Origin of the sequence: Sulfuricella denitrificans skB26 (genome assembly GCF_000297055.2) — a bacterium.
Classification (GTDB): Bacteria; Pseudomonadota; Gammaproteobacteria; order Burkholderiales; family Sulfuricellaceae; genus Sulfuricella; species Sulfuricella denitrificans.
This window is the reverse complement of the sequence record NC_022357.1, coordinates 976108-1032262: the sequence shown is the minus strand read 5'-3', so window position 1 is coordinate 1032262 and position 56155 is coordinate 976108. Positions and strand designations below refer to the sequence as shown.

At 56.7% G+C, this 56155-nt stretch carries 56 protein-coding genes, 1 tRNA gene and 1 other RNA gene (1 of these 58 cut by a window edge); 28 read left to right on the top strand and 30 right to left on the bottom strand.

Annotation, left to right across the window (positions count from 1 at the left end):
* Positions 1-68 precede the first annotated feature (68 nt).
* Positions 69-2630 carry a DNA gyrase subunit A gene (gene gyrA, locus SCD_RS05080; RefSeq protein WP_009206185.1) on the bottom strand — a complete coding sequence of 854 codons (2562 nt, stop codon included), beginning with the start codon at positions 2628-2630 and terminating at the stop codon, positions 69-71.
* 225 nt (positions 2631-2855) lie between these two features.
* Between gyrA and SCD_RS05075 the strand changes: the two genes are divergently transcribed.
* From SCD_RS05075 to SCD_RS05030, 11 genes are all read left to right on the top strand, one after another.
* On the top strand, positions 2856-3548 hold the full coding sequence (locus SCD_RS05075; protein WP_009206186.1) for an OmpA family protein: 693 nt from the start codon (positions 2856-2858) through the stop codon (positions 3546-3548).
* A 219-nt stretch (positions 3549-3767) separates the two neighbouring features.
* Complete coding sequence (locus tag SCD_RS05070) at positions 3768-5114, top strand: TRZ/ATZ family hydrolase (protein ID WP_009206187.1); 1347 nt, start codon at positions 3768-3770, stop codon at positions 5112-5114.
* Positions 5115-5176: 62 nt separating this feature from the next.
* Positions 5177-5884 carry a bifunctional 2-polyprenyl-6-hydroxyphenol methylase/3-demethylubiquinol 3-O-methyltransferase UbiG gene (gene ubiG / locus SCD_RS05065; RefSeq protein ID WP_009206188.1) on the top strand — a complete coding sequence of 236 codons (708 nt, stop codon included), beginning with the start codon at positions 5177-5179 and terminating at the stop codon, positions 5882-5884.
* Positions 5884-6531 (top strand): HAD family hydrolase, encoded by a 648-nt coding sequence (locus SCD_RS05060; RefSeq protein ID WP_009206189.1) that lies wholly within the window; start codon positions 5884-5886, stop codon positions 6529-6531. The genes ubiG and SCD_RS05060 overlap by 1 nt, the downstream gene beginning before the upstream one ends.
* A gap of 119 nt (positions 6532-6650) precedes the next feature.
* Positions 6651-7109 carry a (2Fe-2S)-binding protein gene (locus SCD_RS05055; RefSeq protein ID WP_009206190.1) on the top strand — a complete coding sequence of 153 codons (459 nt, stop codon included), beginning with the start codon at positions 6651-6653 and terminating at the stop codon, positions 7107-7109.
* Positions 7110-7112: 3 nt separating this feature from the next.
* Complete coding sequence (locus SCD_RS05050) at positions 7113-9308, top strand: xanthine dehydrogenase family protein molybdopterin-binding subunit (RefSeq protein ID WP_009206191.1); 2196 nt, start codon at positions 7113-7115, stop codon at positions 9306-9308.
* Positions 9308-10309 carry an XdhC family protein gene (locus SCD_RS05045; RefSeq protein WP_041673331.1) on the top strand — a complete coding sequence of 334 codons (1002 nt, stop codon included), beginning with the start codon at positions 9308-9310 and terminating at the stop codon, positions 10307-10309. Before SCD_RS05050 ends, SCD_RS05045 begins: the two co-directional genes overlap by 1 nt.
* Positions 10306-10881: a nucleotidyltransferase family protein gene (locus SCD_RS05040; RefSeq protein WP_009206193.1), complete on the top strand. Its 576-nt coding sequence runs from the start codon at positions 10306-10308 to the stop codon at positions 10879-10881. Before SCD_RS05045 ends, SCD_RS05040 begins: the two co-directional genes overlap by 4 nt.
* Positions 10882-10943: 62 nt before the next feature.
* Positions 10944-11316, top strand: a transfer-messenger RNA (tmRNA) gene (ssrA, locus tag SCD_RS15965).
* 76 nt (positions 11317-11392) lie between these two features.
* Positions 11393-11893 carry a YkgJ family cysteine cluster protein gene (locus SCD_RS05035; RefSeq protein WP_009206195.1) on the top strand — a complete coding sequence of 167 codons (501 nt, stop codon included), beginning with the start codon at positions 11393-11395 and terminating at the stop codon, positions 11891-11893.
* A 165-nt stretch (positions 11894-12058) separates the two neighbouring features.
* Entirely contained in the window at positions 12059-13207 is a 1149-nt protein-coding gene (locus SCD_RS05030; RefSeq protein ID WP_009206196.1) for a Fic family protein, read from the top strand.
* Positions 13208-13622: 415 nt separating this feature from the next.
* Here the strand turns inward: SCD_RS05030 and SCD_RS16055 are convergent, their stop codons facing one another.
* The 4 genes from SCD_RS16055 to SCD_RS05015 all read right to left on the bottom strand — a co-directional run bounded on the left by SCD_RS16055 (position 13623) and on the right by SCD_RS05015 (position 15721).
* Complete coding sequence (locus SCD_RS16055; protein WP_009206197.1) at positions 13623-14006, bottom strand: hypothetical protein; 384 nt, start codon at positions 14004-14006, stop codon at positions 13623-13625.
* A 24-nt stretch (positions 14007-14030) separates the two neighbouring features.
* Positions 14031-14891, bottom strand: coding sequence for an HNH endonuclease (locus SCD_RS05025; protein WP_009206198.1), 861 nt, complete (start codon positions 14889-14891; stop codon positions 14031-14033).
* Positions 14892-15119: 228 nt separating this feature from the next.
* Positions 15120-15485, bottom strand: a complete 366-nt coding sequence (locus SCD_RS05020) for a type II toxin-antitoxin system VapC family toxin (protein WP_009206199.1) — start codon at positions 15483-15485, stop codon at positions 15120-15122.
* Complete coding sequence (locus tag SCD_RS05015; RefSeq protein ID WP_009206200.1) at positions 15479-15721, bottom strand: ribbon-helix-helix protein, CopG family; 243 nt, start codon at positions 15719-15721, stop codon at positions 15479-15481. Before SCD_RS05015 ends, SCD_RS05020 begins: the two co-directional genes overlap by 7 nt.
* Positions 15722-15867: 146 nt before the next feature.
* On the opposite strand from SCD_RS05015, the gene SCD_RS05010 reads away from it, so the two are divergent.
* The 3 genes from SCD_RS05010 (at position 15868) to SCD_RS16350 (ending at position 17227) form a co-directional block, all read left to right on the top strand.
* A complete protein-coding gene (locus tag SCD_RS05010) occupies positions 15868-16140 on the top strand; it encodes a DUF4389 domain-containing protein (protein ID WP_009206201.1) in 273 nt (90 codons plus the stop codon).
* 165 nt (positions 16141-16305) lie between these two features.
* Positions 16306-16956, top strand: coding sequence for a nucleotidyltransferase domain-containing protein (locus tag SCD_RS05005; RefSeq protein ID WP_009206202.1), 651 nt, complete (start codon positions 16306-16308; stop codon positions 16954-16956).
* Positions 16907-17227: a hypothetical protein gene (locus SCD_RS16350; RefSeq protein ID WP_232504434.1), complete on the top strand. Its 321-nt coding sequence runs from the start codon at positions 16907-16909 to the stop codon at positions 17225-17227. Before SCD_RS05005 ends, SCD_RS16350 begins: the two co-directional genes overlap by 50 nt.
* A 107-nt stretch (positions 17228-17334) precedes the next feature.
* Here the strand turns inward: SCD_RS16350 and SCD_RS04995 are convergent, their stop codons facing one another.
* The 3 genes from SCD_RS04995 to SCD_RS04985 form a co-directional block, all read right to left on the bottom strand.
* On the bottom strand, positions 17335-18651 hold the full coding sequence (locus tag SCD_RS04995) for a TAXI family TRAP transporter solute-binding subunit (RefSeq protein WP_009206204.1): 1317 nt from the start codon (positions 18649-18651) through the stop codon (positions 17335-17337).
* 42 nt (positions 18652-18693) lie between these two features.
* Positions 18694-19557, bottom strand: a complete 864-nt coding sequence (gene ypfJ / locus SCD_RS04990; protein WP_009206205.1) for a KPN_02809 family neutral zinc metallopeptidase — start codon at positions 19555-19557, stop codon at positions 18694-18696.
* A gap of 252 nt (positions 19558-19809) precedes the next feature.
* Entirely contained in the window at positions 19810-21138 is a 1329-nt protein-coding gene (locus SCD_RS04985) for a hypothetical protein (RefSeq protein WP_009206206.1), read from the bottom strand.
* A gap of 154 nt (positions 21139-21292) precedes the next feature.
* On the opposite strand from SCD_RS04985, the gene SCD_RS04980 reads away from it, so the two are divergent.
* Both SCD_RS04980 and SCD_RS04975 read left to right on the top strand, forming a co-directional pair.
* Positions 21293-21550 (top strand): prevent-host-death protein, encoded by a 258-nt coding sequence (locus SCD_RS04980; RefSeq protein WP_009206207.1) that lies wholly within the window; start codon positions 21293-21295, stop codon positions 21548-21550.
* A complete protein-coding gene (locus SCD_RS04975; RefSeq protein WP_009206208.1) occupies positions 21547-21822 on the top strand; it encodes a type II toxin-antitoxin system RelE/ParE family toxin in 276 nt (91 codons plus the stop codon). Before SCD_RS04980 ends, SCD_RS04975 begins: the two co-directional genes overlap by 4 nt.
* Before the next feature lie 6 nt (positions 21823-21828).
* On the opposite strand, the gene SCD_RS04970 is transcribed toward SCD_RS04975, so the two are convergent.
* Positions 21829-22104, bottom strand: a complete 276-nt coding sequence (locus SCD_RS04970; RefSeq protein ID WP_009206209.1) for a hypothetical protein — start codon at positions 22102-22104, stop codon at positions 21829-21831.
* Between the two features lie 40 nt (positions 22105-22144).
* Positions 22145-22357, bottom strand: coding sequence for a hypothetical protein (locus SCD_RS04965; RefSeq protein ID WP_148290742.1), 213 nt, complete (start codon positions 22355-22357; stop codon positions 22145-22147).
* Between the two features lie 97 nt (positions 22358-22454).
* Here SCD_RS04965 and SCD_RS04960 point away from each other — a divergent pair, with 97 nt between their 5' ends.
* A complete protein-coding gene (locus tag SCD_RS04960) occupies positions 22455-23429 on the top strand; it encodes a helix-turn-helix transcriptional regulator (protein ID WP_009206211.1) in 975 nt (324 codons plus the stop codon).
* 69 nt (positions 23430-23498) lie between these two features.
* Positions 23499-23741: a hypothetical protein gene (locus tag SCD_RS04955; RefSeq protein ID WP_009206212.1), complete on the top strand. Its 243-nt coding sequence runs from the start codon at positions 23499-23501 to the stop codon at positions 23739-23741.
* Positions 23742-23779: 38 nt separating this feature from the next.
* Here the strand turns inward: SCD_RS04955 and SCD_RS04950 are convergent, their stop codons facing one another.
* From SCD_RS04950 to SCD_RS04940, 3 genes are all read right to left on the bottom strand, one after another.
* Positions 23780-24028, bottom strand: a complete 249-nt coding sequence (locus tag SCD_RS04950) for a hypothetical protein (protein WP_009206213.1) — start codon at positions 24026-24028, stop codon at positions 23780-23782.
* Positions 24029-24170: 142 nt separating this feature from the next.
* Positions 24171-24839 (bottom strand): glutathione S-transferase family protein, encoded by a 669-nt coding sequence (locus SCD_RS04945; protein WP_009206214.1) that lies wholly within the window; start codon positions 24837-24839, stop codon positions 24171-24173.
* 80 nt (positions 24840-24919) lie between these two features.
* Positions 24920-25375 (bottom strand): MarR family winged helix-turn-helix transcriptional regulator, encoded by a 456-nt coding sequence (locus SCD_RS04940; protein WP_009206215.1) that lies wholly within the window; start codon positions 25373-25375, stop codon positions 24920-24922.
* A 112-nt stretch (positions 25376-25487) separates the two neighbouring features.
* On the opposite strand from SCD_RS04940, the gene SCD_RS04935 reads away from it, so the two are divergent.
* Complete coding sequence (locus SCD_RS04935; protein WP_009206216.1) at positions 25488-25817, top strand: TusE/DsrC/DsvC family sulfur relay protein; 330 nt, start codon at positions 25488-25490, stop codon at positions 25815-25817.
* A gap of 28 nt (positions 25818-25845) precedes the next feature.
* On the opposite strand, the gene SCD_RS16530 is transcribed toward SCD_RS04935, so the two are convergent.
* Complete coding sequence (locus SCD_RS16530; protein ID WP_009206217.1) at positions 25846-25998, bottom strand: hypothetical protein; 153 nt, start codon at positions 25996-25998, stop codon at positions 25846-25848.
* Positions 25999-26147: 149 nt separating this feature from the next.
* Between SCD_RS16530 and SCD_RS04925 the strand changes: the two genes are divergently transcribed.
* Complete coding sequence (locus tag SCD_RS04925) at positions 26148-26768, top strand: 3'-5' exonuclease (protein WP_021035791.1); 621 nt, start codon at positions 26148-26150, stop codon at positions 26766-26768.
* 26 nt (positions 26769-26794) lie between these two features.
* Here SCD_RS04925 and SCD_RS04920 read toward each other — a convergent pair whose 3' ends face one another.
* The 3 genes from SCD_RS04920 to SCD_RS04910 are packed head-to-tail and all read right to left on the bottom strand — an operon-like array spanning position 26795 to position 28352.
* Positions 26795-27166: a YajD family HNH nuclease gene (locus SCD_RS04920; protein ID WP_009206219.1), complete on the bottom strand. Its 372-nt coding sequence runs from the start codon at positions 27164-27166 to the stop codon at positions 26795-26797.
* A 44-nt stretch (positions 27167-27210) separates the two neighbouring features.
* Positions 27211-27744: a peroxiredoxin gene (locus SCD_RS04915; protein ID WP_009206220.1), complete on the bottom strand. Its 534-nt coding sequence runs from the start codon at positions 27742-27744 to the stop codon at positions 27211-27213.
* Between the two features lie 56 nt (positions 27745-27800).
* On the bottom strand, positions 27801-28352 hold the full coding sequence (locus tag SCD_RS04910; protein WP_009206221.1) for a phosphohydrolase: 552 nt from the start codon (positions 28350-28352) through the stop codon (positions 27801-27803).
* A 226-nt stretch (positions 28353-28578) separates the two neighbouring features.
* Between SCD_RS04910 and SCD_RS04905 the strand changes: the two genes are divergently transcribed.
* The 3 genes from SCD_RS04905 to SCD_RS04895 all read left to right on the top strand — a co-directional run bounded on the left by SCD_RS04905 (position 28579) and on the right by SCD_RS04895 (position 31231).
* Positions 28579-28872, top strand: a complete 294-nt coding sequence (locus SCD_RS04905) for an HU family DNA-binding protein (protein WP_009206222.1) — start codon at positions 28579-28581, stop codon at positions 28870-28872.
* A gap of 190 nt (positions 28873-29062) precedes the next feature.
* On the top strand, positions 29063-30268 hold the full coding sequence (locus tag SCD_RS04900) for a BaiN/RdsA family NAD(P)/FAD-dependent oxidoreductase (RefSeq protein ID WP_021035790.1): 1206 nt from the start codon (positions 29063-29065) through the stop codon (positions 30266-30268).
* 144 nt (positions 30269-30412) lie between these two features.
* Positions 30413-31231, top strand: a complete 819-nt coding sequence (locus SCD_RS04895) for an ABC transporter ATP-binding protein (RefSeq protein WP_009206225.1) — start codon at positions 30413-30415, stop codon at positions 31229-31231.
* A 155-nt stretch (positions 31232-31386) separates the two neighbouring features.
* Here SCD_RS04895 and SCD_RS04890 read toward each other — a convergent pair whose 3' ends face one another.
* Positions 31387-32436, bottom strand: coding sequence for a class I fructose-bisphosphate aldolase (locus tag SCD_RS04890; protein ID WP_009206226.1), 1050 nt, complete (start codon positions 32434-32436; stop codon positions 31387-31389).
* Positions 32437-32591: 155 nt separating this feature from the next.
* On the opposite strand from SCD_RS04890, the gene SCD_RS04885 reads away from it, so the two are divergent.
* Positions 32592-33161, top strand: a complete 570-nt coding sequence (locus SCD_RS04885; protein WP_009206227.1) for a LemA family protein — start codon at positions 32592-32594, stop codon at positions 33159-33161.
* Positions 33162-33177: 16 nt separating this feature from the next.
* Positions 33178-34074: a hypothetical protein gene (locus SCD_RS04880; protein ID WP_009206228.1), complete on the top strand. Its 897-nt coding sequence runs from the start codon at positions 33178-33180 to the stop codon at positions 34072-34074.
* A 93-nt stretch (positions 34075-34167) separates the two neighbouring features.
* Here SCD_RS04880 and SCD_RS04875 read toward each other — a convergent pair whose 3' ends face one another.
* Positions 34168-34845, bottom strand: a complete 678-nt coding sequence (locus SCD_RS04875; RefSeq protein WP_041673327.1) for a hypothetical protein — start codon at positions 34843-34845, stop codon at positions 34168-34170.
* Positions 34846-35295: 450 nt separating this feature from the next.
* Between SCD_RS04875 and SCD_RS15610 the strand changes: the two genes are divergently transcribed.
* A complete protein-coding gene (locus tag SCD_RS15610; RefSeq protein ID WP_009206231.1) occupies positions 35296-36210 on the top strand; it encodes a diguanylate cyclase in 915 nt (304 codons plus the stop codon).
* Here the strand turns inward: SCD_RS15610 and nosD are convergent.
* From nosD to SCD_RS04845, 5 genes are all read right to left on the bottom strand, one after another.
* Positions 36167-37396 carry a nitrous oxide reductase family maturation protein NosD gene (gene nosD, locus SCD_RS04865; protein ID WP_009206232.1) on the bottom strand — a complete coding sequence of 410 codons (1230 nt, stop codon included), beginning with the start codon at positions 37394-37396 and terminating at the stop codon, positions 36167-36169. The genes SCD_RS15610 and nosD overlap by 44 nt on opposite strands.
* Positions 37397-37554: 158 nt before the next feature.
* Positions 37555-39456 carry an ATP-binding cassette domain-containing protein gene (locus SCD_RS04860; protein ID WP_009206233.1) on the bottom strand — a complete coding sequence of 634 codons (1902 nt, stop codon included), beginning with the start codon at positions 39454-39456 and terminating at the stop codon, positions 37555-37557.
* Between the two features lie 260 nt (positions 39457-39716).
* A complete protein-coding gene (locus SCD_RS04855) occupies positions 39717-41333 on the bottom strand; it encodes a putative bifunctional diguanylate cyclase/phosphodiesterase (RefSeq protein WP_009206234.1) in 1617 nt (538 codons plus the stop codon).
* A 14-nt stretch (positions 41334-41347) separates the two neighbouring features.
* Positions 41348-41743 (bottom strand): TraR/DksA family transcriptional regulator, encoded by a 396-nt coding sequence (locus tag SCD_RS04850; RefSeq protein ID WP_009206235.1) that lies wholly within the window; start codon positions 41741-41743, stop codon positions 41348-41350.
* A 96-nt stretch (positions 41744-41839) separates the two neighbouring features.
* Complete coding sequence (locus SCD_RS04845) at positions 41840-42637, bottom strand: hypothetical protein (protein WP_009206236.1); 798 nt, start codon at positions 42635-42637, stop codon at positions 41840-41842.
* A gap of 60 nt (positions 42638-42697) precedes the next feature.
* Here SCD_RS04845 and SCD_RS04840 point away from each other — a divergent pair.
* Positions 42698-42773 (top strand) — tRNA-Arg (locus SCD_RS04840).
* Positions 42774-42864: 91 nt separating this feature from the next.
* On the opposite strand, the gene SCD_RS04835 is transcribed toward SCD_RS04840, so the two are convergent.
* The 5 genes from SCD_RS04835 to SCD_RS15600 all read right to left on the bottom strand — a co-directional run bounded on the left by SCD_RS04835 (position 42865) and on the right by SCD_RS15600 (position 54234).
* Positions 42865-43728: a tetratricopeptide repeat protein gene (locus tag SCD_RS04835; RefSeq protein WP_041673326.1), complete on the bottom strand. Its 864-nt coding sequence runs from the start codon at positions 43726-43728 to the stop codon at positions 42865-42867.
* Positions 43729-43851: 123 nt separating this feature from the next.
* Positions 43852-46188 carry a tetratricopeptide repeat protein gene (locus SCD_RS04830; protein ID WP_009206239.1) on the bottom strand — a complete coding sequence of 779 codons (2337 nt, stop codon included), beginning with the start codon at positions 46186-46188 and terminating at the stop codon, positions 43852-43854.
* A 97-nt stretch (positions 46189-46285) separates the two neighbouring features.
* Positions 46286-51277: a cytochrome c3 family protein gene (locus SCD_RS15605; protein ID WP_148290741.1), complete on the bottom strand. Its 4992-nt coding sequence runs from the start codon at positions 51275-51277 to the stop codon at positions 46286-46288.
* A gap of 244 nt (positions 51278-51521) precedes the next feature.
* Positions 51522-53345, bottom strand: coding sequence for a cytochrome c3 family protein (locus SCD_RS04820; protein ID WP_009206242.1), 1824 nt, complete (start codon positions 53343-53345; stop codon positions 51522-51524).
* The gene (locus SCD_RS15600) at positions 53320-54234 is read right to left on the bottom strand and encodes a hypothetical protein (RefSeq protein WP_148290740.1); all 915 of its coding nucleotides are present in this window, start codon (positions 54232-54234) and stop codon (positions 53320-53322) included. The genes SCD_RS04820 and SCD_RS15600 overlap by 26 nt, the downstream gene beginning before the upstream one ends.
* A 214-nt stretch (positions 54235-54448) precedes the next feature.
* On the opposite strand from SCD_RS15600, the gene SCD_RS04810 reads away from it, so the two are divergent.
* Positions 54449-55744 carry an NAD(P)-binding domain-containing protein gene (locus SCD_RS04810; protein ID WP_009206244.1) on the top strand — a complete coding sequence of 432 codons (1296 nt, stop codon included), beginning with the start codon at positions 54449-54451 and terminating at the stop codon, positions 55742-55744.
* Between the two features lie 56 nt (positions 55745-55800).
* Here SCD_RS04810 and SCD_RS04805 read toward each other — a convergent pair whose 3' ends face one another.
* Positions 55801-56155, bottom strand: the 3' portion of a protein-coding gene (locus tag SCD_RS04805; protein WP_148290739.1) for a surface-adhesin E family protein. The gene runs 302 nt beyond the window's last position; only the last 355 of its 657 coding nucleotides appear in the window; the start codon falls outside the window, past its right edge; its stop codon occupies positions 55801-55803.

Sequence of the window (56155 nt, the reverse complement as noted above, 5' to 3'; positions counted from 1 at the left end):
ACTAAAACCCTTATCTAACCGCGGAGGACGCGGAGGTTAGATTCTATTTCCCTCTGCGTCCTCCATGGTTATATTTCTGCGTCTGTGTCTTCCGAGTCCGCTTCCACTACCCGTTCCAGCCCGATCAGTTTTTCGCCCTTGTCGAGGTTGATCAGGGTCACACCCTGTGTGGCACGGCCCATCTCGCGGATTTCGCTGACGCGGGTACGGATCAGCACGCCACCGGTGGTAATCAACATGATCTCGTCTTCGGCATTCACCAGCGTCGCCGCCACCACCTTGCCGTTACGCTCGGAGGTCTGGATCGCGATCATGCCCTGGGTACCGCGACCATGGCGGGTGTATTCCGCGATCGAGGTGCGCTTGCCGTAGCCGTTTTCGGTCGCGGTGAGCACCGACTGGGTCTCATTCTCCGCCACCAGCAAGGAAATCACCTTCTGCGCCTTGCCCAATCGCACGCCCATCACGCCGCGCGAAACGCGGCCCGTCGCACGCACGGCAGCCTCGTCGAAGCGTACCGCCTTGCCGCCATCGGTGAACAGCATCACGTCATGCTGGCCATCGGTGATGTCCACGCCGATCAGATAATCATCTTCATCCAGATTAATAGCGATAATGCCGCGCTTCATCGGGCGAGAGAAATCGGACAGCGGCGTTTTCTTGACGATTCCGCTGGCGGTCGCCATGAAAATAAAATGGCCCTCGTCGAATTCCTTGACCGGCAGGATGGCATTGATCTTCTCGCCCTCCTCCAGTTGCAGCATGTTGATGAACGGCTTGCCGCGAGAGCCCCGGCTACCTTGCGGCACTTCATAGACCTTGATCCAGTAAACCTGGCCGCGGTTGGAGAAACACAGAATGGTGTCGTGGGTGTTGGCGATAAACAGCTTTTCGATGAAATCCTCTTCCTTCATCGCCGTGGCCTGCTTGCCGCGTCCACCGCGCTTCTGGGCGCTATAGTCTTCGAGCGGCTGGGATTTGATGTAGCCGCCATGCGACAAGGTCACCACCATGTCCTGCGGCGTGATCAGGTCTTCCATGCTCAAATCCTGGGCGTGAACAATGATCTCGCTGCGGCGCTTGTCGCCGAACTGCGCCTTGATCGCGGTCAATTCCAGAACGATGATTTCGGTGATTCGTGCCGGCTTGGCGAGAATATCAAGCAGATCGGCGATTTTTTCCATCACCTCCTTGTACTCGGACACGATCTTGTCCTGCTCCAGACCGGTCAGGCGCTGCAGGCGCAACTCCAGAATCGCCTGCGCCTGGACATCGGAAAGACGGTAGCCCTTTTCAGAGAAACCGAATTCAAGTGCCAGGCCTTCTGGCCGCGAGGCATCGGCGGCGGACCGCGCCAGCATTTCCTCAACCAGCGGCGAGCGCCAGACCTGCCCCATCAACCCCTGCTTGGCAGCTGACGGCGTGGGCGCCGACTTGATCAGGGCGATCACGTCATCCACATTGGACAAGGCCACTGCCAGTCCTTCCAGGATGTGGCCGCGTTCGCGCGCCTTCCTGAGCTCGAACACGGTGCGACGCGTCACCACCTCGCGCCGATGACGCAAGAAAGCATCGAGCATCTGCTTCAGATTGAGCAGGCGCGGCCGGCCATCCATAATCGACACCATGTTCATGCCGAAGGTGTCCTGCATCTGGGTCTGCTTGTACAGGTTGTTCAGCACCACTTCCGGCACTTCACCGCGCTTCAGTTCAAGCACCATGCGCATGCCGGATTTATCCGACTCATCGCGCAGGTCGGAAATCCCTTCCAGCTTTTTCTCGCGCACCAGTTCGCCGATCTTGATCAGCAGATTGGCCTTGTTCACCTGGTATGGCAGTTCATCAACGATGATCGCCTGCCTGCCGCCGACTTTGTCGATATCCTCGAAATGGGTGCGGGCGCGCATGATCACCCGGCCACGGCCGGTGCGATAACCTTCCTTGACGCCGATGGTGCCGTAAATAATGCCCGCCGTCGGGAAGTCCGGCGCCGGCACGATCTCGATCAGCTCCTCGATGTCGGTCTGCGGATTTTCCAGCAGCAACAGACAGGCATCCACGATTTCGTTCAGGTTGTGCGGCGGGATGTTGGTCGCCATGCCCACCGCGATGCCCGAGCTGCCGTTGATCAACAGGTTGGGAATCTTCGACGGCAATACCAGCGGCTCGTGCTCGGAACCATCATAGTTCGGGCCAAAATCCACCGTTTCCTTGTCCAGGTCGGCAAGCAGTTCGTGGGCGATCCGCGCCATGCGGATCTCGGTGTAACGCATCGCGGCAGCATTGTCGCCGTCGACCGAACCGAAGTTGCCTTGGCCGTCCACCAGTGGGTAGCGCAGACTGAAATCCTGCGCCATGCGCACGATGGTGTCGTACACCGCGGTGTCGCCGTGGGGGTGATATTTACCGATCACATCGCCGACGATACGCGCCGACTTCTTGTAAGCCTTGTTCCAGTCGTTGGACAACTCGTGCATGGCGAACAGCGCACGCCGGTGAACCGGCTTGAGGCCGTCGCGCACATCGGGCAACGCCCGGCCCACGATCACGCTCATAGCGTAGTCGAGATAGGAACGGCGCATTTCTTCTTCGAGGCTGACCGGGAGGGTTTCTCTGGCGAATTGTTCCATGGATGCTCAGTTTCTTATGAACTTACTTGTTGATATACGAAAACAAAATGTCAGCGATTTTAGCATACCGGCGCATCCCAGGCCAATCCAAAGGGCCACCGTCATTTTGGCAATTTGATTATCTATAGTGTATGATATGAACATCAAATGGTTAGATCTGAGCCCTGATTACAAAACAAGCTCAAATAACAATAGTGCTAATTTTTTAAAATGGAGAGCTAAATAATGAAAATCTCAATAGTTAAACAACTTGTTTTAAGCCTCACGCTTGCAACCGGCATTTCTGCCGTCAGCACCGCTTACGCGCACGACGTAGCCAACGCCGGCTACCTGAACGACACCCGCGGCAACGTGGTCAAGAACAACTACGACCAGTGCTGGCGTACCGGCTACTGGACTCCTGCCATGGCAACCGCAGAATGCGATCCTGATCTGGTAGCGAAGAAGGAAGAGCCGAAGAAAGAGGCACCGAAAGCCGTTGTACCCGCACCCGTAGCCGGCCCTGCAGCACCTGCTGTCAAAGTAACCTTCAAGGCTGAAACCCTGTTTGATTTCGACAAGGCTGTTGTCCGTGCAGAAGGCAAGAAAGAGCTGGACGACAAAGTGGTCGCAAACATGAAAGAGCACCCTGAAGTGGAACTGCTGCTGGTTACCGGCCATGCTGACCGCCTCGGCTCCGACAAGTACAACCAGAAGCTTTCCGAGCGTCGCGCTGTCGCCGTCAAGGATTACCTGGCCAGCCAGGGCGTTGCTGCCGACCGCGTCAAGGCCGTAGGCAAGGGTGAATCCGAGCCTAACGCGGATGCCGACACCGTCAGCAAGTGCAAAGGCAACAAGAAAACCAAGAAGCTGATCGAGTGCCTGCAACCCGATCGCCGCGTTACGGTTGAACCTGAAATTCAGGTTCCGACCAAGTAACAAGCTTCCCGGTCTGAAAAAGCCCCGCCTAGTGCGGGGCTTTTTTTTTATGCTAGATTCTGCCGATTATGGGCGCCTCTAAAAATTCAGAGTTCGCCCAAATGCAAGGCGCGGAAAAAATTTTGCAGCGCAGCATATGGTTGATATGTAAGCAAGAAATTTTTTCCGCAACGCAGCAGTTGGGATGAAATCTGGATTTTTTAGAGGTGCCCGCAAGCCATGCCTGATAACACTGTAGACACCCTGATCGATGCGCGCTGGATCATCCCCGTCGAACCCGCCCGGCAAACCCTGTCCCGGCACACCATCGCCATCGACGACGGCATCATCCGCGACATCCTGCCCACCGGAGAGGCGCATGCAAAATACAGCGCCAAACAGCATTTCCGTCTTGACGATCATGTCCTGATCCCCGGCCTGATCAACCTCCACACCCACGCTGCCATGTCGCTGCTGCGTGGCTTGGCGGATGACCTGCCGCTGATGGACTGGCTCAACCATCACATTTGGCCTACCGAAGCGAAATTCGTATCGCCGGAATTCGTCCGCGACGGCACCCTCCTCGCCTGTGCAGAAATGCTCCGGGGCGGCATCACCTGCTTCAACGACATGTATTTCTTCCCCGAAGCGGCCGCGCAATCAGCGCTCAGCGCCGGAATGCGCGCCGCTATCGGCATGATCGTGGTCGACTTCCCCACTGCCTACGCCGCCGATGCCGACGATTACCTGAGCAAAGGGCTGGCGGTGCGCGACGAATTCCACGGCGAGCCGCTGCTCACCTTCACGCTCGCCCCCCATGCGCCCTACACGGTGAGCGACAAGACCTTAGCCAAAGTATTGACCTACGCCGAGCAGCTCGATCTGCCGATCCACATCCACCTCCATGAAACCCACGACGAGATCGAGGGAAGCCTCAAGCAATACCAGATGAGACCGCTTGAGCGGTTGCACCGCCTCGGCCTGCTCGGTCCCAACCTGATCGCGGTACACGTGGTTCAGGCCAATACCGAAGAAATCCGCCTGCTTGCCGAACACGGCTGCCACGTTGCCCACTGTCCAAGCTCCAACCTCAAGCTCGCCAGCGGGATCGGCCCGGTGCTGGAAAAACTCGAACATCACGTCAACGTCGGCCTGGGCACCGACGGCGCAGCGAGCAACAACCGCCTCGACATGTTCGCGGAAATGCGCCTCGCAGCCCTGCTCGCCAAGGGCCAGAGTCGCCATGCCGCCGCGCTTCCCGCCCACCAGGCGCTGGCCATGGCCACCCTCCATGCCGCCCAGGCGCTGGGCATCGACAGCCTGACCGGCTCGCTCGTCATCGGCAAGGCGGCGGACATCACCGCGGTGGACTTGTCGGCCCCGGAAACCCAGCCATGCTATGATGTCACCTCGCACTTGGTGTATGCCGCCGGACGGGAAAACGTCAGTCACGTCTGGGTGAACGGCAAGCTGGTGCTGGACGAACGGCATCTCACCACCATCGACATCCATGAACTCAATGCCAGAACCCGCTTCTGGCACGAAAAAATCAGCAACCAGAAAAGTTTCAGCGAAGGGCAACCTTGAGGTTAGTCGGAACTCAAACTTTTTTTGTGGGGGTTAACCTTACGAGTTAACCGGAGCCAAAAATGAACGAACCAAACTTGAACGTCGACGCACAGGAACTGGACAAATTCGCCCAGCTCGCCCATCGCTGGTGGGACCCCAACAGTGAATTCAAACCGCTGCATGACATCAATCCGCTACGCCTCGACTACGTCGACCAGACCGCCGGTCTGGCTGGCAAGAAGGTGCTCGACGTCGGTTGCGGCGGCGGCATCCTGTCCGAAAGCATGGCAACCCGTGGCGCTCAGGTGACCGGCATCGACCTCGGCGAAAAAGCGCTCAAGGTCGCCAAGCTGCACCTGCTGGAAAGCGGCCAGAAAGTCGACTACCGCCTGATTGCGGTAGAAGAACTTGCCAAGGAGCAGCCGCACCAATACGACATCGTCACCTGCATGGAAATGCTCGAACATGTACCCGATCCGGCCAGCGTGGTGCGAGCCTGTGCCGAACTGGTTAAACCCGGCGGCCATGTGTTCTTTTCCACCCTCAACCGCAACCCTAAATCCTATCTGTTCGCCGTGATCGGCGCCGAGTATGTGCTAAACATGCTGCCCAGAGGCACCCACGAATACGCCAAATTCATCAAACCTTCCGAACTGGGCGGCTATTGCCGCGCCGTCGGCCTCGGTGTCGCCGGCATCACCGGCATGAGCTACAGCCCCATCTCCAAAACCTACACCCTCGGCGCCGACACCAGCATCAACTACCTGATCCATTGCCAGCAGGAATGATGAAAGCAGTACTGTTCGACCTCGATGGCACGCTGGCAGATACCGCGCCCGACCTCGGCCATGCCCTCAACCTGCAGCGCGAACGGCACGGACTACCGCCATTGCCACAGGAAACCATCCGCCCCTATGCCTCGCATGGCACCGTCGGCCTGTTCGACATCGGCTTCGGCCTGACGCCGCAAGACGAACGATTCGCGCCCATGCGCGAGGAATACCTGGCGCTCTACACCGCCAACCTGTGTCTGCACACCACGCTCTTCCCGGGTATGGCCGAGTTACTGGCCGCACTCGAAGCCAGAAACATTTCATGGGGCGTGGTCACCAACAAACCGGCCCGCTTCACCAACCCGCTGCTGGAGCTGCTGGGGCTGTCCAAACGCGCTGCCAGCATCATCAGCGGCGACACCTGCGCCCACCCCAAACCGCACCCCGAACCGCTGCTGCGCGCTGCCCGCGAGATCGGCGTAGCACCGCAGTCCTGCCTGTACGTAGGCGATGCCGAGCGCGACATCGAAGCTGCGCGCGCCGCCGGCATGGCCGCCCTGATCGCCGACTATGGCTACCTCGGCGCGGAAGACCGTCCCGAAACCTGGGGCGCCGATGGTCGCATCGATACCCCGCTGGGCATCCTCGCCTTCCTTCCCTAATTTCTGAATTGTCTATAATGAGTTCAGCTCTGAACTCGTGACGTAACGCGCTGCCCGGCGTCTGTCTCACCCCTCGTAGTTCCCATCTTCGCTATTTACCAGTACCGGAGGAACTTCGCATGATCTCTTTTTTCGTAAACGATAAGCCGCACAGCATAGACGCCGCGCCGGACACCCCACTGCTCTGGGTGCTGCGCGACAATCTGGGTCTGACCGGCACCAAATATAGCTGCGGCGTGGCCCTGTGTGGCGCATGCACCGTCCATCTCAACGGGGCACCGGTGCGATCCTGCATGACACCCATTTCAGCCGCCGCCGGACAGAAAATCACCACCATTGAAGGCGCCAAAAGCAAAGCCGTGAAAGCCCTGCAGGATGCCTGGGTCAAGCTTGATGTGCCGCAATGCGGCTACTGCCAGTCGGGGCAGATCATGTCGGCGGCAGCGCTGCTCGCGCGCAACCCCCATCCGACCGATGCCGACATCGACGCAGCGCTGGACGGCAACCTGTGCCGCTGCGCCACCTATCAACGCATACGTGCGGCGGTGCATCAAGCCGCCAGATCGATGAAGGGATGAGCCATGGACAAAATTATCGACCCGACCCGTCGCAAATTTCTGAAAACCAGCGCCACCCTGGGCGCCGGCCTCACCATCGCGTTCTACCTGCCTGTCGGCGCCGCCAGGATGATGGCGGGCCAAGGTGCAGGCAAACCCTTTGCGCCCAACGCCTTCATCCGGATCGCGCCCGACGACACCGTAACGGTCATCGTCAAGCATCTGGAGATGGGGCAAGGCGTCAACACCGGCCTGCCGACCCTGGTTGCCGAGGAACTGGATGTACCTTGGGAAAAGATCAGGGTCGAATCCGCGCCGGCCGACGCCAAGCTGTATAACAACCTGCTCTGGGGGCCGATGCAGGGCACCGGCGGCAGCACCGCCATGGCCAATTCATTCGACCAGATGCGCCGGGCGGGCGCCACTGCGCGCGCCATGCTGATCGCGGCGGCGGCGGATAACTGGAAAGTGGACGCCAGCACCCTCGCCACCCAGAACGGCATGGTGCTGCACCGCGCCAGCGGCCGCAAAGCGAGCTACGGCAAGCTGGCGGATAAAGCTGCAACAATGCCCCAGCCTGCCGAAGTAACACTCAAATCAGCCCAGGATTTCAAATACATCGGCAAGCAATTCAAGCGCACCGACTCGAAAGCAAAATCCGACGGCAGCGCCCTATTCGCCTCCGACCTGCGCCTGCCCGGCCAGCTCACTGCACTGATCGCGCGCCCACCGCTATTCGGCGCCAAGGTCAAACGCATCCAGGCTGACAAAGCCAAAGCAGTGCCCGGCGTGCGCGCCGTGGTTGAAGTGCCGCGCGGCGTTGCGGTAATCGCGACAGACTTCTGGAGCGCGAAAAAGGGGCGCGATGCGTTGCAGGTGGAATGGGATGAAACGGGCGCGGAACGGGTCAGCTCCGCCGCACAACGCGAACACTACCTGGAACTGCTGAAGCAGCCCGGCATGGTCGCCCGCAACGAAGGCGATGCAGCGAAGGCCCTAGGAGAATCCACGAAAAAGCTGGAAGCCACGTTCGAGTTCCCTTATCTCGCCCACGCGCCGATGGAGCCGATCAACTGCGTCGTGAAGCTAAAGGAAAACGGCTGCGAAATCTGGGCTGGCTCTCAGATGCAGACCGGCGACCAGGCCACCGCCGCGAAAATTCTCGGGATCCAGCCGGAACAGGTGCAAATCCACACCATGCTTGCCGGCGGCAGCTTCGGTCGGCGCGCCAACCCCACCTCCGACTACATCGCGGAGGCGGTATCGGTGGCAAAGGCCGTCAGCCATCTCAACGCGCCGATCCGCCTCATGTGGACGCGCGAGGATGATATTCATGGCGGCTATTACCGGCCCATGTTCGTCCATGCCGTCAGCGGCGGACTGGATGAACAAGGCAATCTGGTGACCTGGAGCCAGCGCCTGGTCGGCCAGTCGATTGTTGCCGGCACAGCGTTCGAAGGCGGAATGGTCAAGGACGGCATCGACATGACTTCGGTCGAGGGCGTATCCAATCTCGCCTACAAAATCCCCAATCTGCACGTCGAACTGCATTCTCCTAAACTGGGCGTGCCGGTGCTGTGGTGGCGCAGCGTCGGGCATACCCATACAGCCTTCTCAACCGAGGTATTCATCGACGAGCTGGCGGTAGCCGCAGGCAAGGATCCTTACGAATTCCGCCGCAGCCTGCTGGCCCACCAGCCGCGCCACATCGGCGTGCTCGAACTGGCTGCCGCCAAGGCAGGATGGGGCAAGCCGCTGGCACCAAAAAGCGGCGTCCGGCGCGGGCGCGGCATCGCGGTGCATGAATCGTTCCACTCATTCACCGCCGAAGTGGCGGAGGTTAGCGTCAGGCCAGACGGTTCGTTCAGCGTCGACCGGGTGGTGTGTGCCGTAGACTGTGGCGTCGCGGTGAACCCGGACCAGATCGGGGCGCAGATGGAAGGCGGTATTGGCTTCGCCCTTTCGGCAGCCTTGCACAGCGCCATCACCTTCAAGGATGGCCGCGTCGAACAATCCAACTTCAATGATTATCCGCTGCTGCGCATCAGCGAAATGCCTCAGGTCGAAGTCCACATTGTCCCGTCCCAAGCGGCACCCACCGGGGTCGGCGAGCCGGGCGTACCGCCGCTGGCCCCGGCAGTCGCCAACGCACTGTTCGCCGCAACCGGCAAGCGCCTGCGCAAGCTGCCATTCGAAACATTCGAACTGCGGAGCGCATGATGAACAACACGGATATGGAAGTCCTGCAGAAATGCTTGCAATGGCAGAATGAAAGCCGTCGCGTCACTCTCGCCACCGTAGTCAAAACCTGGGGCTCTTCACCACGCCCGGTCGGCTCCCTGCTTGCGCTGCGAGACGACGGGCTGCTTGCCGGCTCGGTTTCCGGCGGCTGCATCGAGGCCGATCTGATCGAACGGGTGCGCACCGCATCACCCACCCAACCGGAAGTGCTCACCTATGGCGGCACCGCCGAAGAATGCCACCGCTTCAGCCTGCCCTGTGGCGGCACGCTGCAACTGGTGCTGGAACCAGCGCCCAACGCCCTCGTGCTGCAAGCCATCCTGGACGCCCTCACTCAGCGCAGGCTGATCGGCCGCCGCATCGAGCTTGCCACTGGCCGCACCATGCTTTATCTGCCGCACATCGACGAAGCCACACAGTTCGACGGGCAATCGCTGACCACCGTACACGGGCCAAGCTGGCGACTGCTCCTGATCGGCGCCGGCCAGATTTCCCGCTATCTGGCGCAGATGGCACTGGCACTGGATTATCAGGTACAGGCCTGCGACCCGCGCGAGGAGTACAGCGCAGCCTGGGATGTTGCCGGCGCCAAACTCGTACCGGGGATGCCGGACGACGCGGTAACCGCCTCCAGGCCTGACCTCCGCAGCGCGGTGATCGCCTTGACCCACGACCCCAAACTCGATGACATGGCCCTGTTGGAAGCGCTCAAATCACCGGCATTCTACGTCGGCGCCATCGGCTCGAATGCCAACAACCAGAGGCGACGCGAACGCCTGCGCCTGTTCGACCTGAGCGAAGCCGAAATCGGCCGTCTGCACGGGCCGGTAGGCCTCCCCATCGGCAGCCGCACACCGCCGGAGATTGCCGTATCCATCCTGGCTGAACTAACCGCGGTGCGCCATGGCATCGAACTGGTTGTTCTGCCTGCCGCTGCGAATGGGCCGCTAACCTGCGAGCCACTGGCGGCGGTCTCTTGATCACCGGGATCCTGCTGGCTGCGGGGGCCGGAACGCGCTTCGGCGGCGACAAATTGCTGGCCCCCCTGCGGTGCGGCACACCGATCGGAGTAAAAGCGGCTCGCAATCTGCTCAGCGCTGTGGACCATGGCATTGCAGTGGTGCGCCCAGACGATCAGCCGCTTGCGCAACTGCTGGAAGAGGAAGGCTTTCAGATAGCGTACTGCCCTAACGCGAACACCGGCATGGGAACCAGCCTCGCCTTCGGCGTCAGCGCCGCACAGGACTCACATGGCTGGCTGATCGCCCTGGCCGACATGCCGTTCATCCAGCCCGACACCATCCGCAGCGTAGCCAACCTGATCAGGGCCGGCGCGCCGATCGCCGCACCGCGCCACCAAAGCATCCGCGGCCATCCAGTCGGCTTCGCGCGCGAATTTTTCCACGACCTGGCCCAGCTCAGCGGCGACCGGGGCGCGCATCCCTTGCTCACCGCCCACGCTGCACGCATCGAATCATTCGATTGCGAAGACCTCGGCATATTCGCCGACATCGACACCCGAACCGATCATGCCCTGGCGTATCATGTATAATTCAATAACTGTCGAGCTTGGCTCGGGAACTTTCTCTTCAATGCCAAGTCTATGGTTAGCATGGGGGCGACCCGGTTTCGACGTGGGTTGCAAAGCAGCGTAGGGCATACCGAGGCTCAGTTACCTCGTAAATCCATCTGAAAAAAACTAGTCGCAAACGACGAAAACTACGCTCTAGCCGCTTAATTGCCGGTTAGACTCTGCACCGGTTGGTCTCTGGGCCGGCTTGAAGCCGCAAGGTAACAAGAGCAGAGTCATTAACAGAGACTCGTGTCGGTCCGGGTTGCTTGAACCGATACTAAACTTAAGGCAACTAGCGTGAATTCAGCCTGTTCGGTTGGCGTAATTCGGGCGAAATCAAATAATCGGACTAAGTATGTAGAACTGCCTGTAGAGGGCTTGCGGACGGGGGTTCGATTCCCCCCGCCTCCACCAAAATCGAACAAAAACGGCACCTTCGGGTGCCGTTTTTGTTTGGTGGGCAAATGGGAACGAACTAACGTAAATAAATATGACCACTCTAACCCACCTCCATGTCGACATTGATGTGCGCGTACAAACCATCCGGGAGAATCGTTCCGACTGGCTGTGCGGGAAGGGCTGCGACGGTTGTTGTCGGCGGCTCGCCGACATACCGCAACTGACGGCAGCAGAATGGGACTTGCTGCGCGAGGGCTTGGCAGCCCTACCGCCAGAACGACTCCAGGAAATCCGCGGGAACATGGCCGTCTTATCCGGCCAGCGGTCGCCCCCCATCACCTGCCCACTGCTGGACCTTGCTACCGGCTCCTGCCCTGTCTACACCCAGCGACCGGTGGCATGCCGCACCTACGGCTTCTACGTGCAGCGCGACCTGGGGCTTTATTGCCACGACATCGAATCCCGCGTAGCCGATGGTGCCTTGGCGAACGTGGTTTGGGGCAATCACGATGCCATTGACCACCGGCTCGCCGGCCTTGGCGAAAGCCGCGCGTTGACCGACTGGTTCGAGCGTTGGGATAGTGGCAAATAAGTAGCAGGGAAACAGCTTTCGCGGATGACGCGCGAAAGACGGGCAATCCTCCGCCTTCACGTCAAAAGTAGACCCACTGATTTTTATTAAAGAGTTCTTTAATTGTTGCGCTGAGTACTAAAGAATGCTTTAATATTAAAACATCAGTTTAAAGAGGTCTTTACCATGGTGCGATCTACAGGAACGTATGTCATCTCGACGACTCTGGGCGAGCCTGTCCAGGCTTTCGTTCCACATCCTCTCCCACCCGCCAATCCTGCGCTTGCGCCGGACGCGTTTATCGAGCACAACCGCCTGGCGGAACTGGCACTAGCCCGTCTGTCCGGAGTGTCGGGGCTGGTGCCGTCGGTGGACTGGTTGCTGTACAGCGCGATACGCAAGGAAGCCTTGCTTACCTCGCAAATCGAGGGGACACAGGCCACGCTGACCGACTTGTTCGACGAGGAAGCAGGTTTCGCGGTCAGCAACACGGATGATGTGGAAGAAGTCACCAACTACCTGCGCGCCTTCCGACTGGTGCAAGACAACCTGCGTGCCCCCAACGGCTTGCCCATCAGCGTTCGCCTACTGTGCGAGGCCCACCGCTTGCTGCTTGATGGAGTGCGGGGAGCTGGCAAACAACCCGGTGAGCTGAGGCGCTCACAAAACTGGATTGGCGGTACCCGTCCGGGCAACGCCGCCTTTGTACCGCCACCAGCCGATCAAGTGCCCAAGCTGCTGAGCAATCTGGAGCAATTCATACACGGTCCATTGCCTGCTTTCCAACCACTCGTGAAAATTGCGCTGGTACACGCACAGTTCGAAACCATCCACCCATTTCTGGACGGCAACGGACGCATCGGCCGCCTGCTGATCACCGCGCTGCTGGAGTACTGGGGCTTGCTGCCCGAACCATTGATGTACCTGAGCGGCTATTTGAAGCAGCATCAAGCAGAGTATTACCGGCGACTTTCGATCATCCGCACCGAGGGTGATTGGGAAGCCTGGGTAAGTTTTTTCCTGGAGGGGGTAACAGCCGCAGCCACTGAAGCTGAGGGCAGCATCATCGCCATCGCCAGCCTGGTGGCGGCAGACCGGCGCCGCTTGCTAGGATCGCCCAAGGCCGGCCCCGCCAGCTACCGTTTGTTTGAACAACTGCCGATGATGCCCCGCTTCACCATCGAGCGGGTGAGACAGATGCTGGACACGACTTTCCCGACAGCGAATGCGGCCGTCAAGATGCTCGAGGATCTCGGTATCGTCACCGAAATGACCGGCCAGAAGAAAAACCGAAATTACAGCTACCAGCCGTACATCGAGCTACTGACTCGTTGATCTCCCCCCGCCTCCATTTAAAGCAGCCGCCCAGAGGCTACTCAACCCGCAAAAAATTTTTATTCGAAAATTTGCACTTCTTAAAATCTGTGCTAATTTTAAAACGTGAAGCGCCGATTTGAAATAAAGAAGCTAACAGATTGCAGGGCGCTTAATAAATCCTGCTAAAGCGGAGTAAACACAGGAACCCGTTCCGGCGAGAAAAAGCTGAAACGGGTTTCTGCTTTTGGGCCTTCCGGAATGTCCCGGTCCCGGTCACGGTCGTAAACCCGGGAAGTTGCTCCTTCAAGGAATATTGCGAGGCTGAGCTGCCACTCTAGTTAGACTACGACCCTAATATTTCAGTGTAATACCCACTGGTTATTACGCGGCCTGAGAAATGCCGGTGTTATCTGAGTTTTACCCAATCCCGGTATCACCGGACTGAGATGTGTTGATGAGCGTCCTGAATTAAACGGGAAATTTTATTCATCTGCCTCGACAGTCCGATAGGCGTTAAAAAATTTAATCTACTTGGAACTCGAAAATCGATATCAATCCCTAGATGAGATTTTTCTGTGACCAAGTAGCATATGCAATTAACAAAATGATATCCGGGAGTAATCCATTGATCATTGCTAGAACCACCTTCCAGCACTGTCCACAAATAAGAGGCATCTAGCTTTCTGACTGTATCAAGGTCTTTGCCAAAGGTTTCCAGATCCAATCCACCCCAAATATCGTGGCACGCATCAGGGTGGCGATATGGTTTGAAATACTCATAGAAAGCGTCTTCGTGAAGTACAACTGGAGTAATCATAACCACTCCTTTGCGGGTAGAAGTTTATTGTCCTGCGGCATCAATAAATATCTCGTTGCGATGACGAGAAAGAAACGCGATGCTCGGAATAAATCTTTCTGGCAGTTCAATCCTCCGTCCTTCCAATGGCAGAAATATCTGGGCAACAAAGGCATCATCATTCTGCTTTAGTTGCTCGGACAACATCACCTCATAATCACCAGAGATCGTTATCAACCCGCGATCAAATGCTTTGTCGTGGATGGGAGAAAGACATAGGCCATTGCTGGGATTAAGCCGATTTTCTTTGTCGTTACTCCACGGCACGATGTGGCTTGCCATCAGCAAGCGCGCATCCGAAAGGCCAGATATGCAGCACCGCCCCCGATAGCTACTCAGCACCGCACGCCGGAAGAAGTGTTGCTTAATCCGCTGTTCGGTCACCACTCGCTTTGTCTCACCAGTAAAATCTTGGAGTCCCTCTTGCTCGGTAACGTCCAATTCAACAACCGCTTCGGCTCCCTTCTCTTTGCGGAGTTGAACATTTAACTGAGAGCATTCAAGCGCGAGCTTTTCCCAGCCGGCATGAAATTCAGCCCAAACTTCTTTGTCAAGTGAGCCAGCATTACCCAAACCCGCGCGCCCTGTGCTGGTGATTGCCGGGTCAAGGCTGGCAAAATTCACGAGTTTCATCGCTACCGCACCGGGTGTTCGCCCAATTAGTTTGGCAAGCTGGATAATTTCCGGGTTTCGGCTGTGCAACCTTCCAAAAGGTAGTTGGCAATAAAGATGGAATGCGAGCTTGAGTTGTTCTTTGCTCCAGCGGCTTGTGGTCATAATGTCTTGCGGCGCTAAAACGACACCAACCGTTTGCGCCTTTTCCCTTAGGTTGAGTTGCGGCACCATCAGTTTAGCCGCATATTCAACTAGCGGAACAACTGCTGCCTGAGAAAATATCTAACTAAATTACGATAGACAGTAGAAGATATTGATAGATATGGGCAAACATTCATTGCCAGCGATCACCCATTTTTTCGTTGTAACCAATTGTATGAAATACCATTCATCGTCATTACGCCTTGCCATGCGCCCCAAAAACCGCACACTTCAACTTGTCCAACTGAGGTTTCAATTTTAAATTTGATACGGGACACGAATGCCGGGTTCGTCCTTCGAAAAATCCTTCGTGTTCCGCGTGACCAGTATTCTTTTGTGCACCAGAGCCGTTGCCCACACGATGGCATCCGGTAATTTGATTTTGTGTTTCTTGCGGAGTGCCACGGCCAAATGGCTGACCTGCTCATCTATAGGCAGGTTGACGAAGGTACCCAAAAAATTCTGAATGATTGCTTCGGTTTCTGGCGTTGCGCCCACCATGACTTCCATCCAGGTTATCAGGCTGATGGCTTTGTCGGTGTATCTGTCCAACTCAGTCTTTGCCTGTTCGATCCCATTGAGATAGTCGACCAGTATATTGGTATCAAATAGGGCGCTTACCATTCAGAACGAACCTGCTCTTGATAGGCCAACCCATCTATCTTGTGATCCTTCCAGAGACCGAACGCCTCAGCGGCACTCGGCTTTTTCTTTTCCAGGTAATCAGCAATTGCCCGACGGACGACTTCAGCACGAGAAATCTTCTCGGCTTCGCATATCGCCGTCAAATCCTTGATCTGCCTGTCTGGGATATCGACCAATGTACGCATAGCGTTTTCCTTGATGATTTTGATATGCATATCATATATCACAACTGGCAATAAATCCACTGAGCCATTTTCAACTTAAACCAATCAAATGAATCGGCCTTAATATTGATTTACTTTGATCCTTATATTCAGCAAACGTCTATATTTTGATATCAAGAAGGCGCGCGTAGGCAGCGATGACACAACAGGGAAACGAGGCATCCACGGAAAACAACATCTGGTTGCGCGGGGTATTCATGATCCTGTTCGGCATACTCTACAGTTTGGCGGGGACAGTGTTATTTGTGGTGGTGTTGCTGCAGTTCATCCTTGTTCTGATTGGCAGTGCGCCCAACACCAGGCTGCTCAGCTTTGGTCGCAGCCTGGGAAGCTACGTTCAACAGATTGTTAACTTTCAAACCTTCAATACCGAGGAAAAGCCGTTTCCTTTCATCGATTGGCCGTCGTAACGCCGACCTGTATTACCACCGAATTCACTACTTCCCTCTCCCTAACCCTCTCCCGCAGGCGGGCGAGGGGACTTATATGCATGGGGAAGGAACTATTTCATTAACAATAGGTGACGTACCCCGATTATCTTTCACGACAACACATAAATATTGATAATTCCCTTAATGGGTATTATCATTCCCTATATGGGAACGACTAAATCCAGCCTTTCAGATGCCTTATTCACAAAAACGCAGCAGCGCGTAGTCGGGCTGCTGTTCGGTAATCCGGACAGAAGTTACTACGCGAATGAAATCGTCCGCTTCGCAGGCGCTGGTACGGGTGCGGTTCAACGGGAACTGGAAAAGCTGACAGCAGCCGGGCTGCTTTCGGTAACGAAGATCGGCAACCAGAAGCACTACCAGGCTGATCGTCAATCGCCGATTTTCGAGGAACTGCGCGGTATTGTCTTGAAAACTTTCGGCGTGGCAGATGTGTTGCGTGAAGCATTGGCCCCTTTGATAAACAGCATCCGCGCTGCTTTCATTTATGGATCGATCGCCAAGGGCAGCGATACTGCACGTAGTGATATTGACGTGATGGTGATTGGTGAAAATTTGTCTTATGCCGATGTGTTTTCTTGTCTGGCTCAAACGGAAAGCCAAATCGGCCGTGCCATTAACCCGACTGTTTATAGTCCGGATGAATTCAAACGCAAACTTTTGGATGGCAGTGATTTTCTGCTACGGACACTGGAACAGCCGAAGATATATTTAATTGGAGCGGATGATGACCTCCCAAAACCTGGCGAATCTGGCAAAGACCGGCCAGCTTAAAGCGGAAGCACCAAGTCGGAAGGAATTCGACGGCTTGGTACGTTCCGCCTGCGCGCGGCTGAAAGATGCGCATATAGAAACGCTTCCCATGCTCTGGCACTGGCGGCCTTGCGCTGGCATGGCTACCGCTCGGAAAATCGTTACATTGTTTTTCAATGTCTGCAACATACGCTGGATTTTGGCCCAGCGCATTGGCGGATATTGGCGCTGTGCCATGAGCGCCGCAACCTTGCGGAATACGAAGGACACCTGGAAATCGATGAACAACTAGTAAAGGAACTCGTCCAAGTGGCCGACTTGTTGCTGGAAAAAGTTTCCGCCTTGGCACCCCTGCCTTAGTGTAGCCACCCCCTTTGGTTGCAGCCCCCAACCACTGCCTCAGGCGGATTTTTCTTCCCCTCTTTTTCGCTCCAGAGATGCCCGAACCAGATTGATGTGCTCGCGCAGGGTATATCGGAGGTGCGCATAAGCAACGGGAATCGGGCGATTGTGGGCACGGTCTTCCATACTTTCAATTTGCGCCAGAAAATTTGCGTAGCGGGCGGGTTCGTACTGGCTTTTAATTTCGCTTTCCAACGCCGACAGTTCTCCATACCAACGATAAATCCGTGAAGTAATGCGCCATCGATACAGGGCGGGAATAGCTCGCAGTATGGGGATGAGCACCAGTAACGGCAGGGCCAAGACCAAGATGCGGTCTACCAGCACAGCGGCCCAGAATGGCAGGTAGCGCTGAAGGAAAGGCGGGCCGGATTTGTAGTAGCGTTCGGCGTCCTTGCTGACTTCAAACGTCACATCCTTAAATGCAGGAAACTCTTTCGCCTGCTGGAACATCCCCGCCTCGCCATGCACCTGGGACGCGGCTTGAGCCAAAAGGCTAACCAATGCAGGATGGATATCGTCCCGCGCAACCAGATTGGCGGTGGCTGCGATCAGCGTTACATCCTGTTCGGGTATATCTCGCACCAGATCCACCGCGCCGCGCGGCAAGGTGACTTGCGAAAGGAAAGGGAAGCGTTTTACGTAAGCACCGGCTTGTGCGAAGTGCATGAGGCGGACGCCGTCCATACCCAACAGCTTGTGAACCACTGCCGAATCGGCTCCGGCAATAATAAAAGCGGCGTCCACCTTGCCTTGCCGGATGGCTTCTGCGGCGGCATCCCCAGCAAGAGGGGCAAGACTTTCGCCTTCTTTGTTCATGTCATTGGCGGCCAATATTTGCAATGCAAGCTTGCGCGTGCCGCTACCTTCTGCGCCCCCCGCGAGTTTTTTACCCCGGAGTTGGACTACCCGGTCGAGAGGGTCTTTGCTCCTGTAGAACACCCATAAGGGCTCGTAGTACATGCTGCCCAGTGACATCAGGTCTTTGCCGTCTTCAGCCGTGGCGGTTCCGCCCTGGATGAAGCCAATGGTAATTTGGCTGCTGCTGTCTTTCAGGCGCTGCAGGTTTTCCAGCGCACCGGATGAAGTTCGCAGCTCCAGCGTTATGCCGTGACGGGCCAGAATTTCTTTATATTGTTTGGCATAGGCATGATACGCACCACTCTCCGACCCGGTGGTTATGTAGAGCAGTTTGGGGGGCGCTGGTTGCACGAACATGGACGCAATCCAGAACAAGGCGATGATCAGCGCAAGGGCGGGCAAAGCAACGACGAGCATTTCCCTGAGCGATTTGTTGCTAAATGGATTTTTCATACAGATTCCGTGATGAGCTGCCTGACTCAGGTGCGAGGGTATTCATAACTCCTGAGTTTTAAAAGTATTGCACTGTTTGGGATCGCCGCTTTCAATACCACGTTTAAACCAGCGCACCCGTTGCTCGGAAGTGCCGTGGGTAAACGTTTCTGGCACTGCGTAACCTCTGGCCTGTTTCTGCAATCTGTCATCGCCGATGGCGGTGGCCGCAGCCAAGGCCTGTTCGATTTCCCCCGGTTCAATAATGTGTCTCATGGTGTTGGCACGATTGCCCCATACCCCTGCATAACAATCGGCTTGCAGTTCGAGACGCACGGACAGCGAATTTACTTTGGTCTCGCTGCCCGCTCGTTGCTGGGCAGCATGAACCCGATCCGATGTGCCGAGTAATTTTTGCACATGGTGGCCCACCTCATGAGCGATCACATAGGCTTCTGCAAATTCACCCGGCGCATGAAAGCGCTCTTTCAGGTCGCGGTAGAAGGCGAGATCAATATAAACTTTCTGATCGAGCGAGCAATAAAATGGCCCCATGGCGGTGGCGCCGGTGCCGCATGCGGTCGGGGTTGAACCTGTAAACAGGACGAGTTTCGGAACTTTATATTCTTTGCCCGCCTCAGAAAAAACGCCAGTCCAGGTATCTTCGGTATCTGCCAGCACTTTTGAAACAAAAGTCGCCATTTCGTCGTTGGCTGGCGGTTTATGGGACTGCACCGACCGGGGTGAAGGCTGAGTGCCATTTGAGAGCAAGCCAAGCACAGCAGATGGGTCTATCCCAAAGAAATAGCTGGCAACCAGCGCCAGCACGACACCACCTATGCCTAACCTTCCCGAGCTGAAGCCGCCACCGTCCGAGCCACGCCGATCTTCTACATTGTCACTTAATCGTTCATCATCCAGACGCATAATTATCCTCGTAAAGAAATGGTCGTGGTCACTGGTGCAGCTGACCGGCTGACTTCAGCAGACTGCATAAATTATCTGGAATTTGTACTGCCGGATGCGGCCCCTCTATTTTTCCCTGGGCCCAGTCCACCACCTCACCTGCACTCCATGCCACCAAGGATGGCGAGTACAAACACCATTATGCCGCGAGTCATGCCCCTTGGGATGCCCTGTTCATCGAAAACCCCTTGAAACAGGGTCGCCCACTTTGGTTCATGGATTCTTCCAAGGATAGCGGCCCAGCATTCCGCTGCCTTGTTCCATGGTGGTCTTTTGTAGCAGCAGGGCATTGAACAGAAGATGATGAACTGATGTGCCGACCTTTTCCCAACCGGTAGTCAGGAAACCCACGTTGCCATATTGTCCGGAGATATTTTCCGGTGCGTCTGGGCGTGTTCGGTCATCCTGCAGGGTGAGGCGTGCCACGACCGGCAGGGTTTTTTCCATTTCAAGCTGGACCAGTAGCAACCCGTAAGCATTTTCGACGGCAAAACGCTGGCTGGCCACGTTGTTGAAGCGCTCTTTTTCCGGGGTCATGTGGCCGTCCACGGCTAGCCCCTTGGGTGTGTCACCGCCATGAATGCGTAGCCCGGGCAAGGCGGGATCGTCATTCCAGTCTATGGTGGTTAAGGTCTTTATGTCGGAAAAGAACCAGCCCAATGGGAAAGGAAAGTCGATGGTGGTGTCCATCTGAAAGCCATTGGCGTAAGCCACGTAATCGATCGTCACCGAAGGGCTCTGCAAGTAGCCAATGACGCGCACTGAATTGATTGTTCGCCGAATGACGCGCACCGGACCTTCTTTGACGGCGGCAATGCGCGACAGATAATCGTCCTGGGTACGGATGAAGTCGATGTTGCCGAAGAGTTTTCCATAGTGGCGGATCTTCATGGTGTCGAGCACGTTCGGGCTCCATTTGTTAGTCTCGCCGGTATGCCATTGCAGGCTGCTGACAATGAAAGGCTGAGCGCTGGAAAAACCGATCCGGTAGGTATTGGTTTCAATAACATCGCGCAGAGGATCGTATGCGACATGGTGCTTGCCTGAAGGCGGCAGGTATTGTGCGCTCTTTGTTTCCAGCAGATAGACCCATTTCTGCGCCCCGCTTTTCGGGTCGACCAGGGCAATTCCAACGGCGGGTTGCTGCGCATATTGTTCCGGCATGAGTGTGATGCGCTCCCCCGCGTCGGCGGTCATAAATACACACTCGTCGACAGCCCCGAGCACCGAAGGATTACCGGCAACATTCCTGACGAGGTCATAGTTGCCGCTGGCATCCCGCTTGTCGATCTGAAAGGGGATGGTTTCCAGCACATTGCCATGCCGGGCTATCGCCCGTATTTTTGAATCGGCTGTGCCGAGCAATGCTTTGACTTCGGCACCACGAAGGACGACGGGATAGTACGGAGATAACAGCGAGACTTTTACGGTCATTTTCGGTATCGGGCTGGTCTCGGCAGCACGTGTCGGGGAGGCGTAGAGGGCTAGTGTCAGCAAGACAAAATAGACATACCTGAGGAACGCATGGTGCGTGGCTTTCATTTTCACCCTTGATTTTTTGGAACCGACCAATGCGGAAGCATGTGGTGAAATAGGAGTTTAGCAGTTACTGCTACCATCTAAATATACGCAGCATTACAACTCCCTTAGTAATACGATATATAGTATTATGTATCGCACTCTTTAGGAGATAAACATGTCGACCATCAGCGCCAACGATCTCAAGACCAAAGGGATTTCCGCCATAGAAGCCGAACTGGCACATCAGCCTGAAGTGATTATTTCGGTACGCGGCAAGGATCGGTTCGTGGTGATGGATATGGCCCATTACCACTATCTGCGGGAATGCGAACTGGATGCCGCGCTGGCCGAGACGCGGGCAGATTTGGCTGCCGGGCGTTTCGTCAAGGAGTCGGCGGAGGCCCATCTGGCGCGGCTGGATACCACCGAATGAGCTACGCGCTGGTCTTTACAGCGCAATACATCCGTCGTGCAGGCCGTTTTCTCAAACGGCATCCCGAATTGAAGCAGCAATACCTCAAAACACTTCAGTTGCTTGAGGCCAATCCCTTCCATCCCGGATTGCGCCTACACCCGCTGAGCGGGCGGCTGGAGGGGCTGCATTCGGTTTCGATCAATCTTTCCTACCGCATTACTCTGGAATTGCTGATATCGGATGAAGAAATCATTCCCGTCAACGTCGGTGACCATGACGCAGTTTATTGATACGCCTTAATGACGCCGTATCCGGTTGGTACGATAGCCCACCGTGATCACTTCGTTTTGTGGGTCGAGGACGGCGTACATATCCGCCCAGCGGTCGATCTGCTTTGGCGGGTGCAATTTGGAAAGCGCGGCCTTCCCCACGCGGCTGAAATACACCACCCGGCTGCCGTGAGGCGCATGCTCGATCCGGCCGTAGGCGAACAGCGTTTCCAGGGCCAGTGGCGGAATGCCGCGGCGCTTCATGCTCATTCTGGCGTGGCTGCTGACGATACCTAGTTTCATGTGTTTCTCCTTAAAGCGATTCATTCAATTCGGACCGTGGTTAAAACAGGCTTGCGGTGTGGGGTTTTTCGGATAGCCCGGCCTTGAGGGTTTTGCGCATCCGGCTGATGTGCTTGTCCATCTGGCGCAATGTGGCCGGCCGCACGATAGTTTTTCCTTCTGCTGCCGCGCGGTTGCAGATCCGGCGTATCGCCATCATCAGTTTCAGTCCGTTATGGTTTTCCATCTCTAATGCCCTTTCGAGTCGAATCATGCGGTTTTCAAATAGCTGCTCTCGTTCTGCCATGCATTGTGGGGTATAGTGTGGCTCACAGGATGAGCCACACTATAATTTCATTTCAGGTAGTTTCATGGACCGCACGGAACGCTTCTATCGCATCGACCAGCTGCTGAATGAACGCAGGATTGTTCCCATCGAAATTTTTCTTGAGGATCTGGAAATCTCCCGCGCCACCTTCAAGCGGGATATCGAATACCTGCGGGACAGGCTGAACGCGCCCATCGTCTGGGACCGGGAGGCCGGGGGATACCGCTTCGACAAGCCGATGGCCGGGAACAAGTACGAGTTGCCCGGGCTGTGGTTCAATGCCTCTGAAATCCACGCCCTGCTCACCATGCAGCACCTGCTGCAGAACTTGGGGCCGGGCCTGCTTTCTCCTCATGTCGACCCGCTGCTCACACGCTTGAAGCTGCTGCTGGAATCGGCTGATATTCCGATGGATTCGGTCGAAAAGCGCATCCGCATCCTGCGCGTCAACGCCCGCTCCTACGAACCCGAGCATTTCTCCCCGATCGCGACCGCCGTCCTCCAGCGCAAGAAGCTGGAAATCAGCTACTACACCCGTAGCCGGGATGAAACGCAGGATCGTCTGCTGTCGCCCCAACGTCTGACGCACTACCGGGACAACTGGTATCTGGATGCCTGGTGCCACATGCGCAACGGCATTCGCAGTTTTTCGCTGGACGCCATCCGGCGGGTAAAACTGATTAACGAGCAAGCACTGGATGTCAGCGAACAGGAACTCGACGAAACCCTGGGCACCGGCTACGGGATTTTCTCGGGCAAGGAGGTGAAGTGGGCGGAGCTGCGTTTCACGCTGCAGCGTGCGCGCTGGGTGAGCCGCGAAGCCTGGCATCCGGAGCAGAAGTCGCACTTCGACGACGAGGGGCGCTACATCCTGAAGGTGCCCTACAGTGACGACCGGGAACTGGTGATGGATATCCTGAAATTCGGCCCGGAGGTAGAGGTGCTGGGGCCGGATCTACTGCGCCGCCGGATCATCGACCTGGTCGGACAGACCTCGAAGATATACGGCGACAGCTAGTGCACGAAAAGCGCATTAATTGGCGGTGCATGCTAGGATAGGCAGTCACACATAACAGGGAAAACCGCCATGAAAAAACTGACTGTCCGCATCCATGCAGAGCTGGAAATTCCGGACGACTGGGAGGTTATCGAACACAAGTCGGGTATCCAGGCGCTGAAAATCGGCGATCGGTTCATCGATTTCGATATCGTGCCACTGGCTACCGAGGAGAATGACATGGATGCGACCTGGACCGATGAGGACGAGGAATTGACCAACGACATCCTCACAACCGTAACCGGGCTGGATAGCAAACTGGAAATCGGCTGATCGGCCGGCGGGGCTGGCCGGCCGAAGCATGGGGCATCTTAAAGGTGCTTCAGGCCTTCCCAATCGGTTAAGGCCGGCTCATCCTTAGTTTCCGTAGCCACCTGGGCGTGACTCTTGCCCATTAATGCCTCCCATTCTTCCAAAGAACCTTCACCCACTTCTGGTTGCCGTTTCTCGATAGAAAGGCGACGCTCCTTCCAGCCGGGGGGCGGGCCCGATTCTTTGTTACGCCTGCTTTTAGCACGCCGGTTTTCGCCATTTTCTGGCTTGGTATTTTTATTGCTCATAACATATCCATGTATCCACTAAAGGCACCGCTATTTATTACAAATGCCCGCCAATTGTCAAATACGCCATGCGAGGGCAGCCCTTGGGTACATCCGGCCGCCGCTTTCAAAGCTGCTGAAGCCAAGGCATCGCAGGCCCTGGCTATGCTACAGCAGCCATGCGCCGCGCGAGCTCGGAGTCACGGCTTTTAATAAAATTCATGAGTTTCTGCGGGTAGTCGGCAGCGACCGCATTCCTGACTGAAGGGCGCATCGCCAGGGCTTGCCGCCATGCACGCACCTTGGGCGTGTTGGCAAATACACCAAAGTCGGCAATACCGTCATACACGTCGAAATAGCGGAAGATCGGGCCGAAAGCCGCATCGACCAGCGAGAAGTTCTTGCCGGCGAAATAAGGGCCTTCCTGCAATACATTTTCAATCATTTCGAATCGGGATTGCAGTTCCTTGCGCTTTTCCTCGAAGACTTCCGCGTCTTTTGTCGTATTGAACTCCCAGATCGTGCCCAGGAGCACCGAGCCGAACTCGATCCATGCTCGGTGCTGCGCGCGCTTCAGCGGATCTTCAGGATGCAGGCGCGGCGCAATCGTTTCGTCCAGGTATTCGCAGATGACGGCGGATTCGAAAATAACCTCGTCGTCAACCTGAAGCAGAGGCACCTTGCCGAGTGGAGAAATTTTTCCGAACCAGTCCGGCTTATTGTTGAAGTCGATATTGGTGCGCTCATACGGGGCGTTCTTTTCGATTAGCGCGATGGCTGCACGTTGCGCATACGGGCAGATTTCATGGCTTACCAGATGTAATTTCGGCATGATCTTGATCTCCTGTCAGAGTTGGCGGCAACTAGCTTAAACAAAAATCACGGTTGCTCAGTAATATGAAAATTTTCATGTCAGGCGGATTGCTCAGGGGTCGCCTTCTCGGTTGCACCATCCCCTTCAAGATCTTGAACGCCGGGCACCCGGAAGATGCCCTGCAGCTTCAGCAGTTCATCACGGTGCAGGCGAGCGAGCTTCTCCACTATTTTTTCACCCTTAGGGGTGAGATGCACTTCTACCTCGCGCCGGTCCGTCTTGCCTTGCTCACGGTATACCAAGTCCAATTTCTCGCAGCGCGACGCCAAGGAAACAACACCGTGATGATGTGACTGCAGCCGTTCGGCCAGTTCTCCAATGGTCGCCCATTCCCGGCCCTGATAGCCTTTGATGTGGAGTAGCAGGAGGTATTGAAGATGGGTAATGCCATCGCCGTGTGTCACCTCCTCGCTGAAGCGCAGGAAACGGCGCAGCTGGTACCGGAAATGGGAGAGGGTTTCAAATTCTTTCTTGCTGAGAACGTCTTTAGCCATAGGGTAATACTACCTGTTTTGTTAACACCCACAAAATAGCATGTTGTGATAATATCAAACTGTGATATATAATTCCTATGGGCATTTGATTCCTTTTTTTCATAAGAGGTGAATGATGGATACATTCGTGAAATTACCGGCCATCGATGACGAAGGTTACTTGGTTGACCCGCAGGACTGGAACGACGAACTGGCGGAAGAATTTGCCAGCCAGGAAAACATCCAGTTGACGGAAGACCACTGGGATGTGATCCGCTTTATGCGCGAGTTTTACGAGGAGCGCCAGATCGCGCCCGACGCCCGCTACGTGATCAAGCATCTGGCGGAGCGTATGGGAACGGCATCGCGCAACAGGCTGTTCGAGATGTTTCCCTACGGTTATGTGAAGCAGGCCTGCAAGATTGCCGGCATGAAGCGGCCGCGGGGCTGGAGTACGGGCTAAAGGGTTGGTCTCTTCCGTCGGGATGCGGCTACAGGCATTTTGTTCCCGACGGACTTTCAGTCCAGTCAATTCTGGCGTCAATCGCGCCGCGCAAATACCATTGGCCGAAGGTGTCCTGATCGGTTGTGAAGAGATTGTCGAGGTCGGTACCCTGGCTTAGATTGGTTAAATCCGAAGCCATGGGCTTCCGCTTCGATTTCTCAGTTCTCTCCCATTCTCCATCCCTCCCCCGAAACCAGTTTGTATTCCGTTTCATCCTGATGTCACTATCCCGGCCGGAAGGCGCAAGGTATGATTCCGTCTGAATTATTACCCATCAACAGGATATGCATGGAGACCGTAGCGGTCATCGACTTTGAAACAACGGGGCTATCGCCAGCCATGGGGGACCGTGCGACCGAGGTGGCGGTGGTTATCGTGGCTGACGGCAAGATCGTCGACCGCTACCAAAGCCTGATGAATACGGGTACTCGCATTCCGGCATTCATCGAAGCCCTGACCGGGATCTCCAACACCATGATCAGCAAGGCACCGCCGGCATCAGAGGTGATGCGTGCGCTGGCGGAGTTTGTCCGGGACATACCCCTGGTGGCGCACAATGCTTCGTTCGACAGCAAATTTCTGGATGCCGAGTGGCTGAGGATCAACCAGCGGCGGCGGCAGGAATTTGCCTGTTCGATGTTGCTGGCCCGCCGGATTTATCCGTCTGCACCCAATCACAAACTGGGCACGCTGGTCAGGCATCTGGGGCTGCCCTCGGCGGCCCGCCATCACCGCGCCCTGGCCGACGCAGAAATGACCGCTCATCTATGGGTACAAATGGTGTCGGATATCCAGCAGCAATATGGCCTGAACACCGTTCCGCACGAATTTCTGCTTGCGCTGCAGAAGGCGCCAAAGACGCAGATGACTAGCTGCGTTGAACGAGCCAAATGCAGGCTCGGCCTGTAATCAACTACCGGATTTGACCAGAGCCATCAGCCCTTCTTCCCTTCCAGCTTCGCTTTCAGGTCGGCGAATGGATTATGGGTTGCCACGGACGACTGATCGCCGGAGCTTCTCCCCCTCACCGCCTCATCCATGACGCGGGAATGCTCGTTGTCGTGGCAGTACATACAGAGCAACTCCCAGTTGCTGCCATCCAGCGGATTGTTGTCGTGATTGTGATCTTTGTGATGCACCGTCAATTCTTTCAGGCGCACCCCGGCAAACTCGCGGCCACACCGCCCGCAAATCCATGGAAATAATTTGAGCGCCCGCTCGCGATAAGTGGCCTCACGCTCGCTGCTGTGTTTGCGGGCTTCGGCGATAACGCGGTCGAGCCGCGCGTGATCGGGTTGTTTGGTCATGACTGTTGGCTGGGTGATTGTTGACTGAAACTATATCAGCAATATCAGTTGCCTTTCAATCGGGTCAGGTCGTCTACGATCTCACTGGAATGTCGGGAAGTGTCAACATTGAGGTAGGACTTGGCGACATTGCCCTGTGGATCGATCAAAAAAGTATAGCGCCGGGCAAACTTGATAAAGCCCAGATTCCTGAGGGCACCATAACTGTCGGCGATTCTGCCACCCCTGTCGGCAAGAAGCGGAAACGGCAAATGGTATTTCTTGGCAAATTCTGCGTGTGAGGCGGTGTCATCCACACTCACACCAATGACCTGCGCGCCCAGCGCGGTGAGTTTGTGAAGGTCGTCACGAAACTCGCAAGCTTCTTGAGTGCATCCCGGCGTATCGTCTTTGGGATAAAAATAGAGCACCACCCAGCGCTCCTTGTAATCGTCCAGCGTATGCACTTTTCCGTTCTGGTCGGGGAGGCTGAACGAAGGCGCGGGTTGACCAACCTGAGGCAGTTCATCCGCGTAACTCAGGCGCATCCACAACACGATAAGTACAAGAAATGCCAGGGAAACAGCTAATATTTTCATTGAAATTCTCCATTAAATACGATCCGTACAGCGCAGCCAGCCGGCAGCCGCAGAAATCAGGAACTCGCGCCCCCACCGCCAGACTCGATGTGCATTCGTTCAAATTCCCTGATGAATTCCTGCTTGGCCACATCCGGTGGCATGGGCAGTATCGTCTCCCCCATCGGTTCCACACCGATCAGATAGATCCATTCTTCAACGGAATACGGCATCAGGTCGCGCTTTTCGGTGGCCAGTGCGATCAGGTCGGCTTGTTTGACGATGGGATTGTGGTTCAGGTCGACCCCGAAGCGCTCACCGATGATGCGGCTGACGTTATCCTCGATTTCAGAGAAACTCGGCAGTAGCACCTTGAGCGGTTTCACCATGTCCCCGAGATAGGCTTCGGCGGAGTCGTGGAGCAAGGCGGCGAAGCGCAGCTCTTCCGGCACCAGGGAGGCAACAATCAGGCTGTGCTGGGCAACAGAGTAGAAGGCATTGGTCTGGCCATTGAAGCGGCACTGGTAGGCTAGGCCGTGCGCAATGTCTTCGATATCCACATCATCGATGCGCGGCTCCAGAGGATAGAACCGATTTCCCAGGTAGGTCGAGACGTAAAGTTTGCTCATTGGCTTTCCATTAATCACACATCGGCTCACAGTATAAACCGCCAAAGACCACCAACGTGATGCACCCCTGCCATCCAGAATAAGTGTTGCACGTCTCTAACCAGTTAGGCACGGCGACTGCGCAGCGAAAAATAATACTCCAGCATTTTTTCAAAGGCGATTGGCTTGCTGTCAAATTTCCCCTACAATGTGTTTGCTTTAATCAACCACAACGGGAGCTAACAACATGAACAAAGCAGAACTGATCGACGCCGTAGCCAAATCCACCAAGCAAACCAAAGCCGATACCGAAGCAACCTTGAACGCACTGATGGCCACCGTCCAGGGCGCCATGGCCAAGGGCAACAATGTCCAGCTGATCGGCTTCGGCACCTTTGCCGTTGAAGAGCGCGCCGCACGCGTTGGCCGCAACCCAGCCACCGGCAAGGAATTGAAGATTCCCGCCAAGAAAGTCGCCAAATTCAAAGTTGGCAGCAAGCTGAAAGACGCTGTTGCCGGCGTCAAAGCCAAGAAGAAGTAATTAAAGTAATTCAAGAGGGCGGCCTCCTCGGCCGCCCTTCTGCTTTTCAGAAACACCCTCTTGCGCATATTCTACGCAATTCGCGCCCCCCGACCATGCCGCTTCAAAACGCAGCAATAAGCACAGAACCCAGCCGTTTCGACCTTACGGCGACAGCATCCTTTCTACCGCTTAACTCATTTCGCCTTCCATGCACTTCGATGTCATCGTAATCGGCGCCGGTGCCGCCGGCATGATGTGTGCCGCGCAGGCCGGACACCGTGGGCGGCGCGTATTGATCATCGACCACTCCGCCAAACTCGGCGAGCGCATCCGCATTTCCGGCGGCGGGCGCTGCAATTTCACCAACCGCAACGTAGGCGCAGAGAACTATCTCTCGCAGAACCCCCATTTCTGCCGCTCGGCGCTAGCCCGCTTCTCGCAACTCGACTTCATCGCAATGATCGAGCGGCGCCGAATTTCATACCACGAGCGGGAGCACGGCCAGCTTTTCTGCGATGAGTCGGCACAAGACATCATCGACATGCTCAAGGACGGCTGCGACGATGCCGGGGTGCAGTGGGCGATGCCGTGCGCAGTGCACCACATCGAGCGCATCGAAAACCATGTGGAAGGCTTGCGCTTCGCAGTCGCCACCGAGCTCGGCACCTTTCGCTGCCAGTCTCTGGTGATCGCCACCGGCGGCCTCGCCGCTCCGAAAATCGGTGCCAGCCCGTTCGGCTATAGAATCGCGGAACAATTCGGCCTGCGCGTGGTACCGCCCAAACCCGCTCTGGTGCCGCTGGCACTCGCGCCGGAGACGCTGGACCCGCTCAAGCCGCTCGCCGGCGCATCGCTCGATGCCGGCACCCACTGCGACGGCGGCTCATTCCGAGAAAATGTGCTGATTACCCACCGCGGCCTTTCCGGGCCGGCCATCCTGCAGATTTCGAGCTACTGGCAGATGCAGGAATATGGCGGTGGAAAAAAACAGCCGGTTGAAATTGACCTGCTGCCCGACCTCGACGCTGCCGCCTGGCTGGCAGAACATCGCCGCAGCAAGGCGTTGCTGTCGAATCTGCTGGCTGAACAACTACCGCGCCGCTTTGCGCATGAGTGGTGTGCGCTGTTCGGCTGGGCAAAGCCGGTGAACGAACTTTCCCAGCGCGAACTCGATGCCGCCGCGCAGGCCCTCAAGGGGTGGGCACTACTGCCATCCGGCACGCTGGGCTACGCCAAGGCCGAAGTCACGCTGGGCGGTGTCGATACGGATGCACTCTCGTCAAAAACTATGGAAGCCAAGCCGGCGCCGGGGCTCTATTTCATCGGGGAAGTAGTCGACGTCACCGGCTGGCTCGGCGGCTACAACTTCCAGTGGGCGTGGTCTTCGGGCTGGGTTGCGGGCCAAGTTGCGTAATCAATTACGCGCACCGGAATAAACATGCGATAAGATAATGGATAATATCGTTCAGGCAATGACCCTTTCCCTCTCTCCCAAAGGGAGAGAGGGACGAAGTCTCGCTTCGTGAGTTTAAAATTAGCCAGCAAGGAGACAGTAGCTTTGGAGCAATCCCCGGAAAATCTGGTCGAAATCAGCGACCTCCATTTTGCATATGGTCGCCATAAGATACTTAAAGGCATCAACCTCACTATTCCGCGCGGAAAAATCGTTGCCATTCTGGGGGTGAGCGGATGTGGCAAGTCGACGCTGCTACGCCATGTCGGCGGGCAGCTCAGGCCGTCGCGAGGCAGCGTCAAGGTTGAAGGCAAGGTCATCCACGAACTCGACAATGACGGACTCTACGCCATGCGCCGTGAAATGGGCATGATGTTCCAGGTGAGCGGGCTATTCAGCGATCTGTCGGTCTTCGACAATATTGCGTTCCCGATGCGCGAACACACCGACCTGCCGGAAAGCGTGATCCGCGATCTGGTGCTGCTGAAGCTCCACGCCGTCGGCCTGCGCGGCGCCCACGCCCTGATGCCGAGCGAGCTGTCGGGCGGCATGGAGCGGCGCGTGGCACTGGCTCGCGCAATCGCACTGGACCCCACACTGATCATCTACGACGAGCCCTTCGCCGGTCTCGATCCGATCTCGCTCAACACCATTGCAAACCTGATCCGGCGCCTGAACGATGCGCTGGACGTAACCTCGATAGTGGTGACCTACGACATGTCGGAATCCCTGAAAATCGTCGACTACGCCTATTTCATCCATGACGGCGTGGTGGTAGCCGAGGGTGAGGCGGCAGAATTGCTCGATTCCACCGATCCGTTCGTCCACCAGTTCGTCCATGCCGAACCGGACGGGCCCGTCGGCTTCCAGTACCCCAGCAACCCCTACACGGAAGATCTGGGGATCGAGGGCACCAACGGCTGAAGAACTCCCTAATAGCCTAAAAAAAGCAGTTCATTCACCGCGGAGGACGCGGAGGAAAAACGTTTCTAGCGGTTTGGTTGCCTAACTAAACGTAACCTTTATGTCGATCCCTTGAAAACCTCTGCGTCCTCTGCGGTTCAAATGCTTTTTAGCCGCTACGCAATCGTTACGTCCTTCGCCAGATACACGTCCTGAATCGCGTTGAGCAATATCACGCCATCCTGCATCGGCTTCTGAAAAGCCTTGCGACCGGAGATCAGCCCCATGCCGCCGGCGCGCTTGTTGATCACCGCAGTGCGCACTGCCTGACCCAGGTCGTTCTCACCCGAGGCGCCGCCGGAATTGATCATACCGGCCCGACCCATATAACAGTTGGCGACCTGGTAGCGTACCAGATCGATCGGGTGGTCGCTGGTCAGCTCTGAATACACCTTGGGATGGGTTTTGCCGAACTTGATTGCGGTATAGCCGCCGTTATTCTCGGCCTGCTTCTGCTTGATGATGTCTGCCTCGATGGTGGCGGCGAGGTGATTGGCCTGGCCGGTCAGATCGGCGCTGGTATGATAATCGACGCCATCCTTCTTGAAACCGGAATTGCGCAGGTAGGCCCACAGCACCGTCGCCATGCCCAGTTCGTGCGCATGGGCGAAGGCTTCGCTGATCTCGATGATCTGCCGACGCGACTCGGCCGAGCCGTAATACACCGTTGCCCCCACCGCCACCGCCCCCATGTCGAACGCCTGTTCGACGCTAGCGAACAGGGTCTGGTCGTGGATCTCCGGGTAGGTAAGCATCTCGCTGTGGTTGATTTTGACGATGAACGGGATCTTGTGCGCATACCTGCGCGCCACTGACCCCAGCACGCCCAGGGTCGAAGCCACCGCGTTGCAGCCGCCCTCGATGGCCAGCTTGACGATATTTTCAGGGTCGAAGTAAATCGGGTTGGGCGCGAAAGAAGCTCCACCCGAATGCTCCACCCCCTGGTCCACCGGCAGAATCGACATATATCCCGTCCCGGCCAGCCGGCCATGGTCGAACAGGGTTTGCAGCGCGCGCAGCACGCCGGGCTTGCGGTCCTTCTGCGCCACCACCCGATCGACGTAGTCCGGTCCCGGCAGGTGCAGCATGTCCTTGGGAATGCCCTTGCACTGGTAGGCCAGCAAACTCTCCGCTTCGTTGCCCAGCAACTTGATGAGATCGGTCATTTTCGTTTCCCTTACTGATCAAAGTGAATAAGGTTCATCGTTTTTAAATATAGCAGCCATGATCAACCATCCCAAAAATACCCGCTTAAACTGGCGAATCGGCATGAATTTCGGCAAAATGCATGCATACCAATTCATAACAATGAGGAACTGCCATGGGATTTCTCGTCCTGCTTGCCATTCTGACTATCGTCGTGATTTATTTCATCATGCTCTACAACGGTCTGGTCAACCTCAAGCACAATGTCGCCAAGGCCTGGGCCAACATCGACGTACTCCTCAAGCAGCGTCACGATGAGCTGCCCAAGCTGGTGGAAACCTGCAAGCAGTACATGAAATACGAGCAGGAAACCCTGGAGAAGGTGATGAAGGCGCGCTCCCAGATTGCTGCCGCCAGCGCCAGCCACAACATGGGCGCGCTGGGTGCCGCCGAAGGCTCGTTGCGCGGGCTGCTCGGCAACCTGTTCGCGGTGGCAGAAGCTTATCCGGAACTGAAAGCCAATGAGACCTTCCAGCACCTGCAGGGGCGCGTCACCGGGCTGGAGAACGCCATCGCCGACCGGCGCGAGTACTATAACGACAGCGTCAACCTCAACAACGTGCGCATCGAGCAGTTCCCGGACGTGATCGTGGCGCGAATGTTCAATTTTCAGCCTGCCGACCTGCTCGAATTCGACGCTGCGGAGATAACCGACGTCAACGTGAAACAGTTATTCAATAACTGAGCCCCCAGCCGGTTCGATGTTCGAAGGACTGAAGCAGCACTGGGTCAACCTGCTCACCTCAGGTGGGCATTTGGTACTGCTGTTCGCCGGCTGGCAAATCGAAAGCCGGGAAGCCTGGCCCATCATACTGGGACTAATCGGCGCTATCAGCTTTTTTGCCTGGATCGGCAACCAGCGCCGCAGCCGCCTGATTCTCGATACCCCCACATCAAGGATTGCCTCAGCCGCCCAGGGCTATATCGAGCTGACAGGCCGCGCCAGACAGGCGCATGACATCCCGCTGCTGAGCAAACTCACCCTGCTGCCCTGCGTGTGGTATCGCTACATCATCGAGCAAGAGCGCAACGACGACAAAGGTTACGAGATCGTGGAACAGGGCACTAGCGACGACACCATCCTGATCGACGACGGCAGCGGACAGTGCTTCATCGATCCGGACTATGCCGAGATCATCACCAGCCACAAACAGGTGTGGAAAAAAGACCTCTACCGCTATACCGAATACCTGCTTTCCCCGCTCGACACCCTTTATGTCATCGGTGAATTCGCCACCCTGGGCGGGGCAAACAGCAATCTCGACGTCAAGGAAGACCTCAACGCCCTGCTTACCGAGTGGAAACGTGACAAGACGCGGCTGCACGAGCGTTTCGACCTCAATGGAGATGGTCAGATCGACCCAGGAGAATGGGAACTGGTGCTGCTTGCAGCCAAGCGCGAAGTAGCGAAGCAGCATGGCGAAATCCGCCTCAGGGACGGCACGCACCTCATGCACAAGCCGAAGGATGGCCGACTGTTCCTGCTTTCCAACCTGCCGGAGGAAAATCTGGCAAGGAAATACGTGCTGTGGGGTGGGTTCCACCTGCTGACATTGATGGGTGCCACAGGCGGCGCGGCCTACTTGCTGGGTGTCTGAGTCAGCCCTAGGCACATCCTTCAAAGGAAAACTTGTCCGAGAGGTTTAAGTTTTTTCAATCACCCTGGAAGGTGAACCCGCGGAAGGCAAACGCTATTGAATGAGCCCGGTTGGCTTGTCCGCAGTGGATGCGTAAAAATAGCGCGGCTCTTCGTCGATGAAGAGATCGATCACGGCAGACTGGGAACGGCTTTCTCCGGAAGCAAGTTCAGCCCGACCGGCGACTTCCGCGCTGCCTATCTGGACACCATGGCGATCGAACACAAAAATTCTGGCTGCGGGGCGGACCGTTTTGGCCGTACTGTTTTCCATCACCAGCTTGTATTCGTAGCTCTTTGTGCCGTTTTGATTCAGCACCGTAAAGACGATGTTCTTGAGGTAGGGGCCATTGATCTGGAGCACCTTGTCCGGCACCATGTCGAGCAGGTGCGGAAGCCGCCCTTTCGTCATCTCCGACATGATCTTTCTGGTCTTCTCCAGTTCAGGGCCCGCTTGGCTCAGTTCCAGCCGGGTCTTGGTGAGCTCGGCTTGCAGTGCGTCGTTTTCCTCCTCAAGGCCATCGATTCGTATGACCGAGAATATAATCACGAAAAGCAGCGCCAACAGGGAAACGAAAAGGGCGACCGCCAGCGCCAGTCTGCGACTCACCTTGTGAAGCTCCGAGCTCGAATGGGATGAACGACTACGCGCAGAATGGCGCGCGCCTGGCGCGCGCGCAGGATCGGTCCAAGCGCCCTCAGCGACGGGTTTGTCGATCGTTTTTTCGTCCATTGCCCAGCCTCACTGTCAAAGAAAGTCCGGTCCCGCCCGAGCAACTACGGGGCCGTTTGAAAAATGCAGGTCGCTTCGGCTCAGCGTAACCATTTTTGAGTCTAGCACATGACTGCCGATGTTCCCGCCATGCCTCAGCGAACAATATAAATATAAGGGGACGGATTTATTTTACCAGACCTTGCCAACATTTTTCTCCTTCTCTGACCCGATGTTAAACGACCTTCCGGAGCCGCATCGCCATTCCCAGCAGGGTCAAATGGGTGAGCTTCGGATTGGTTTTCATGGACTGTTTCATTGCGTGGGCTCATTGCGAAATTTTTAAGAAGCCGCCCCATCGAAGCCGCCCGCCTTCTTTAGCCCTCTTCTGAATTGGCAGTTCGCATGTAGAATCCCTGTAACAGCATTTAATCTGTATGGTTCTTTACAGAAAAATAAAAAGAGGCAATCATGAAAATAACGACCGATCAGCAATCATCAACCCCGCAAGATGCCATGCAGATACTCAGAGATCTGGACACCGGCATCATGAACCATATGACTTGGATGAAGACGCTGCATCGTGCCCTGATCTGCGATGAAATCCCAGAGCCGCTCGATTTATCTGAAGAAGCGCATTGTCACTGCAAATTTGGCCACTGGTATTACCAGGGCAACAATTTTCCCGCGTTGCGCGAAAATTCGGTGTTCCTGAAAATCGGCGCACTGCACAAGATGATGCATGACGATGCCAGGACTCTGCTGCAGGCAAAATCCGCTGGGCACGAAATCGGACTTGCCGAATACGATAAATTCATGGACGGGGCCATCAGCTTCAAATGGGAAGTTCGCTGTTTACAGTTCGAAATCGTGAATAGCATCTGCACCACTGATTATCTGACCGGTGCCTGGAACCGCCAATCGATGATGTCAAAACTCACTGCGGAAATGGAGCGCATGACCAGAAGCGGGCAACCCTGCTGCATCTGCATGATGGATATCGATCACTTCAAAGAGGTCAACGACAACCATGGCCACTCTGTCGGCGATCAGGTGCTGCAGACGTCGGTACAGTTCATCGCTGACCGCTTGCGCAAATATGATTCCATCTTCCGCTATGGTGGCGAGGAATTCCTGATCTGTCTGCCTGAAACTCAGCTTGATGAAGCGGAATTGATTCTGAACCGGATACGCACCGAACTCTCAGAGCATGCCATCCTCTTGCAGGGCGGAAATTCGACAGTATCCATAGCGGCCTCTTTCGGGGTCGCCATCATGACCACAGAAATGTCCATTCAGGACGCCATCAACATGGCTGACCATGCACTGCTATGCGCCAAGGCTACCGGCCGAAATCGTGTCTGTGTATGGCGGATCGACGATTAGCCGGGGGATGGGTAACCGGCTTGTTAAACAGTGGCGTCGGGTCACGCAGCAGCATGTCCGGCGCGGAAAATGGCGCCAGCCGTTCGAGAAAATCCAGTAATTCCAGCACCGGCGAATTGCGGAAAAAGCGCGCCATGGGAATTTCCATCCAGATCCGGTCGGCATAGGCATACAGTTCGTAAGGCGTATCCCCGATCCCGTCATGGTTGCGATCGAAACCCTGAAAATCGTCCCAGTAGTTGCCACGCCAATCATTTTTGTTCGCATCGCCACTGCCAAACGCCATCGAGACATGGGTAAGATTGCTTTCGAAGCTGTTGCCATGCAGAACATGTCCGCCCCGCTCGCCGGAGAACTGGATACCGATGGAGTTATGAGCAAAGCGGTTGCCTCGCAATATGGTCTTGTCAGCCGGTTCGATGGGCGAATCGGCCAACAGCCCCACCGCACAGTGGATGACTTCGTTACCCTCCGCCAGACCTTCAGCGCTCATCTTGAAAGCCAGCCCCGCCCCGCTTACACCCAGGGAATGAAAAATCCGGTTGCGCAGAAGCTTCACCCGATCTGAATTCAGCACGATGACACCGGTAGCGTTGTGGTCGAGGCTGTTGCTCTCGACCACGCTGTCCGGAGAAAAAAACAGGTGGATGCCATAGCGGCTGTTGCGGATACTGTTGCCGACGAGGCGATTGCGCGGCGAATTCATCAGGGTGACGTCGCGCGCCTGGTCGATGTCGTTGCCTTCGACCAGGTTGTCCATGCTGTACCACAGTCGGATCGCCTCGCCCCGCATCGCCAGTTCAGCTGGTTTGGAGCGGATGCTATTGCGCCGCAAAGTGTTCTGGTTGGCCCGCTTCAGGCTGATACCGAAGAGCGTGCCGTCAATCACGTTGTCCTCGATACTGTTGCTGTTACCGGTCAGTGCGATGCCGGCATCCAACTGGTCATGGGAATTGCCCGAGTTCGTCAGCCGCAGCCCTCTCACTACCGCCCCGTTGGCGTTGATGACCAGCACCGATCCGGCACCGCCGCCATCCACTCTAACCTTGCCGCCGCCATCCACGATGATCTGGTGCGAAATCATCGCCGGGCCGGCGTAGACCCCTGGCTTGGGATGCAAGGTCCCGCCAATGGGTGTGGCGTCGATCAGGGCCTGAAAGGAAGGATAAGCTGCCAACGCAGCCATGGGAGACACCAGCAGAAAGAGGAAAAGAAAAATTTGGGTCACAAGTAAGCACGCATAAAACGATTTTCGCTATGTGACAACATTTTCCCGCGGCTGACAATGAGTTAAATCAATACAAACCAATGTCAGGCGCGCAAACCCGGTTCTGCATCGGCAGCTTATTGTTTTTGTTTCGCTTCCAGCTCTTCCCAGCGCGCCATAACGCTCAGCAGCGCTTCCTCGATCTCGGCGTTGCGTGCCTGCAGACGCTTTACCTCCTCGGGATTGGCTCGATAGAGTTCGCCGTCCGCCAGCTTTGCGCCGAGCATGGACTGCTCCTGCTCCAGTGCTTCGATCTGTCCCGGCAATGCTTCCAGTTCGCGCAATTCCTTGAACGAAAGCTTGGCCTTGGCCACCGGCTTTTCCTGTGCCGGCTTCGGTTTGGCGGCAGCGGCTTTCTTCTCCGCCTCCGTTTCCGGACGGGGACGGTAGCGCAGCCAGTCCTCGTAACCGCCGGCATACTCGGCCAGATGACCATCCCCTTCGAAGGCGATGGTCGAAGTCACCACGTTGTCGAGGAAGGTCCGGTCATGGCTGACCAGGAACAGGGTGCCGGAATATTCCAGCAGCAGTTCTTCGAGCAGTTCCAGGGTCTCGATGTCGAGATCGTTGGTCGGTTCGTCCAGCACCAGCACGTTGGCGGGGCGGGTAAACAAACGCGCCAGCAGCAAGCGGTTGCGCTCGCCGCCGCTGAGTGAAGAGACCTTGGCGCGCGCCCGTTGCGGCGGAAACAGGAAATCGCCGAGATAGCTGATGACGTGTTTCTTCACCTCGCCGATTTCGACAAAATCATTACCCTGGCTGATGGTATCGATCAGGGTTGCCTCCTCGTCAAGCTGCTCGCGCATCTGGTCGAAATAGGCGACGGCGAGCTTGGTGCCGCTCTTCACCGTGCCGGAATCCGGCTGCAACTCGCCCAGAATGAGCTTGAGCAGGGTAGTTTTTCCGGCCCCGTTCGGGCCGATCAGGCCGATCCGGTCACCGCGCATGATGCGCGTAGTGAAATCACGGATGATGACCTTGTCGCCGAAAGACTTGGACACATGCTCCAGTTCCGCCACCAGCTTGCCGGAGCGATCACCCGCGTCGACCGCCAGCCGGGCCTTGCCGGTCTGGTTGATGCGCGCGGTATGCTCGCGGCGCAGCTGCTCCAACCGGCGTACCCGGCCTTCGTTGCGGGTGCGCCGAGCTTTGATGCCCTGGCGTATCCACACCTCTTCCTGGGCCAGGACCTTGTCGAATTTTGCGTTCAGGACTTCTTCGGCTTCGAGCATTTCCTGCTTTCTGCGCTGAAAAGCGGAGAAATTACCGGGAAAACTCGCCAGTTGCCCCCGGTCCAGTTCGATAATGCGGGTAGCGACGTTATCGAGAAAGCGCCGGTCGTGGGTAACGAACAGCACACCGCCGCCAAAGGATTTGAGTAGCTCTTCCAGCCACTCGATGGCAGCCAGGTCAAGGTGGTTGGTGGGCTCGTCCAGCACCAGCACATCCGGTTCGGCAACCAGCGCCCGGGCCAGCGCAACGCGCTTCTTCCAGCCGCCGGAAAGCGATGAAACCAGAGCATCTTCAGGCAGTGCCAGACGAGTCATCACCGCATCGATACGGCTCTGCTGGCGCCAGCCATCGCGCGCTTCAAGTTCAGTCTGCAAGTGCTGCATCTGATCCAGCAGCGCATCGGTATCCGCGCCCTCCTCCCCCAGCGCATGGGAAACGGCATGATAGTCGATCAACAGCTGGCTCAAGCCCACCAACCCCTCCGCCACCGCCTCGAATACGGTGTGATCGGGATCGATCTGCGGCTCCTGCGGCACGTAAGCCAGATTCAACCCGGGCGCGCGCCATACCTTGCCGTCGTCGGCAACAGCCACGCCGGCGATGATTTTTAGCAGGCTGGATTTGCCGCCGCCATTACGACCGATCAGGCCTACCCGCTCGCCGGGGTCGAGCTGTAAATCCGCCTGATCCAACAAGGGATGGTGGCCATAGGCGAGAGAGAGTTTTTCCAGGGTAATGAGGGGCATAGGAGTAGCGGGTGAGATTTTAACGAAAGGCGGATTTTACACCGCGCAGGTCGAACCGGGAGAATTCTTCATCACCGCAGCGGACGCCACGTAATTCAATGGCTCATGCAATAGTGAAGCCAAGCCCCTGTAGGAGCGACCTCCCGGTCGCGACCCACCGGATATCGCGACCGGGAGGTCGCTCCTACAAATTCAGCTTTGGTGTAGAAATGGAATTCAAGGAGTAAACCCAGCGGCAGCGCCGACTTTGATTTTTCCCCTCACCCCTCACCCTTCACGGTTTTTTCAGGCTTGAACAGGCAAACGATTTCTTCTGGCGGGACCGGGCGGCTGAAATGGTAGCCCTGATATTCGTCACATTTCTGCACACCCAGGAACTCAAGCTGATCCAAGGTTTCCACGCCTTCGGCAATTACACTCAGGCCCAGGCTGCGCCCCAGACTGATGACAGCCACGGCGATTGCCGCATCGTTCGAATCGATAATAATGTCCCGCACAAAAGACTGGTCGATCTTGAGGCGATCGATCGGAAAACGTTTAAGGTAGCTGAGCGAGGAATAGCCGGTGCCGAAGTCGTCGATGGCCACCTGCACGCCGCGACTCTTGAACTGCCCGAGAATCAGGCTGGTATCGCTGGTGTTTTCCATCAGCAAGCCTTCAGTCAGTTCAAGCTCCAGCAGCTTGGGGCTAATCCCCGTTTCCAGCAGAATGCTATCGATCATTTCCACCAGGTTTTCCTGACGGAACTGGCGAGCGGATAAATTCACTGCCATGCGCAGCGGGGGCAGCCCAGCATCCTGCCAGGCCCGGCACTGGGCGCAGGCGGTGCGCAAGACCCACTCGCCAACTGGAATGATCAGATTGTTCTCTTCCAGCAACGGGACGAATTCACCCGGCGGCACCAGGCCCCGTTCGGGATGATTCCAGCGCAGCAGCGCTTCCACACCGATCACCTGCCCACTTTTTATGTCCACCTGGGGCTGGTAGTAAAGGGTAAATTCTTCTCGCTCCATGGCTCGCCGCAGCGCGCCTTCCATGGCAAATCGCTCAATCGCGAGCGCATTCATGTCCGTAGTGTAAAAACGGAAATGGTTGCGGCCATATTCCTTGGCAGTGTACATCGCGGCATCGGCATTCTTCAGCAGGCTATCACTGTCATGACCATCCATGGGGTAAATGGTGACGCCCATGCTGGGCGTGACATAAATCTCCTGACTGGAGGGCGTAAAGGGCAGGGAAAAAATATCCACGATTTTCTGTGCAATTTTCGCGATTTCCTCAACCTCCGACACCCCTTCAAGAACAATGACAAATTCGTCACCCCCTATCCGCGCCAAGGTGTCATCCTCCGGCACGCAACGGCTCAGGCGATCCGCGATATCCTGCAGCAGCAGGTCGCCATGAGTGTGACCAAGGGTATCGTTGATGGTTTTGAAATTATCTATGTCGAGCAGCATCACCGCGACCATCCGGTCGCTACGGGCAGCCCGGCTGATCGCATGCCCAAGACGGTCGAGAAACAGGAAGCGATTCGGCAGTCCCGTCAGCGCATCGTAATTAGTCACCTGGACCAGATTCTGCTCCGCCTCTTTATGATGGCCGAGGATGCTGGTTATCTGAAGGGATTTTGCCGACAGCGCTTGCTCTGTTTCTCGCAAAACGCTGACCAGATAATAGAGGAAGGGAACCATGACCGTTGTGGCGATGACAGCCGTGATCAGGCTGACCCAGAAATAATCGGCCGATCCGTTGGTGAACACAATGATGGATTCCGTTAAAAACACGGAAACCAGCACCGGCAGCAAGACGAAAACCCATAACCTTCCGGATTTGGCCTTTTCAGCCAGATATGCTGCGGCCGACTTGATTAATTCCAACCTGTCACCTGAGCTTACAGGGTGGGGTGGCCTTCATGAGCATAGGCAAGCTCATGAATGGACTGGCATGAAATGCAGCGCTCAGCGGTCGGGTAAGCTTGCAGCCGATCAAATGGAATATCCGCTCCGCAGTCGACACAGACACCATAGTCCCCTGCAGCGAGACGATTTAGCGCCGCCTCGATAGCACGCACCTCGATGACTTGCCGGTCGGCCATCGCAGCACCCAAGTCAGCCAGCATGTCCGCCACCGACGCATCTCCCAGATCGGGTACGCGCCCGGCAAGATCAACATAATGCTGCTCACCTGAACGGGCCAGCTCGTCACGAATTTCTTCAAGCAGTAACTGGCGACGCTTCTCCAGACTCTGCTTGAACTGCGCAACTTCATCAGCAACAAAAGCGGCCATTACTCAGACTCCTTAGAAAATATCGGCAGAACAGAATGGCAATTCTATCACGGGATATTTCTATCCTGTTTTAACGATTGTTCATCAAGCCACTCTTCATTTACCACTCAGATTTCTCTGTGCCCTCTTCACAATATAGCAGCAAGCGCTGTTGTCCGTGAAATTCCGGAGCCAGTCCCGGCACACGGCACTGACCCAATCCGGCTGGCTCCTGGCAGCGTCGTTCAACCAGTTAGCAACAGAATCCTGCACATATCGGCTTTCGTCGCAGCAGCACGGCTCAAGCAATGGCAGGCCATGCCAAGGCTCGGCCCGCAATGGAACAATGTGTTTCGCCCACACCCCGCGTGGCCGCGTAATCTCGACGGCAAATCGGCGCAAATTGGCATCCGGCTCGGAAACCCATCCCTGCAACAGATCAATCGCCTCGAACGGCGCGGTCACGACAACTGGACGCAACGACAGCCAGGCCCATTCACGCACGCCGAAATGACGATCTGCAGCAAGCCGCCTCATCTCCATGAATTTATCGACGAAACCCAGCCCCGGATGCAAAGCAATCGCAAAACAGGCAAACCCCCGCACCGTATCAACCGGATGAGCGATCAGCTGCTGCAATGCCTCCCTGTCGTCAAACCCACCGTGCCGGCCCACCATCCTCCCGGCCAGCTCCATGCGCTTTACCAGGCCATGTCCGGGAAAATCCTGACGCGCAGCTTCCTGTGCCAACCCTTCCGCGTTTCCCGACCAGCCGTTCAACGTGCCGAGCAACACGGCAAAATCCATCGCCGTCTGCTCGGTCAAGGTCGCAGTTTCCGCTTCACCGTGGTTGAGAAGGTCGATCAGGTCGGGTGGGATATCGCGCAGCCGGATATACCCTTTGCGTTTAGGCATGAATCAGCTGCCACAATCGATTTTATCCATCCATGAATTTTAGCGTAAAATGGCGACCGCGCCCCAGTAGCTCAGTGGATAGAGCGACCCCCTCCTAAGGGGTAGGTCGGACGTTCGATTCGTCTCTGGGGCACCACCTATATCTGCCTGATGCCAGCCACTTATGCTTCAGTGTCGCCGTTCCAGCAGCCCATCTGAGACATTGGCAGATTGTTATCGGCTAGTGACTAAGGCTTTTTTCCACTCATCCGCGCAGTCGCTTCCGCAATATTTGAATCCGCCAGCTTGACGTCCATCGAGTCGGCTGGAGCGACTGCCTTGATGCGTTTCCAGTAGTCGATGGCAGTTTTGTAATCGGCGCGATCGAAAGCCTCGCCGCCAGCGAGTGCCAGCGACTTCAGGTGCTTGGGATTGGCTGCAAGGGCTCTTTTCACGATTTCACGCGCCTCATCATTCCACTTGCGATCCTGGGTCATGACGTAGGCGTCTGCCCAGTCCGCCAACATCGCAGCATCGGGGGGTAAAAGCGCAGCCGCTTTGGCATAGGCATTGGCCGCCTCCTTATGTTGCCGAAGCTCCCCATAAGTACGTGCCAGCAATAGCCAGCCCTCACCGTTATTGGGATCTTTGACCATCTTGTCTGCCAGATGCTTGACTGCCGTATTCAGATCACCCCCTGAATTCGCCTTTGGCTGAGTCTGCGACATCGGCTCAGGCACACGCATCCCTGCAGGCGCAACTGACGCCGGAGAAGAGGAGATTTCAGCCTCTCTGGGTTTACCGAAGTAGGTATACAGCACCACTGGCGGCACGACGATAATGACTATGAGTGCAGGCACTGCCCAGCGCAGATGGCGACGCATCGTGGGTACGCTCTGCTGCGGCAAATCCATTAACGCTGCATGCAGCGTAGCCTGACGGCGTTCGAACTCTTCCCCGCTAACCTTGCCCTCGGCTCGTGCCAGCAGGAGTTCTCTCAGCGCAACGCTGATCTCGGCGCCCTGATGCTTGTGACCGAAAGGCAAGATGCCACTGAGGCCGAGCACGACAAGAACGAGGACGACTACGACAAAAATGGTAAAGATGATCACGGTTGATTCTCCGGTTGGGTTTTTCTGAAATAACAATAAAATGGGCCATCCTGCAACAATCACAAGCAGGAACGGCCCTATCCACAGCAGCAGTTCTTCAAAGGGCTTACACCGCCACCACCCTCAATGAAAGTCCCAGCGCACACCCATATAAACATAGTCGCGCCGGCTATGATCGTTACGGGTTGGCCCAGTGGAATTCGACATTTCGCGGCCCATTTCCCCCTCCAGGTAAAAACTGGAATGCCACTGCCAGGAAAGCTTCAGGCTCGGGGATATCCGGTCCTGCTTGTCGCCGCTGTCATCCTTCTGCGTATAGTAGCGAAGATTGGTATCAAGACGCCATTGCTCCCAGAAGGGAAGCACATACCCGATACCCATCGCCTGTCCGGTATACGTCGGGGCCTGAATCAGGCTGAGGTTGGCAACCCCCACTGCGTTGGTAAAAAACAGGTTGGTGCCGACCGCCTGAAAAGTCACCACGTGGTTCTTGCCCGACGCCTGCTGAGAAGCCGTGTCGATCACGCAAGTATTATTGACCGGGTCTATCGTACCCAGACAGGTGCCGATCACTCCCAGCGGCAAGACAGCCATGACAGGCTGCGTGCTGGAGATGGAGGACAACCGGTAATCGACGCCGACTTGCCAGCTCTCCGACAAGGGATGAGTCACACCGATAGAGAACATGTCGGACATGGCGGTCAGGGCACTCGCTTGCGCCCGGACTTGATCGATACCTTGCAGCGCAACCATCTCCTGTAATGACAAACCGGGCGCGGCGGGCAAGGCGTTGGTCAGACTGTATGAGGGGGCTCGGCGATGGTCGAAAACGAAAAAATAATTATCGCCCCCCTCACTCAGATAGTTGCCTTGCAGCAGGGCAATATTGACCCCCTTGTACAAGACATCGTAATCGAGCATGCCGTAGGCGGTGACACGCCCATCGAAGTAGCGTACTTCTGAACCGACAGCGCGGCGGTTAGCCATGCCGTCCAGGGTCTGCTCGATGCCGTAGACGCTGATTCCCGGAAAACCGGTCTGGGGCAGAAGCTCCACGCTGGCGCCGTAAAAATTCTTCTTGAACGGAGAATTGAATTCAACCGCATCCCCATACACCGCATTCACCCGCCATTCCGGGTTCAGGTTGTAACCCGCCTGCACGCCGTCAAAACGATCCATTACGCCCATGCCATTCGGGTTTTGCCGTCCCGCTCGCAGGTAATATCCGACTTGCCGATCGTTATGATCTATATAGGCCGAATACAATCGATTGTAGCTGCGCGCAGGCGAGAGAAAGTTTTTGTTGTCGGTGTCACGAACGACGATGCGCGTATCGGTGAAGGCGTCGCGGCGCCGGGCATTGAGATTGATCGAGGAGATCAACGAATTCTGATCCACCAGCGACAAGGTATCGCGGCTGAAAGTCAGTTGCCCCGGAGGCGGCGGCACCAGGGTCTCGATCTGTGATTTCCCCGTGTAGTAGTAAGAGGAAACGCTGCCGTTGAAAGTCCACTCTGCCGGTCCGGCTTCTTTCGGCAGCGCCCTCGGTCGGGCACGTGCCAGAGCGGCGTCTTTGGGCAAGGCTGCGAGACGCTCCCGGACTCGCGTGGCATTGGGCCCAGCGGGAAATAATTTAAGGTACAAATCATATTCGGCTTTTGCCTTCAGGATTTCCCCATTCAATTCCCGCGCCTCGCCGATCAGGGCCTGGGCAGCCTCGGTCTGGCTGCTGGCAGGCAGTCCGAGAACCCGGTTCAATCGATTCACCGCCGTGGCAGAATCTTTTCCGGCCATTGCGCGGCGAGCATCCTCTAGATAAGCCTTGGCACGCGTTTCAACCTCGGCGGCGGAAGCCACTGGCGGTGGTGCAACCGGCGTCGCCAACTCTTCTTTTGCCACCTGGGTAACCGTTTCCGTGGGTTGACTCACCGGTGGAGGAGCTATGGCCGCCGGGGTTGCCAACAATGCAGGCGACGCGCCCTTGGCGATCTCCTCCGTTGGTTGCTTCACCGGTGGCGTCTTGGTTAAAGGCGCAGGGGCAGCCGGAAGCAGGGGAACCGTGATAATGATGCTGCGACCGTCCGTTCCAGGGCGCACTGAAAAGCTGGTGGTCTTAGAGAAGGTCACCAGCATGCCGTTAATCAGTTCGGGGTAGAGCACCGTGACGCCTGGCACGCGGTCGGTTTTTGGCGCGCGCACAGTTTCCTGCATCAAATCGCTTTCCACCAGGTTGGTATCAATCAACCGAATGAAGATGCGCAGGTTTTTTCCGTCACGTAAAGGCGCGTGCCTCAGATAGAGGATTTTTTGCGAGAACTGGACCACGATCTCGGCCTCGCTCTCTCCCGGCGCGATATCGACGCGGTCGATAATCTGGGCGTTGGCGATAGAACAAGCCAGTAATAAAGCAGCGGCCAGAACATGGCGAATAGTGGAATCAGGTTTTTTTAAAAAAGACATATTCTGTAATGCGGGTGCCCAGTTGCCCCGCTACTCTCCGGCATAGGTTCAGATAATTTCACGACCAGTCCGCTCCCGAAAAATACTTGGGACGACATCAGTTCCATTTTGTGTAAGTGCTGCCTTTAGAGCCCAGCGGCTTATGGCATCCGCTCGATGAGCAATCTTTTCCAACCGCGTTCGTACCGTGGTGATTCGTCGTACGAAGAACTTTCGTCATGCTCCCCAGGTAGGTAGGGGAAGACTCGTGGCAAGTAATGCAGGAGGTCTGCATGGTGCCATGATTCATTCTCTCCACGGCAAAGGACGTGGTGCTGCTGTGGCACTTGGAACACTCATTACCCGGCATCCCGGCCGGAGTGATCGTCGGAATGTGGTTGGATGGTTTTGTCATAACATTGGCGTAGGAACCGCCATGGCAGGTCTGGCAGGTTCCCGTCACGACGCCAGAATGGTTGTAGGTCGCAGGCAACCAGATGGAAAAGCTATGGTGGCAAGACTCGCACGCCGCCGTCGTGGGCAAGTGGCTGGCCGGCTTTACGTCGATATTGGGATAAGCGCTGCTATGACAGTTGCTGCAACCGGTAGAAGGGACACCGGTATGCGAATACGGCGTGATCAGCGGCAGCCAGGAAAGTCCGGTCCGATGGCAGGCATCGCAGGACTGGGTCGTCGGGATATGCGGAGTCGACTTGCCGCTGGCATTGACGTTGTTGTGGCAATTGGCGCAGGTACCCGTCACAACCCCGACGTGGGCAAAGCTGGTGGGCTTCCAGGCAGTTGTCGTATGGCAAGCGTCGCAGGACTGGGTCGTCGGAATATGCGTGGCATTCTTGGCCTGAGCGTTGACGGCAGCGTAGGCGCCGTTATGGCAGGTCGCACAGTTTCCGGTTGCAGTGGGTCCCGTTGTAAGGGTATGGCTCATCACCCCCGGGGCAAAAGCTGTGTAATTCTTGTGGCAAGTGTCGCACTGCGCCGTAGAGGGGATATGGACGGAAGGTTTGCCCAGGGCGTTGGTGCCGTTATGACAGGTCGAGCAGCGGCCGGTAGCAGGCGGGCTCGCGGTGGCGTGATTGAAGGTCGCGGTCGCCCAGGTTATGGTCGAGTTATGGCAAGTATCGCACTGAGAAGTGGTCGGAATATGAGTCGGGGTCTTGGTCTGCGCGTTCTGGGCGATATAGGCGCCGCTGTGGCAGGTCGAGCACTGGCCGGTCAGCCCGGCGTGATTCATCACCGACGGCGACCAGGCCGCGTAACCGCGAGTATGGCAGCTGTCGCACTGGGAGGTCGTCGGGATGTGCGTTGCCGGCTTGGACAGCGCATTGACTGCGATGTAACTGCCGTTGTGGCAAGTCGAGCAGTTGCCGACGGCGACCGGCCCCGTCGTCGCAGTGTGGCTCATCGTGGCAGGCCGGAAGGTGTTGTAGTTGTTATGGCAGGTGGAGCACTGCGCGGAGGTTGGAATATGCGTGGTCGGCTTACCCAGAGCGGTCATTCCGTTGTGACAGGTCGAGCACTGGCCGATCGCGCTGGCATCATGGGTATAAATAGCGGTGGCCCAGGTCACCGTCGACTTGTGGCAGGTGTCGCATTGCGCCGTGGTACTGACGTGAGTGGCCGGCTTGACTTGGGCATTCAGCGCCAGGTAAGCCCCGGTGTGGCAGGTCGAGCAGTTATTAGCCACAAGCGGTCCGGTCGATCCGGCATGGTTCATCTTGGCCGGGGCGAAGGCGTTGTAATTGGTATGGCAAGCATCACATGAAGCGCTGGTCGGCAAATGGGCCGGCGTCTTGCCGAGCGCAGCCGACCCGTTGTGGCAACTTGCACAGGTGCCGGCCACGACGCCCTGGTGCGAATAGCTGGTAGGCTTCCAGGCCACGGTGGAGTGACAGGTATCGCAGGATTGCGTGGTCGGGATATGCGTCGCCGTCTTGGCTTGTGCGTTGATGGCGACATAGGCCCCGCCGTGGCAGGTAGCGCAATTGCCGGCAGCCGCCGGACCGCTGGTGCCGCCATGGTTCATCAGCCCCGGCGCAAAGGCGACGAAACCGCTATGGCAGGTATCGCACTGGGCCGCTGAGGGAATATGGTTGGTCGGTTTGCCGAGGGCATTGGTGCCGTTATGGCAGCTGGAGCAGCGGCCGGCAACCGGCGGGGTCGCCGCGGCATGGTTGAACGTGGCTGTCGCCCAGGAGGTGGTCGAGCTGTGGCAGGTGTCGCACTGAGCGGCTGTCGATATATGGGTTGGCGTCTTGATCTGCGCATTCTGGGCGATGTAGGCGCCAGTGTGGCAGGTGGAACAGTTGCCCGCCGCAACCGGAGAGTTCGTGCCGGCATGGCTCATGACACCGGGCGCGAAGGCGGTGAAGCCGTTCACGTGACAGACATCGCACTGCGCACCGGTCGGGATATGGATCGCCGGCTTGCTCAGTGCATTGACGGCCGAGTAGGACCCGGTATGGCAGGTCGTGCACTGTCCGGTCAGCCCGGTGTGATTCATCCTTGCCGGCTTGAAGGCGGTGTAATTGGTATGGCAGGCATCGCACTGTGCGCTGGAGGGAATATGCGTTGCCGGCTTGCCGAGCACGGTTGCGCCGTTGTGGCAGCTCGAGCAGTTACCGGTTGCCGTGGCGGCGTGGATGTAGGTAGCGCCGGCCCAGGTCGTCGTCGACTTGTGGCAGGTATCGCATTGAGCCGTGGTCGTAATATGGGTAGGCGTTTTGGTCAGGGCATTGGCTGCCAGATAGGTTCCGCCATGACAGCTCGAACAGTTGCCGGTAGCGACCGGCCCGGTGGTGTTGCCATGGCTCATGCTCGCCGGCGCAAAAGCGGTGGTGTTGGTGTGACAGGTATCGCACTGGGCCGTGGTCGGAATGTGATTTGTCGGTTTACCCAGGGCTGACGTGCCGTTGTGGCAGGTCGCGCATCGGCCAGCAACCGCAGGCGAGGCAGCGGCATGATTGAAGGTGCCGGTCGCCCAGCTGACGGTCGAATTGTGACAGGTATCGCACTGGGCCGTAGTCGGAATATGGGTAGGGGTCTTGATCTGCGCATTCTGCGCAATGAAAGCGCCGCTATGGCAGTTAGAGCACGAACCCTGCAGACCCGTATGGCTCATTACCGATGGCGACCAGGCGACAAAGCCGCCGGTGTGGCAGGTATCGCACTGGGAAATGGTCGGAATATGGTTGATCGGTCTGGCCAGCGCATTGGCGTATACATAGCTGCCGCTATGGCAGGTTGAACATTGACCGGACGTTCCCGCATGGCTCATCCGCGCCGGCCTGAAAGCAGAGAAACCGGTGTGGCAGGTATCGCACTGCGCGCTGGTGGGGATGTGGTTGGTCGGCTTGCCCAGCGCCGTTGCGCCGTTGTGGCAAGTAGAACACTGGCCGCTGGCGCTGGCATCGTGCGCATAAACAGCCGTTGCCCAGGAAATCGTGGAGGTGTGGCAGGTATCGCACTGCGCGCTGGTGCTGACGTGCGTCACCGGCTTCATCTGGGCATTCTGGGCGAGATAGGCACCGCTGTGACAGGCAGAACACAGGCCATTCAGGCCGCGGTGGTTCATGGTCGCGGGACTCCAGTTGACGAAACCGCTGACGTGGCAGGTGTCGCACTGGGCAATGCTGGGAATGTGATTGATCGGGCGCGTCAGCGCATTGGAGAAAAGATACGACCCATTGTGGCAGGTCGAACACTGGCCGGTCAGGCCGCTGTGGTTCATCTGGGCCGGCTTGAAGGCGGTGAAGTTGGCGTGGCAACTGTCGCATTGCGCACCGGTGGGGATATGGGATGACGGCTTGCCCAGCGCCGAAACGCTGTTATGGCAGCTGGCGCAACGACCGGCAACTGCGGGAGTCGCCGCTGCGTGATTGAAGGTGGCCGTCGCCCAGGAGGCCGTGGAACTATGGCAGGTATCGCACTGGGCGGTCGTGCCGATGTGGGTGACCGGTTTGGTCTGGGCGTTCTGGGACAGGAAAACCCCGCTGTGGCAGGTCGAGCACTTGCCCGTCATGCCCGCATGGTTCATCGCGGCTGGCGACCAGGTGATGAAACCGCTGACGTGGCAGGAATCGCACTGTGCCGTGGTCGGAATGTGCACGTTGGGCTTCGATTGCGCATTGGCAAAATTATAGGAACCGCTATGGCAGCTTGAACACTGCCCCACCGTGCCAACGTGATTCATTTGCGTCGGCTTGAAAGCCGAGAAATTGGTGTGGCAGCTATCGCACTGCTTGGAGGTCGGAATATGGGTCGTGGGTTTTCCTAGTGCGCTAACGCCGTTATGGCAATCCGAACAGCGCCCGGAAACGGTCGGGCTTATCGCCGCATGATCAGGCTTGGCCGCAGTTGCCCACGAAGTCGTCGAACTGTGGCAAGTATCGCACTGGGCCGTCGTGGGGATATGGGTAGCCGGCTTGGACTGGGCATTCTGCGAATGAAAAGCGCCGCTGTGACAACTGGAGCAATTCCCGGTCGCAACGGGGCCCGTCATGTTGGCATGCATCCCGCTCACGCCAACGGAGATCGGCGCAAAAGACACGCCGGCAGCATGGCACGAATCGCAGGAAGCCGAGGTGGGAATGTGGGCAGATGGCTTGCCGGTGGCGCGTGTTCCGTTATGGCAGGAGGCACAGGTACCGGGAGCGACCAGGGCATGGGTATATCCGGCAGGCAGCCAGGACGTGGTTTTATGACATGAATCGCAAGAGGCGTTCGTCGGCAGGTGCCTGGCCGGCTTGCCGGTGGCCGTACTGCCGTTATGACAGGTATTGCATGCGCCCTGAACAATTCCCTGAGTTGTCCGGTGCTGGAAATTGGATGGTGTCCAGCTGATGTTCAGGTGACAGGAATCGCAGGCAGCGGTGGTCGGAATATGCATCGCCGGCTTTCCGGTCGCCCGCCCGCCGGGACGGTGGCAGGTTGCACAATCGCGGGGAGTGCCTCGGAACAGGCCCTGGGTATGGCAGGATTCGCAGGTTTGCCTGGCGTGAGCGCCATCCAGAAAAAAGCCCGTCGCATTGTGGTTGAAGGATAAGCCGCTGGCCGCCGGGGTCTCCGCCAACACCAGACCAGAAATGATCATGGCCAGCACAAGAAAGACCAACGGGGCCAACTGCCGAACCAGACCGTTAACGATTATTTTTTATAAGTCATAGGGCTCTTCATGGGGTTCTCCTCAACCGTCAGGGCATGACACGTGAGTTACACCTTCAAATTTTGAGCGATTCTATGACAAATATCAGGAAAACATCGTTAACCTTGTGTAATCTGGAGTGGAATATCCTGATTTTCCATACGAACTGAAGAAGTTAGCCACTGCCCGCCTTCTACCTCCGTACTTTTTTCCAGTTGCTCGTCACATGGCAGCGCTCGCATTGACCGCTGAAGCCGCCATCATGCACATCATCCTTGAGGTGGCAACTGACACAGGCCCTGCTCGTCTTGCTCTGGCTGCCTGTGGGCTCCTTGTGGCAGTCGTAGCAGGCTACTTTGGTGTGCCCGCCATCCAGCGCAAAACGCGTGGTTCCATGATCGAAATCCCAGGATTTCCAGGTGCCGGTGTAATGGCAAGCCTCGCACTTGATGCCGAAGCGGCCTTTGTGCTTGTCTTCTTTCTCGTGACAGGCATTGCAGGCTGACGGCGCATCGTGGAATGCGGGGGTCTGATGACACTTTTTGCACTCCGCCCTGGCGTGGCTGCCGGTCAGCGGGAAGCGCGACTTGTTGTGGTCGTAAGGGGCATCCTGCCAGCGCTTCTCGTTGTGGCAGCTTTCGCACTTGTTGCCTAGCTGGCCCTTGTGCTTGTCATCCTTGCGGTGACAGGCAATGCACTGGTTCGCCAGCCTGGTCTTGTTATAAACCGGCCCCTTCTCGGGCGTATGACAAGCATCGCACTTGGTCTCGACGTGTTTGCCCTTGAGGGGATACTTTGTTTCACGATCATGATTGAAGGTACTGCTCTTCCAGTCCTTGGCCGTATGACAAGTCTCGCATTTCGGACCATAGCGGCCCTTGTGGCCTTTGTCGTCGTCGTTCTTGCGATGACAAGCCACGCATTCCTTATCCACCTTCAGCTTGGCATTCGGGCCGGAAACGCCGCCCTTGTGGCAGGTGTCGCACTTGGCATCCTTGTGTTTGTCGCGCAGCACAAAATGCGTATTGTCATGATCGAAGTTTGAATTCTTCCAGCCGCGCTCGTTATGGCAGGACTCGCATTTCTCGCCCAGGCCGCCGCGATGCCCTTTTTCCTGTTCGTCCTTCTTGTGGCAGGCAATGCACTTGGTCGGCAGCTTCTGCTGCTGGTAAAGCGCGCCTTTTTCCGGCAAGTGGCAAGTGTTGCATTTGGCCTGCTGGTGCTTGCCCTTCAATGCGTAATGGGTGTCCCGGTCGTGATTGAAAATGAGTTCCTTCCACCCCTTGTCGTTGTGGCAGGATTCGCACTTCGACCCGTAGCGGCCCTTGTGACCTTTTTCCTGGTCATCCTTTTTGTGGCAGCCATTGCAGGTCAGTGGTGTCTGCTGATAAGTCTTGTCAGCGTGGCACGCCTTGCACTCGACCTCGGCATGTTTCCCGCCCAGTAGCGAAAACTTAGTTTTCTCGTGGTCGAATTTTGCCTCTTTCCAGTTCTTGTCGTTGTGGCAACTCTCGCACTTCGTGCCCAACTTACCCTTGTGTCCTTTTTCCTGATCGTCCTTCTTGTGGCAATCGTTGCACAGCCTGGAAGCATCCCGAAACTTGGCCTTCGGCTTGTGGCAACTTTCACATTTTAACTGGATGTCCTTGTGAGCGCCGTTGAGCCGGAAGCCGGTTCGGCTATGGTCGAATTTGTTCTTGTCGATCGCCGCCAATCGGGCATTACGCCCTTTATGTTCGGTGTGGCAGTTACGACAGGCATGGTCTTCAAGGCTGCCATGCAGGTGCATCTTGGCGGTGACGTCAGCGGCAATATCCTTGTGGCAGTCCATGCACAGCCGTACCTGCGCCCCCTTATCGAAGCGCAAGTGGCATTTGTTGCACTCCAATTCGTATTTGGCATGCCCCTGGATCACCTCGCCCGGCATCAACGCCTTTTCGTAAAGGTCAGCGGAGGCAACGCCAGCATAGCTGGCCAGCAAGAACAACAGGCTAGTAAAGATGAACCGCAACAACATGAACGATCCCGCTGAAAAGCAGCATATAAATGAAGGGAACATGTGCGATATGCCAGAGCGAGAACAGCTTGGTCCAACTGGATATCTGAGCGAGCCGGATAATGGCATAAACATAGTCATCAATCTGCCGCTTGGCCAAGCTGTAATTGAGGATGAGCTGGGCGTAGGGCCAGTTCTGCTTCTTGGCTTCATCTGCCAGGACTTTTTTAGCGTCGTGGCGGATGCTGCGAGACAGGCTTTTACCCTTATGCTGCAAAGTCATAAAACGCCAGATACGCTGTGACGTGCTGTCGAGCTCAGCGAAAGCCAACTGATGGAATTCCTTGAGTCTTTGCTCGATATTCGGTTGCAGTTCAAAAACCGAGTCGATGCTCTCCTGGCGATCCTTGAACTCTGCCTCAAGCTCTGCCAGAGTCAACTCCCTGCCATACAGTCCGCGGTGGATGTGGCGGTAAACAAAACGCCCCACCACCCCGCTCAGAGCCACGAGCAACATGGCAGTCAACGCAATGGTGGCGTTCATCGAACCGGTCTTGAAGGTGGAGTGGAAAAGGATCAGAACGGGGCCACCGATACCCATGAACATGTGGTAACGGAACCAGGTTTCCATGCGTCCCAGGCGATCCAGGGCGCGAACACGCTTGCGTAAAGGATAAAGCAGCAGGCTCAGCATCATCAACCCGCCAGCCAGGCCAAGGTTGTAACCCAGATCCGAGCCGGGTTTAAAGAGATTACCGAAGGCCACCAGCCAGGCCAGCACCAGTAGCAGAACAACCAGCAGAACGATCGAAGAACGCCAGACCCAGCGGAGCACCGTTTCGGTTCCAGACTTGGCAGCCCCTTTCATCGAGATCACAGTCGTGGGACCGAGTGCGCTTGTACTTGGCATTTTCCTCCAGCTAAAACCCTGATTCTGACGCCCATAGCGGGCCATTTCACGAGCGCATTGTAGCGAAGGTCAATTCATCGTTGGATTACACAATGGCAATGATCGCCTTTGAAAGGCGCGATGATAAGGTAATATATCCACGCTGACTAGAACCACAAATTCGTCATGTCATCGACAGGACATCACCCATACAGAGAGAGCGAACGTTTAATCCATGTCAGAACTCATCTACTATCTGGTCCCGGCATTACTGGTACTCGTCTCCATCAAGCTGCACCTGCGCGGGGTCCGTAAGAAATCCTGCGCTCACGCTGAAATCCTCAGGGAAGCCGTGGAAACCGGCCTGACCGAACCGCCTTCCCTGCACCCGGTTGTTGATCTCTCGATCTGCATCGGATCCGGCGCCTGTGTTCGTGCCTGCCCGGAAAAGGCCCTCGGGGTCATCAACGGCAAAGGGACTCTGATTAACCCCTCACATTGCATAGGACACGGCGCCTGTGCGCCATCCTGCCCGGTCGGTGCCATCAAATTAGTCTTCGGCACGGCTAAACGCGGCATGGACATCCCCCAGGTCACCCCCGAATTCGAAACCAATGTACCCGGCATCTTCATCGCCGGGGAACTCGGCGGCATGGGGCTGATCCGCAACGCCATCAAGCAAGGCACCCAGGCCGTGGGCACCATCGTCAAACGACCCCGCAGCAATGCCGAATTCGATCTCGTCATCATCGGTGCCGGACCGGCCGGCATTTCCGCCTCCCTGGCCGCAAAAGAGGCGGGATTGCGCTACGTGACCGTCGAACAGGAAGACTCCCTGGGCGGAACAACCTACCACTACCCGCGCAACAAGCTGGTGATGACAGCACCGATGAAACTGCCGCTGGTGGGCGAAATCAAGGTGCGCGAAGTCAGCAAGGAAGAATTGATGGAGATCTGGCGGGGCGTGCTCGACAAGGCCCAACCCAACGTCCGCTTCAGCGAACGCATGGAAGAGATCATCCAGGAAGACGACGGATTCACGGTCAGGACCAGCAAGGACCGGTACCGGACCGGCAACATCCTGCTCGCCATCGGTCGCCGCGGCACCCCGCGCAAGCTGGGCGCAGAGGGCGAGGACCAGCCCAAGGTGGTTTATCGCCTGATCGAAGCAGATCAGTATCGCGGACAACATGTGCTGGTTGTCGGAGGCGGCGACAGCGCCCTGGAAGCCGCGCTCGACATCAGCGCAGAACCGGACACTACAGTCACCCTGTGCTACCGTGGCAAAGCGTTCGACCGCGTCAAACCGAAAAACCGGGCGCGACTGGAAGAGGCGGTCGCCGGCCAGCGCATCCAGCAGATCATGGAAACCACCGTGAAAAAAATCGAGGCCGATAAGGTCATCCTGGCCAAGGGCGACGAGGCGATCGAACTGCCCAACGATGCAATTATCGTCTGCGCGGGGGGGGAATTGCCGACACCGATGCTGAAGAAAATCGGCATCCAGGTGGATGCACGCTACGGAACCTGATTTGCGGAAGACTTAACTCGCCAACCCCACCGCGATATGCCACGTGTTTTCCGGGACTATCCTTTACCGGAATCCCCAGCCGGTTTGGGCAAGGTTCCAGATGGCTTGAGAATTGGCAAGGACCGTGGAGGAGGTTTGACAGGATTTTCTGGCGCTGCGGGTTTAGCCTTGTCGCCAGATGTAACTTCCTTGGCCGACATGGCGGCGGTTTTATCGGTCTCTTTCGATTTTTCGCTCTTCTTCCTGGTTACGGTGACAAGCTTCTTTTCCTCTGGCTTTTTATACTGGCAGGCGTGCTCGAATTTTTTTTCGCCTTCAGTATCGGGAATCACGTAATTCGGCTTGCCGTAGTAACTGGCAGTAATAGTTGTAATCTCGCTACCATCCTCAGCGTAATACACCTTCATCAGC

Bases quoted from the DNA above. Each gene is read 5' to 3' on its own strand.
- SCD_RS16530 (WP_009206217.1), bottom strand. From the start codon at position 25,998: ATGGCTTCGGATTTAACCAATCTAAGCCAGGGTACCGACCTCGACAAT.
- SCD_RS04975 (WP_009206208.1), top strand. From the start codon at position 21,547: ATGAGCTACGCGCTGGTCTTTACAGCGCAATACATCCGTCGTGCAGGC.
- SCD_RS05025 (WP_009206198.1), bottom strand. From the start codon at position 14,891: ATGGTGCCGCAACTCAACCTAAGGGAAAAGGCGCAAACGGTTGGTGTC.
- SCD_RS05030 (WP_009206196.1), top strand. From the start codon at position 12,059: ATGGTGCGATCTACAGGAACGTATGTCATCTCGACGACTCTGGGCGAG.
- SCD_RS04980 (WP_009206207.1), top strand. From the start codon at position 21,293: ATGTCGACCATCAGCGCCAACGATCTCAAGACCAAAGGGATTTCCGCC.
- SCD_RS04820 (WP_009206242.1), bottom strand. From the start codon at position 53,345: ATGTTGTTGCGGTTCATCTTTACTAGCCTGTTGTTCTTGCTGGCCAGC.
- gyrA (WP_009206185.1), bottom strand. From the start codon at position 2,630: ATGGAACAATTCGCCAGAGAAACCCTCCCGGTCAGCCTCGAAGAAGAA.
- SCD_RS04910 (WP_009206221.1), bottom strand. From the start codon at position 28,352: ATGAGCAAACTTTACGTCTCGACCTACCTGGGAAATCGGTTCTATCCT.
- SCD_RS04900 (WP_021035790.1), top strand. From the start codon at position 29,063: ATGCACTTCGATGTCATCGTAATCGGCGCCGGTGCCGCCGGCATGATG.
- SCD_RS04875 (WP_041673327.1), bottom strand. From the start codon at position 34,845: ATGGACGAAAAAACGATCGACAAACCCGTCGCTGAGGGCGCTTGGACC.
- SCD_RS04845 (WP_009206236.1), bottom strand. From the start codon at position 42,637: ATGCCTAAACGCAAAGGGTATATCCGGCTGCGCGATATCCCACCCGAC.
- SCD_RS04995 (WP_009206204.1), bottom strand. From the start codon at position 18,651: ATGAAAAATCCATTTAGCAACAAATCGCTCAGGGAAATGCTCGTCGTT.
- SCD_RS05075 (WP_009206186.1), top strand. From the start codon at position 2,856: ATGAAAATCTCAATAGTTAAACAACTTGTTTTAAGCCTCACGCTTGCA.
- ubiG (WP_009206188.1), top strand. From the start codon at position 5,177: ATGAACGAACCAAACTTGAACGTCGACGCACAGGAACTGGACAAATTC.
- SCD_RS04960 (WP_009206211.1), top strand. From the start codon at position 22,455: ATGGACCGCACGGAACGCTTCTATCGCATCGACCAGCTGCTGAATGAA.
- SCD_RS05005 (WP_009206202.1), top strand. From the start codon at position 16,306: ATGGGTATTATCATTCCCTATATGGGAACGACTAAATCCAGCCTTTCA.
- SCD_RS05010 (WP_009206201.1), top strand. From the start codon at position 15,868: ATGACACAACAGGGAAACGAGGCATCCACGGAAAACAACATCTGGTTG.
- SCD_RS04880 (WP_009206228.1), top strand. From the start codon at position 33,178: ATGTTCGAAGGACTGAAGCAGCACTGGGTCAACCTGCTCACCTCAGGT.
- SCD_RS04985 (WP_009206206.1), bottom strand. From the start codon at position 21,138: ATGAAAGCCACGCACCATGCGTTCCTCAGGTATGTCTATTTTGTCTTG.
- SCD_RS05020 (WP_009206199.1), bottom strand. From the start codon at position 15,485: ATGGTAAGCGCCCTATTTGATACCAATATACTGGTCGACTATCTCAAT.
- SCD_RS15605 (WP_148290741.1), bottom strand. From the start codon at position 51,277: ATGATCATTTCTGGTCTGGTGTTGGCGGAGACCCCGGCGGCCAGCGGC.
- SCD_RS05015 (WP_009206200.1), bottom strand. From the start codon at position 15,721: ATGCATATCAAAATCATCAAGGAAAACGCTATGCGTACATTGGTCGAT.
- SCD_RS04935 (WP_009206216.1), top strand. From the start codon at position 25,488: ATGATGGATACATTCGTGAAATTACCGGCCATCGATGACGAAGGTTAC.
- SCD_RS04850 (WP_009206235.1), bottom strand. From the start codon at position 41,743: ATGGCCGCTTTTGTTGCTGATGAAGTTGCGCAGTTCAAGCAGAGTCTG.
- SCD_RS15610 (WP_009206231.1), top strand. From the start codon at position 35,296: ATGAAAATAACGACCGATCAGCAATCATCAACCCCGCAAGATGCCATG.
- ypfJ (WP_009206205.1), bottom strand. From the start codon at position 19,557: ATGCGTCTGGATGATGAACGATTAAGTGACAATGTAGAAGATCGGCGT.
- SCD_RS04810 (WP_009206244.1), top strand. From the start codon at position 54,449: ATGTCAGAACTCATCTACTATCTGGTCCCGGCATTACTGGTACTCGTC.
- SCD_RS05045 (WP_041673331.1), top strand. From the start codon at position 9,308: ATGAACAACACGGATATGGAAGTCCTGCAGAAATGCTTGCAATGGCAG.
- SCD_RS05070 (WP_009206187.1), top strand. From the start codon at position 3,768: ATGCCTGATAACACTGTAGACACCCTGATCGATGCGCGCTGGATCATC.
- SCD_RS04885 (WP_009206227.1), top strand. From the start codon at position 32,592: ATGGGATTTCTCGTCCTGCTTGCCATTCTGACTATCGTCGTGATTTAT.
- SCD_RS04965 (WP_148290742.1), bottom strand. From the start codon at position 22,357: ATGATTCGACTCGAAAGGGCATTAGAGATGGAAAACCATAACGGACTG.
- SCD_RS05035 (WP_009206195.1), top strand. From the start codon at position 11,393: ATGACCACTCTAACCCACCTCCATGTCGACATTGATGTGCGCGTACAA.
- SCD_RS15600 (WP_148290740.1), bottom strand. From the start codon at position 54,234: ATGCCAAGTACAAGCGCACTCGGTCCCACGACTGTGATCTCGATGAAA.
- SCD_RS04940 (WP_009206215.1), bottom strand. From the start codon at position 25,375: ATGGCTAAAGACGTTCTCAGCAAGAAAGAATTTGAAACCCTCTCCCAT.
- SCD_RS04955 (WP_009206212.1), top strand. From the start codon at position 23,499: ATGAAAAAACTGACTGTCCGCATCCATGCAGAGCTGGAAATTCCGGAC.
- SCD_RS05060 (WP_009206189.1), top strand. From the start codon at position 5,884: ATGAAAGCAGTACTGTTCGACCTCGATGGCACGCTGGCAGATACCGCG.
- SCD_RS16350 (WP_232504434.1), top strand. From the start codon at position 16,907: ATGATGACCTCCCAAAACCTGGCGAATCTGGCAAAGACCGGCCAGCTT.
- SCD_RS16055 (WP_009206197.1), bottom strand. From the start codon at position 14,006: ATGATTACTCCAGTTGTACTTCACGAAGACGCTTTCTATGAGTATTTC.
- SCD_RS04920 (WP_009206219.1), bottom strand. From the start codon at position 27,166: ATGACCAAACAACCCGATCACGCGCGGCTCGACCGCGTTATCGCCGAA.
- SCD_RS04860 (WP_009206233.1), bottom strand. From the start codon at position 39,456: ATGCCCCTCATTACCCTGGAAAAACTCTCTCTCGCCTATGGCCACCAT.
- SCD_RS04905 (WP_009206222.1), top strand. From the start codon at position 28,579: ATGAACAAAGCAGAACTGATCGACGCCGTAGCCAAATCCACCAAGCAA.
- SCD_RS04970 (WP_009206209.1), bottom strand. From the start codon at position 22,104: ATGAAACTAGGTATCGTCAGCAGCCACGCCAGAATGAGCATGAAGCGC.
- SCD_RS05050 (WP_009206191.1), top strand. From the start codon at position 7,113: ATGGACAAAATTATCGACCCGACCCGTCGCAAATTTCTGAAAACCAGC.
- nosD (WP_009206232.1), bottom strand. From the start codon at position 37,396: ATGGCTGCGTTGGCAGCTTATCCTTCCTTTCAGGCCCTGATCGACGCC.
- SCD_RS04890 (WP_009206226.1), bottom strand. From the start codon at position 32,436: ATGACCGATCTCATCAAGTTGCTGGGCAACGAAGCGGAGAGTTTGCTG.
- SCD_RS04950 (WP_009206213.1), bottom strand. From the start codon at position 24,028: ATGAGCAATAAAAATACCAAGCCAGAAAATGGCGAAAACCGGCGTGCT.
- SCD_RS04945 (WP_009206214.1), bottom strand. From the start codon at position 24,839: ATGCCGAAATTACATCTGGTAAGCCATGAAATCTGCCCGTATGCGCAA.
- SCD_RS04915 (WP_009206220.1), bottom strand. From the start codon at position 27,744: ATGAAAATATTAGCTGTTTCCCTGGCATTTCTTGTACTTATCGTGTTG.
- SCD_RS04830 (WP_009206239.1), bottom strand. From the start codon at position 46,188: ATGTCTTTTTTAAAAAAACCTGATTCCACTATTCGCCATGTTCTGGCC.
- SCD_RS04925 (WP_021035791.1), top strand. From the start codon at position 26,148: ATGGAGACCGTAGCGGTCATCGACTTTGAAACAACGGGGCTATCGCCA.
- SCD_RS05055 (WP_009206190.1), top strand. From the start codon at position 6,651: ATGATCTCTTTTTTCGTAAACGATAAGCCGCACAGCATAGACGCCGCG.